The 57,671-nt window shown below is 35.2% G+C and carries 51 protein-coding genes and 4 pseudogenes (1 of these 55 only partly in view); 6 read left to right on the forward strand and 49 right to left on the reverse strand.

Annotated elements, in window-relative coordinates:
• Positions 1–82: 82 nt before the first annotated feature.
• The 12 genes from AC3E7H_RS02575 to ybeY form a co-directional block, all read right to left on the reverse strand.
• Entirely contained in the window at positions 83–1,231 is a 1,149-nt protein-coding gene (locus tag AC3E7H_RS02575; protein WP_001139564.1) for a PDDEXK family nuclease, read from the reverse strand.
• A 198-nt stretch (positions 1,232–1,429) separates the two neighbouring features.
• The gene (gene tehB / locus AC3E7H_RS02580; protein ID WP_000413783.1) at positions 1,430–2,290 is read right to left on the reverse strand and encodes an SAM-dependent methyltransferase TehB; all 861 of its coding nucleotides are present in this window, start codon (positions 2,288–2,290) and stop codon (positions 1,430–1,432) included.
• A gap of 14 nt (positions 2,291–2,304) precedes the next feature.
• A complete protein-coding gene (gene smpB, locus AC3E7H_RS02585) occupies positions 2,305–2,772 on the reverse strand; it encodes an SsrA-binding protein SmpB (protein WP_001051741.1) in 468 nt (155 codons plus the stop codon).
• Complete coding sequence (gene rnr, locus AC3E7H_RS02590; RefSeq protein ID WP_000653286.1) at positions 2,735–5,077, reverse strand: ribonuclease R; 2,343 nt, start codon at positions 5,075–5,077, stop codon at positions 2,735–2,737. The genes smpB and rnr overlap by 38 nt, the downstream gene beginning before the upstream one ends.
• Positions 5,078–5,175: 98 nt before the next feature.
• Positions 5,176–5,409, reverse strand: coding sequence for a preprotein translocase subunit SecG (gene secG, locus AC3E7H_RS02595; RefSeq protein ID WP_000282514.1), 234 nt, complete (start codon positions 5,407–5,409; stop codon positions 5,176–5,178).
• 39 nt (positions 5,410–5,448) lie between these two features.
• On the reverse strand, positions 5,449–5,598 hold the full coding sequence (rpmG, locus tag AC3E7H_RS02600) for a 50S ribosomal protein L33 (RefSeq protein WP_001809104.1): 150 nt from the start codon (positions 5,596–5,598) through the stop codon (positions 5,449–5,451).
• Positions 5,598–6,797 carry a multidrug efflux MFS transporter PmrA gene (gene pmrA, locus AC3E7H_RS02605; protein WP_001156292.1) on the reverse strand — a complete coding sequence of 400 codons (1,200 nt, stop codon included), beginning with the start codon at positions 6,795–6,797 and terminating at the stop codon, positions 5,598–5,600. The genes rpmG and pmrA overlap by 1 nt, the downstream gene beginning before the upstream one ends.
• Positions 6,784–7,389 (reverse strand): dephospho-CoA kinase, encoded by a 606-nt coding sequence (gene coaE / locus AC3E7H_RS02610; protein ID WP_000516161.1) that lies wholly within the window; start codon positions 7,387–7,389, stop codon positions 6,784–6,786. Before coaE ends, pmrA begins: the two co-directional genes overlap by 14 nt.
• Positions 7,389–8,213 (reverse strand): DNA-formamidopyrimidine glycosylase, encoded by an 825-nt coding sequence (gene mutM / locus AC3E7H_RS02615; RefSeq protein ID WP_001114615.1) that lies wholly within the window; start codon positions 8,211–8,213, stop codon positions 7,389–7,391. Before mutM ends, coaE begins: the two co-directional genes overlap by 1 nt.
• Before the next feature lie 48 nt (positions 8,214–8,261).
• Complete coding sequence (gene era / locus AC3E7H_RS02620; protein WP_490676059.1) at positions 8,262–9,161, reverse strand: GTPase Era; 900 nt, start codon at positions 9,159–9,161, stop codon at positions 8,262–8,264.
• A gap of 16 nt (positions 9,162–9,177) precedes the next feature.
• Entirely contained in the window at positions 9,178–9,573 is a 396-nt protein-coding gene (locus AC3E7H_RS02625; RefSeq protein WP_000378151.1) for a diacylglycerol kinase family protein, read from the reverse strand.
• Complete coding sequence (ybeY, locus tag AC3E7H_RS02630; protein WP_000275150.1) at positions 9,554–10,051, reverse strand: rRNA maturation RNase YbeY; 498 nt, start codon at positions 10,049–10,051, stop codon at positions 9,554–9,556. The genes AC3E7H_RS02625 and ybeY overlap by 20 nt, the downstream gene beginning before the upstream one ends.
• 104 nt (positions 10,052–10,155) lie before the next feature.
• Between ybeY and AC3E7H_RS02635 the strand changes: the two genes are divergently transcribed.
• The gene (locus AC3E7H_RS02635) at positions 10,156–11,811 is read left to right on the forward strand and encodes an Rqc2 family fibronectin-binding protein (protein ID WP_490676060.1); all 1,656 of its coding nucleotides are present in this window, start codon (positions 10,156–10,158) and stop codon (positions 11,809–11,811) included.
• A 62-nt stretch (positions 11,812–11,873) separates the two neighbouring features.
• On the forward strand, positions 11,874–12,731 hold the full coding sequence (locus tag AC3E7H_RS02640) for a YitT family protein (protein WP_490676061.1): 858 nt from the start codon (positions 11,874–11,876) through the stop codon (positions 12,729–12,731).
• A 94-nt stretch (positions 12,732–12,825) separates the two neighbouring features.
• On the opposite strand, the gene nox is transcribed toward AC3E7H_RS02640, so the two are convergent.
• The gene (nox, locus tag AC3E7H_RS02645) at positions 12,826–14,205 is read right to left on the reverse strand and encodes a H2O-forming NADH oxidase (protein ID WP_049525814.1); all 1,380 of its coding nucleotides are present in this window, start codon (positions 14,203–14,205) and stop codon (positions 12,826–12,828) included.
• Positions 14,206–14,521: 316 nt separating this feature from the next.
• Here nox and AC3E7H_RS02650 point away from each other — a divergent pair, with 316 nt between their 5' ends.
• Genes AC3E7H_RS02650 through AC3E7H_RS02660 form a run of 3 tightly spaced genes read left to right on the forward strand, consistent with a single transcriptional unit; the run spans position 14,522 to position 17,338 of the window.
• Positions 14,522–15,442: an FAD:protein FMN transferase gene (locus AC3E7H_RS02650; protein WP_490676062.1), complete on the forward strand. Its 921-nt coding sequence runs from the start codon at positions 14,522–14,524 to the stop codon at positions 15,440–15,442.
• A 34-nt stretch (positions 15,443–15,476) separates the two neighbouring features.
• On the forward strand, positions 15,477–16,082 hold the full coding sequence (locus AC3E7H_RS02655; RefSeq protein WP_000915942.1) for an NADPH-dependent FMN reductase: 606 nt from the start codon (positions 15,477–15,479) through the stop codon (positions 16,080–16,082).
• A gap of 17 nt (positions 16,083–16,099) precedes the next feature.
• Complete coding sequence (locus tag AC3E7H_RS02660) at positions 16,100–17,338, forward strand: NAD(P)H-dependent oxidoreductase (protein WP_000673684.1); 1,239 nt, start codon at positions 16,100–16,102, stop codon at positions 17,336–17,338.
• 242 nt (positions 17,339–17,580) lie between these two features.
• Here the strand turns inward: AC3E7H_RS02660 and AC3E7H_RS02665 are convergent, their stop codons facing one another.
• From AC3E7H_RS02665 to AC3E7H_RS02785, 25 genes and pseudogenes are all read right to left on the reverse strand, one after another.
• Positions 17,581–17,838, reverse strand: a complete 258-nt coding sequence (locus AC3E7H_RS02665) for a DUF896 family protein (protein WP_000187071.1) — start codon at positions 17,836–17,838, stop codon at positions 17,581–17,583.
• 29 nt (positions 17,839–17,867) lie between these two features.
• Positions 17,868–19,904 carry a glycine--tRNA ligase subunit beta gene (gene glyS / locus AC3E7H_RS02670; RefSeq protein ID WP_001107507.1) on the reverse strand — a complete coding sequence of 679 codons (2,037 nt, stop codon included), beginning with the start codon at positions 19,902–19,904 and terminating at the stop codon, positions 17,868–17,870.
• A 285-nt stretch (positions 19,905–20,189) separates the two neighbouring features.
• Entirely contained in the window at positions 20,190–21,104 is a 915-nt protein-coding gene (gene glyQ, locus AC3E7H_RS02675; protein ID WP_000038761.1) for a glycine--tRNA ligase subunit alpha, read from the reverse strand.
• Between the two features lie 35 nt (positions 21,105–21,139).
• A complete protein-coding gene (locus AC3E7H_RS02680; protein ID WP_000912014.1) occupies positions 21,140–21,511 on the reverse strand; it encodes a GFA family protein in 372 nt (123 codons plus the stop codon).
• A gap of 462 nt (positions 21,512–21,973) precedes the next feature.
• Positions 21,974–23,161: a tyrosine-type recombinase/integrase gene (locus tag AC3E7H_RS02685; RefSeq protein WP_037612959.1), complete on the reverse strand. Its 1,188-nt coding sequence runs from the start codon at positions 23,159–23,161 to the stop codon at positions 21,974–21,976.
• Positions 23,133–23,402 (reverse strand): DUF3173 family protein, encoded by a 270-nt coding sequence (locus tag AC3E7H_RS02690; protein WP_000450956.1) that lies wholly within the window; start codon positions 23,400–23,402, stop codon positions 23,133–23,135. The genes AC3E7H_RS02685 and AC3E7H_RS02690 overlap by 29 nt, the downstream gene beginning before the upstream one ends.
• 305 nt (positions 23,403–23,707) lie before the next feature.
• Entirely contained in the window at positions 23,708–23,929 is a 222-nt protein-coding gene (locus AC3E7H_RS02695) for a helix-turn-helix domain-containing protein (RefSeq protein ID WP_049498444.1), read from the reverse strand.
• A 999-nt stretch (positions 23,930–24,928) separates the two neighbouring features.
• A pseudogene (locus tag AC3E7H_RS02700) lies at positions 24,929–25,140 on the reverse strand (helix-turn-helix domain-containing protein).
• A 164-nt stretch (positions 25,141–25,304) separates the two neighbouring features.
• On the reverse strand, positions 25,305–26,486 hold the full coding sequence (locus tag AC3E7H_RS02705) for an MFS transporter (RefSeq protein ID WP_070586232.1): 1,182 nt from the start codon (positions 26,484–26,486) through the stop codon (positions 25,305–25,307).
• 22 nt (positions 26,487–26,508) lie between these two features.
• Positions 26,509–27,120 (reverse strand): condensation domain-containing protein, encoded by a 612-nt coding sequence (locus AC3E7H_RS02710; RefSeq protein ID WP_070586233.1) that lies wholly within the window; start codon positions 27,118–27,120, stop codon positions 26,509–26,511.
• 115 nt (positions 27,121–27,235) lie between these two features.
• Positions 27,236–27,490, reverse strand: a pseudogene (locus tag AC3E7H_RS02715) (transposase); the annotation flags it as partial.
• Between the two features lie 261 nt (positions 27,491–27,751).
• Positions 27,752–28,225, reverse strand: a pseudogene (locus AC3E7H_RS02720) (ATP-binding cassette domain-containing protein); the annotation flags it as partial.
• Positions 28,226–28,540: 315 nt separating this feature from the next.
• Positions 28,541–30,364: an SAG1250 family conjugative relaxase gene (locus AC3E7H_RS02725; protein WP_070586235.1), complete on the reverse strand. Its 1,824-nt coding sequence runs from the start codon at positions 30,362–30,364 to the stop codon at positions 28,541–28,543.
• Positions 30,351–30,716 (reverse strand): MobC family plasmid mobilization relaxosome protein, encoded by a 366-nt coding sequence (locus AC3E7H_RS02730; protein ID WP_000401233.1) that lies wholly within the window; start codon positions 30,714–30,716, stop codon positions 30,351–30,353. Before AC3E7H_RS02730 ends, AC3E7H_RS02725 begins: the two co-directional genes overlap by 14 nt.
• A gap of 4 nt (positions 30,717–30,720) precedes the next feature.
• Positions 30,721–31,077, reverse strand: a complete 357-nt coding sequence (locus AC3E7H_RS02735; RefSeq protein ID WP_000817622.1) for an SAG1252 family conjugative relaxosome accessory protein — start codon at positions 31,075–31,077, stop codon at positions 30,721–30,723.
• A gap of 923 nt (positions 31,078–32,000) precedes the next feature.
• Positions 32,001–34,499, reverse strand: coding sequence for a Spaf_1101 family AAA-like ATPase (locus tag AC3E7H_RS02740; protein WP_070586236.1), 2,499 nt, complete (start codon positions 34,497–34,499; stop codon positions 32,001–32,003).
• A gap of 27 nt (positions 34,500–34,526) precedes the next feature.
• A complete protein-coding gene (pezT, locus tag AC3E7H_RS02745; protein ID WP_070586237.1) occupies positions 34,527–35,288 on the reverse strand; it encodes a type II toxin-antitoxin system toxin PezT in 762 nt (253 codons plus the stop codon).
• Positions 35,288–35,764, reverse strand: coding sequence for a type II toxin-antitoxin system antitoxin PezA (gene pezA, locus AC3E7H_RS02750; RefSeq protein ID WP_070586238.1), 477 nt, complete (start codon positions 35,762–35,764; stop codon positions 35,288–35,290). The genes pezT and pezA overlap by 1 nt, the downstream gene beginning before the upstream one ends.
• A 152-nt stretch (positions 35,765–35,916) precedes the next feature.
• Positions 35,917–36,144, reverse strand: coding sequence for a hypothetical protein (locus tag AC3E7H_RS02755; RefSeq protein WP_000301903.1), 228 nt, complete (start codon positions 36,142–36,144; stop codon positions 35,917–35,919).
• The gene (locus AC3E7H_RS02760; RefSeq protein WP_000424175.1) at positions 36,135–36,767 is read right to left on the reverse strand and encodes a DUF3990 domain-containing protein; all 633 of its coding nucleotides are present in this window, start codon (positions 36,765–36,767) and stop codon (positions 36,135–36,137) included. Before AC3E7H_RS02760 ends, AC3E7H_RS02755 begins: the two co-directional genes overlap by 10 nt.
• 81 nt (positions 36,768–36,848) lie before the next feature.
• On the reverse strand, positions 36,849–37,124 hold the full coding sequence (locus AC3E7H_RS02765; RefSeq protein ID WP_000495441.1) for a hypothetical protein: 276 nt from the start codon (positions 37,122–37,124) through the stop codon (positions 36,849–36,851).
• 37 nt (positions 37,125–37,161) lie between these two features.
• Positions 37,162–37,545 carry a DUF5945 family protein gene (locus AC3E7H_RS02770; protein ID WP_212576403.1) on the reverse strand — a complete coding sequence of 128 codons (384 nt, stop codon included), beginning with the start codon at positions 37,543–37,545 and terminating at the stop codon, positions 37,162–37,164.
• The gene (locus AC3E7H_RS02775) at positions 37,542–37,775 is read right to left on the reverse strand and encodes a DUF5965 family protein (RefSeq protein WP_002933293.1); all 234 of its coding nucleotides are present in this window, start codon (positions 37,773–37,775) and stop codon (positions 37,542–37,544) included. The genes AC3E7H_RS02770 and AC3E7H_RS02775 overlap by 4 nt, the downstream gene beginning before the upstream one ends.
• Positions 37,776–37,825: 50 nt before the next feature.
• Positions 37,826–38,911 (reverse strand): DNA primase, encoded by a 1,086-nt coding sequence (locus AC3E7H_RS02780; protein WP_490676063.1) that lies wholly within the window; start codon positions 38,909–38,911, stop codon positions 37,826–37,828.
• Positions 38,912–38,920: 9 nt separating this feature from the next.
• Entirely contained in the window at positions 38,921–39,562 is a 642-nt protein-coding gene (locus AC3E7H_RS02785; RefSeq protein ID WP_490676064.1) for a peptidylprolyl isomerase, read from the reverse strand.
• Positions 39,563–40,730: 1,168 nt separating this feature from the next.
• On the opposite strand from AC3E7H_RS02785, the gene AC3E7H_RS02790 reads away from it, so the two are divergent.
• Positions 40,731–41,594, forward strand: coding sequence for a helix-turn-helix domain-containing protein (locus AC3E7H_RS02790; RefSeq protein WP_485745428.1), 864 nt, complete (start codon positions 40,731–40,733; stop codon positions 41,592–41,594).
• A 9-nt stretch (positions 41,595–41,603) separates the two neighbouring features.
• Here AC3E7H_RS02790 and AC3E7H_RS02795 read toward each other — a convergent pair whose 3' ends face one another.
• From AC3E7H_RS02795 to AC3E7H_RS02845, 11 genes and pseudogenes are all read right to left on the reverse strand, one after another.
• On the reverse strand, positions 41,604–43,187 hold the full coding sequence (locus tag AC3E7H_RS02795) for an ATP-binding cassette domain-containing protein (RefSeq protein WP_490676065.1): 1,584 nt from the start codon (positions 43,185–43,187) through the stop codon (positions 41,604–41,606).
• A 390-nt stretch (positions 43,188–43,577) separates the two neighbouring features.
• Positions 43,578–43,874, reverse strand: coding sequence for a DUF5966 family protein (locus AC3E7H_RS02800; RefSeq protein WP_048789096.1), 297 nt, complete (start codon positions 43,872–43,874; stop codon positions 43,578–43,580).
• A gap of 13 nt (positions 43,875–43,887) precedes the next feature.
• Positions 43,888–44,172 (reverse strand): DUF5962 family protein, encoded by a 285-nt coding sequence (locus AC3E7H_RS02805; protein WP_000969637.1) that lies wholly within the window; start codon positions 44,170–44,172, stop codon positions 43,888–43,890.
• Positions 44,173–44,246: 74 nt separating this feature from the next.
• On the reverse strand, positions 44,247–50,465 hold the full coding sequence (locus tag AC3E7H_RS02810) for a DEAD/DEAH box helicase family protein (protein ID WP_490676066.1): 6,219 nt from the start codon (positions 50,463–50,465) through the stop codon (positions 44,247–44,249).
• Between the two features lie 47 nt (positions 50,466–50,512).
• Entirely contained in the window at positions 50,513–50,923 is a 411-nt protein-coding gene (locus AC3E7H_RS02815) for a thrombospondin type 3 repeat-containing protein (RefSeq protein ID WP_000387515.1), read from the reverse strand.
• Positions 50,924–51,168: 245 nt separating this feature from the next.
• Positions 51,169–51,438: pseudogene (locus tag AC3E7H_RS02820) on the reverse strand (phage tail tip lysozyme); the annotation flags it as partial.
• A gap of 247 nt (positions 51,439–51,685) precedes the next feature.
• Positions 51,686–53,056 carry an ABC transporter ATP-binding protein gene (locus tag AC3E7H_RS02825; protein ID WP_048773348.1) on the reverse strand — a complete coding sequence of 457 codons (1,371 nt, stop codon included), beginning with the start codon at positions 53,054–53,056 and terminating at the stop codon, positions 51,686–51,688.
• A complete protein-coding gene (locus AC3E7H_RS02830) occupies positions 53,050–53,739 on the reverse strand; it encodes an energy-coupling factor transporter transmembrane component T (RefSeq protein ID WP_162837406.1) in 690 nt (229 codons plus the stop codon). The genes AC3E7H_RS02825 and AC3E7H_RS02830 overlap by 7 nt, the downstream gene beginning before the upstream one ends.
• Entirely contained in the window at positions 53,736–54,323 is a 588-nt protein-coding gene (locus AC3E7H_RS02835; RefSeq protein WP_042768183.1) for an MptD family putative ECF transporter S component, read from the reverse strand. Before AC3E7H_RS02835 ends, AC3E7H_RS02830 begins: the two co-directional genes overlap by 4 nt.
• A 21-nt stretch (positions 54,324–54,344) precedes the next feature.
• On the reverse strand, positions 54,345–56,069 hold the full coding sequence (locus tag AC3E7H_RS02840; RefSeq protein ID WP_084888027.1) for an ABC transporter ATP-binding protein: 1,725 nt from the start codon (positions 56,067–56,069) through the stop codon (positions 54,345–54,347).
• A gap of 4 nt (positions 56,070–56,073) precedes the next feature.
• Positions 56,074–57,671: the 3' portion of an ABC transporter ATP-binding protein gene (locus tag AC3E7H_RS02845; RefSeq protein ID WP_000653339.1), read on the reverse strand. The gene runs 160 nt beyond the window's last position; only the last 1,598 of its 1,758 coding nucleotides appear in the window; its start codon lies off the right edge, out of view — the gene reads right to left on this strand; it ends in the stop codon at positions 56,074–56,076.

Here is a 57,671-nt window from a genome sequence, read left to right on the forward strand (position 1 = left end):
CTACTTTATTCGAAAAGTATAAGAAAAAGGCTGAGAAAACCAGCCTTTCCATTATATTTTGAGGATAATTCTTTAACCCAGCTCATATTTTATGCTTTTTGATCTGTTTTTGTAACATGGGAATCAAATTTGAAATTTGATCTTGTTTAATCACCAACACACCGTACTCTTGACAGCGATGGTTATATACGGGATTGATTTTGCCAGAGCAAACAATTAATTTCAAACAAGTTTCACCAGCAAAATGATTAGCATATACCTCTAGTTCATTAATAGCTTCCACAGACAAGTCTGTCATTTTACAAGATATAAAAATAATAGATTGACCTTTACGGAGGACAACATCAATTTCATTTTGTACATTATCAACTTCAGGGAAAATACCATTCCAGTCAATTTCTGCCCCTATCATACATTCATCAAAATACTCTGACTCTATCGCTAAAAGATAGAGATATAATTCTAAAATATGACCTTTAGTGCGACAGAGCAATTGTGCCTCGGGGCTAGAAAAAGTGTAACTAATATGATCGGAACTTTCCTCATCAATATGAATCAAGTTAGCTTCTGTTAGTAGAGGAATCATAGATTCTGGATAAGGGTACTTTTTACCGTTACTTTCCAAAACTCTTGCTGTTTCAGCGTGGAAATCAGTTGTTTTTGCTAATGCAAAGAATTGAGTGATCAGATACCATTCTTCTGGGTTTAAAATTGCATAGTTTGCTAGTTTTTTGATGGTAGTAATTTGTTTCGGACTGTATTTAGGTTGTTTCGCTTTGATGAGTTTACCACCCCTTAAGGCCATCAACTGTTCAATGGTTAGGTTAGGAATCACTAACTCTTCCTTCTCCACTTTACCCATTTTCCATTTAAATTGTTTTCCTTTCTCAATATCTATTGCAATAATCGGTAATTGCTTTTCCAAACCATACTGATACAGAAAAATAGCTAATATCGAATCTCCTCCAAAAACATCTAAGGTCACTGAATCATAGTTAGTCAAGAAAAGATTCAAATCATCCGTAATCTTATCTAGACTTATTTGCCGAAAATGCACTTGCTTTACATGGGAAACTTGATTCAGCAAAAAATGTTTCAAGGCCAATCTTTCATCTTCTGCAATTTTTTTCAGGGAGAGAAATAAAACCTCATCACAACCACAAATAAAAGTCTGATAAACATTTTTCTCGATAGTGTGATGATCAAAAAGTTCGACTAAAAGACTAGGCATATCGCTACCTCCCTATTAAAAATTTACTAGTTGTATGGAAAATTTAAAATTACTTAGAATAAACTTCATAGAAATATGGGTTAAGAGATTGTCTTAAGCATTTTCTACACATCTAGTATAGCATAATTCAGTTGATTGGCCCTCAAGTCTTTATATGAAAAAACGAATAGAAATGGATAGCTATTCGTTTTAAGATTTTTATTTTACTTTTCTTGCCAACATGGTCGCAAAGCGTAGTTGGATACGATTGCCATTTTCGTCACGACGGTGCAAATGACCAGGATTTTCATTATACTTGATCAATTCCCAGTCCTTGTAGTAATTTGCCAACTCACCCTCTTTGAAGGTAAATGGGAAATTAACAGAACATGGATAATCCTCTGTATCCATAGCACAAACGATCAAATTATAGCCACCGATAGATGTTTGTTCTTGCATATTTTGAATTATAGCAGGAATACGATCTGCTTGTAAAAACATGAGTACAACTGTCGATACGATAAAATCGTAAGTTTGTCCTATGCTAGCTGAATTGATATCGTAGAGACCGACAGGCATCTCTAAATCTTCTTGCTCTACGATACTTTGCAAGATTTCAAGGGATAACTCATTTTGATCTACAGCTGTGACATCAAATCCATGTTGAGCGAGAAAGAGGGCGTTTCTTCCTTGACCACATCCTAGGTCTAGTGCCTTACATGGCTTGACCGTCTGCATAGCTTCTAAAACCTCCGAATGAACTGGATTGGTATTGTATTTCTTAGGGAAATAATCTTCCGGCTTACAATAAAATTCTAAATACCACTCCACATCATCTGTGGCAGCTTCTACACGGTGCCAAGCTTGAGGTTGCGCCATCGGATTATCAGCACCCGCTTCAAAGAGGTACTCAGCTATAACTTCTCCCTCCTCAGTCAATTCAATAAACTTAAGAGCCCCTTTTAATACGGTAATCTTGCCCCAGGTTCCGACCTTGGTATTGTGTTTTCTTTGAACAGCTTCAGGCATGGTGTCTTTATTCCATACTGGCATTCGTTTATAGGCAACTAGTTTTTCCATTTCCTTCACTCTTTCTATCGATGGTTAACTGCTTTCATAACACGCGCAATGTCTCGGTCTTGCTCACGACGTTTAATCGACTCACGTTTATCGTAGTCATGTTTTCCTTTAGCAAGTCCTAAAAGAAGCTTGGCATAGCCGTCTTTGATGTAGACTTTAAGTGGAACCAGAGTCATCCCTGTCCCTTTGGTTTCTTGCTCCAATTTCTGGATTTGCTTTTTATGAAGGAGAAGTTTACGACGACGTTCTGGTTCCTGATTCCAGATGTTGCCCTCCTCATAAGGAGCGATATGGACATTGCTCAGCCAAACTTCCCCATTCTTAACCTGAGCAAACCCATCTTTCAGATTGATGCGGGCTGCTCGAACACTCTTGATTTCAGTTCCTGTCAGGACCATTCCTGCTTCTAGCGTATCTACGATAGTATAGTCGTGGTGCGCTTTTTTATTTTGCGCGACGACCTTTCCCTCGCCCTTTGCCATGCTTAGCTCCTTTCTTTGCTACTTCCTTATAAAAAGGTTTCTTACTTTTTTTCTTCTTGTCTTTTGAAGAATGCTTACGCTTATCATTTGAGCGACTAGCTTTTCTCTTGTCTTCTTTCTTATCCGAACGACGACCTCTATCCTTACGGCCAGAATGTTTCAAGCCTTTCTCAATGACATCAAATTCACTTGGAATAAAGGAGAAATCAATCTCACCAGTCATCTTATCGGCTCTTTCAACACGAATACGTATCTGTTGTCCCACACGGAAGGTTATCCCTGATTTCTCCCCACGAAGAGTCAAATCACGTTCGTTAAAATGATAGAACTCAGGTAAATTAGTAATGTGAATCAAGCCTTCGACTGTATTTGGTAATTCAACAAAAAGACCAAACTTGACGATACTTGAAACGACTGCATCATACTCTTCACCCACAAACTCTTCCATGTATTCAGCTTTTTTCATGGCTTCAACTTCACGCTCTGCCTCAATAGCTCTGCGCTCACGATTTGAAGACTGGGTCGCAATCTCTGGAATGACCTGTTCAAAATGTTCTGCTATTTCCTTGGAACGTCCATAGTCACGAATCATACGGTGAACCAAGAGGTCCGGATAACGGCGAATCGGACTGGTAAAGTGAGTGTAATAGTCCGCTGCCAGGCCATAGTGCCCATGGTTATGCTCAGAATAACGAGCCTGTTGCATCGAACGCAGAAGCATCATAGAGAGAACATCCGCATAAGGCTCACCTTCAACAGCACTCATGATGTCTTGGAGGGCTTCCTGACTAATCTCACTAGCAGTTCCGTAGATTCGCAAACCAAAACTAGAAGCGTAATCAATAAATTTCTGAACTTTTTCAGCTTTAGGTTCCTCATGGATACGATAGATAAAAGGTAAATCAAGCTTGCTAAAATGCTCTGCAACTGTTTCGTTTGCCATCAACATAAAGGACTCAATCATACGTTCTGCAGTACCGCGATGACGAAGAACAATATCTACTGGTTTCCCTTGCTTGTCAACCAATATTTTAGCTTCATTGGTATCAAAATTAAGAGCTCCACGCTTAATCCGCATACCTTCAAGAATTTCATGGAGCTTAGCCATGAGTTCAATGCTAGGAACAATTTTCTTATACTCTTGTCTCTTCTCCTCATCACCTGCTAGGATATCATTCACATCACTATAAGTCATACGGAAACTTGTCTTGATAACTGTCTGCGTAATGGTGTAATTACGAACCCGACCATTTTTGTCAATCTCCATAATGGCAGACTGAGTCAAGCGGTCCACTTGAGGATTAAGAGAACAGATGCCATTTGAAAGTCGTTCTGGCAGCATTGGTACAACTCGGTCTGTCACATAGACGGAAGTCGCACGATTTAGGGCTTCCTTATCAAGAGCAGAACCTTCCTTTACATAATAAGAAACATCCGCGATATGAACTCCAAGTTCAAAATTTCCATTCTTCAATAGCTTGATGTGAACTGCGTCGTCCAAGTCCTTAGCATCTGCTCCATCTATGGTAAATGTAATTTCATCTCTCAGGTCCAGACGGCCTTCCATGTCTTTTTGGGATGGAGCATCAGGTACACTTTCCGCTTCTTGCAGAACAGCCTCTGGAAACTCTGAGACAATATCCATAGACTCTAGGACTTCAAGGACATCAATCCCTGCATCCGTTGAATGTCCCACAACATCTAGGACACTCGCCACAAAGAAGTCGTGTTTCTTACTTGGGTATTTATCGATAAAGACCTTGAGAACTTCTGTCCCTTCTAGCTTGAGAGATGGTTTTTTCACATAAATCGGTTGACTTATTTTTTGGTTTTTAGAACGGATATAACCTGCATACTTAGGCTTTTCCTCATCGAGAATAATTTGCCCAACAACTGTCGTTAAACTGTGCTCTAGGATGTCGATAATCTTTGCTTCTGCAGCAGTTCCTTTGTTACGGTCAGCAACTTTCTTGATGACAACTTCAACAGTATCGCCATCAATGGCATAGTTAACATCACTTTTTCCAACAAAAAGATCGTCTTCTTCGCCTTCAAGACTTACAAAACCGAACCCATTTTTATGGGCATGGAAAATTCCTTTTAGAGTAATCTCATGTTTTTTCTTCTGGTCTAGGGTTAAACTACCATCTTCTTCAAAGCGAATCTGGTGCTTACGTTCCATCAAGGAGAGAGTTTTGATTAACTCACGGAAGTCCTTTGAACCATCCTTCCCGAGAGCACTGGCCAAGTCATTGACTGTGACACTCCCCTTCTCTTGTAAATATTCTTTTATTTTATCTTTCATGTTTACTTTCTAGATTTATAATATTTTCTTTTTGGTGTAAAACCTTATTTCTTTTAAAAATAAAAATAGGCAAAGACCTAGTCCCGCCCATTATTTTCTTATCTACTTGATAATACCGTCAATGCTAAGGCAATGGCTAGCCAGAAAAAGACTAAAATTCCTGTCAAACGTTGCATCACAGCTTCAAAACCGCGCGCTTTGCTACGTTCAAACAAATCACCTGCACTGGCATCAAATACATTGCTAGATTGGTTTTTAGTTGGTTGCATAAAAATTGCAATCACAATCACAACAGATAATACTAATAAAATGGTTAATAATAGGTTATACATATCAAACTCCTTAAAATCCCTATTATTCTACCATAATTTCTACTTAGATTCAAGATGTAGAGTCACTTTTCTTTCTTTAGGACAATACTTTAAGACCTCAATCTTGTCTGGATGGGTTTTGGAGTTCTTACTGGTTAGATAATTGATGCTACCACAAGAGGAGCATTTGAGATTGATTTTTACTCGCACTAGATTTCCTTCACTTTTAATAATGTTCTAAATTGGATAAGGTTAAATAAACAACTGAGAGCTACACAAAGAGCTGTTGCATAAAATACTGAGTGATAGCCAAATTGTCCCGCTACTGCTGATCCTGCTAAGGGACCTATCACTCCTCCTAGATAAAAGAAGACTTGATTAAAGGCAAATACCCTTGAAATGCCTGATTTGGGGGTCATCTTGCTAAGGAGTGCATTTACACCAGGGATCAGAGCTCCTGTCCCCAGACCAAATAGAAAACGATAGAAGCCTAATTGGAATGGGCTAGTCGCATTTGCACATAATAGATATATGAAAACTGAATATACCTGAGCTACGACAAGGAGTCGATGATTGCCCACTTTATCACCTAATTTACCCATGATACCTGCACTCATCATACTTGAAAATCCCATACTGGATACAATCAAACCAGAGACAAAAAGAAGATTCTCTTTCTGTCCCAAATCTCGTACATAAAGGGCAAGGATGGGACCGATAGATTGGGCGGCAAATTGAATCACAAAACTAGTTAGAAATAGATTCAACAGGATAAAAGGGTATTTGACAGAGGTAAAAAGTTCTCTTGTGGGAAGGGCTTTTTCTTTCGATACTGGTTGGAATTTTTCTTTGATAAAAAGAATGGTTAAGAAAGCAGCCAAAAATAGGAAACTACCAACTAATAAAAAGACATTTCGAATGCCAAAAATTTCGGCAATGAGTCCACCGACAAAGGGGCCAGTCAAAGTTCCAGCGACAACACCAGTTGATAAAGTCCCTAGAGCGTATCCAGACCTATCTTTGGGTACTTGACTAGCAATCAAGGCTGTTGCATTTGGAACAAATCCTGTAAAAACTCCATTAAGGAATCGTAAGAACAAGAGCCAGAAAACATTTGGAACGAAAGCTAAACCGCCCATGGTAATGGTCATGGCTAGCCCTGCACGAATCATCATAGGTTTTCGACCATACTTGTCTGCTAATATTCCCCAAATTGGTGATACAAAGGCTGCAGAAATTGCAGAAACAGATATAGCTAAACCTGAATAAAAGGCAACTTGATCCCCTTTAACTCCTAACTGTTCCACAAAAATAGGCATGAAAGGAACAACAAGAGAAATGCTGGCCCCCGTTAAAAAGCAACCAAACCAAGCAATACGAAGATTATCCTTCCAACTAATCTCTTGCATGGATATAGCCTCCTTCAAGTAATTTCACTACCTGACTCAAAAGTTGCTCTCGACTGCCATTATTATCTATTACACAAGTAGCCAATTTTTTCTTTTCTTCTAAGGGCCACTGGGAGGAAAGACGGGCTTGTGCTGCATCTATAGTCAAACAATCTCGTTTCACTAAGCGATCCAGCTGGGTATCTCGACTTACATAAACTAGCCAAGTTTCATCAAACCATGAAGCATAGTCTTGCTCAAAAAGTAATGGAATATCCATGAAAAATACGTCCTCAGTCTGAGCTAACTTGTCTCTCAAATCCCACAATTCTTCACGGATAATTTGGCCTTGAGTTTGTTTAGACCACTCTCTCTCCTCAGAGTTAGAAAAAATAAGACTGGCAAGTAATGGTCGATTCAATTCATCATTCTCAAGAAGGATATTCTCCCCAAAATGATCCACTAAAATCCGATAAAGTCGTCCACCGGGTTTTTGTAGTTGGTGAACCACGGCATCTGCATCCACTACTTCAAACCCATTTTGCCTTAGAAATTCTGTAACGGTCGATTTCCCAGAAGCAATACCGCCTGTGATTCCGATTATTTTTCCCATCAGTCCCTCCTTTGACAGTTTGGACAAAAGTGAGTGCCTCTCCCGCCGAGCTGAAATTTCTCAATTACGGTTCCACAACACGAACAAGATTGCCCAGTTTTATCATAGACCTGATGAAATTCTTGCATGGTGCCATCTTCTCCAAATGCATTGGTATAGGTGCGAATAGTTGAACCACCCTTTTCAACAGCCTTTCCTAAAACCTTAATCGTTTCATCATGGACTTTTCTGGCCTCTTGAGCAGTTAAACTGTTAGAAAGTCTAGAAGGGTGAACCTTGGCCCTCCAGAGTACTTCGTCTACATAAATGTTTCCCAATCCTGCAACTAGCGTCTGGTCAAGTAAATGAGATTTAATAGGTTTTTTTGACCTTTTCAAGGCTCGTTTAAATCTTCCTAAATCAAAATCTTGCTCAGTAGGTTCTGGTCCAAGCTTTTTAGATGCAAAGTAAGCATCTAAGAGTTCAGGAGCAAGCAATTCCATAGTGCCAAACTTGCGTAGATCCTCATAAACTAAAGTACCACCATCTTCAAACTGGATGAAAATATGATCATGCTTACGTTCAGGAACATTGGTTGGATAATAAAAATACTTGCCTTCCATCCGTAGATGAGAAATCAAAACCTTATCTGTCAAGTAGAAAAGTAAATACTTGCCACGGCGCCCCATCGATTGAATCTCTTGACCAGGCACTTCATTTTGAAACTCGTCCAAATCTGTCTTAATCATCTTGGGATAGCGAATTTCTATACTCGAAATCTTCTTCCCTAGAATCAGTTTTTCAAGACCTCGTCGAACCGTTTCGACTTCAGGTAATTCAGGCATAACTCCTCCTTCTCTAAAAACAAGAAGCAGGCTACTGCCCACCTCTTCTTAATATTCTTTTTCATTATAGCCAAAGTCAGCCAAATCTAGCTTCTTGTCACGCCAGTTTTTCTTGACCTTGACCCAAGTTTCTAGGAAAACTTTGTCCCCTAGCATGAGCTCGATATCACGACGGGCCATAGTCCCAATTTTCTTGAGCATGGCACCACCTTTACCGATGACAATCCCTTTTTGGCTGTCACGTTCAACCATAATGGTTGCTCGGATATGAACCTTGTCTGTATCCTCGTCTCGTTTCATAGAGTCCACGACTACTGCAACTGAGTGTGGAATTTCTTCACGAGTTAGGTGCAAGACCTTTTCACGAATCATCTCAGAAACCAAGAATCGTTCTGGATGGTCAGTAATTTGGTCCGCTGGGAAATACTGGAAACCTTCCTCAAGATTTTCACTGAGAATATCGACTAAACGTGAGACATTATTCCCCTGAAGGGCTGAAATCGGAACAATTTCCTTAAAGTCCATCTGATTGCGAAAATCATCAATTTGAGTCAAAAGTTGATCAGGGTGTACCTTATCAATTTTGTTGACCACAAGAATAACCGGAACCTTAGCAGCCTTGAGTCGTTCGATAATCATGTCATCACCCTTACCACGTGGCTCGTCTGCAGGAACCATAAAAAGAACAGTATCTACTTCACGAAGAGTGCTATAGGCAGACTCTACCATAAAATCTCCGAGTGCTGTCTTAGGCTTGTGAATTCCAGGAGTATCGATAAACACGATTTGCTCCTTATCAGTGGTGTAAATCCCCATGATTTTATTGCGTGTTGTCTGCGCCTTATCACTCATGATGGCAATTTTTTGCCCCATGACATGATTCAAAAAAGTCGACTTCCCTACATTTGGACGTCCTAAAATGGCTACAAAGCCTGATTTAAATGTCATAATTTCCTCTTACTGTTTAAAATAATAAATCCCAAATCCGTGGGAGAAAGATGAGTGCACCTGTCAAAGCAGCAAAAAGAGAAACCACAAGCACAGCACCAGCTGCCATGTCTTTAGCTTTTTTTGCCAACATAGAAAAGTGATAGTGACTAGCCAAATCTACTACATTTTCAATAGCTGAATTAATAATCTCAAAAGCTACTACCATGAAAATGCTCAAAAGCAGAAATAACCATTCGATTCGTGACACCTGAAAAACAAAACCTGCAAGGACAACTATTAGAGCCGTCACTGCATGCTTTCTCATGTTACGTTCTTCCTTAATCGCAGTAAAAATCCCTGTAATGGCAAATTCTAAACTGGAGATTAGGTCACGATTTTTCCATTTTCGTTTATTGTCTTGTGAGTCCATAGGCTGTCAAAATTTCTTCTTGTAAACCGAACATCTCCGCTTCTTCCTCGGGAGTGTAGTGATCATAGCCGTTAATGTGTAAAAAGCCGTGCACTGCCAAGAAGCCCATTTCACGTTCAAAACTATGACCGTACTCCTCAGCTTGCTCATGTGCCTTATCAATGGAAATGAAAAGCTCACCGATATAAGCATCAAATTCTGACATCATATCTGCCAAGTCGGGATCATTTTCCAGATCTTCCTCATCAAAGGCAATCTCTAACTCCGGCTTATATTCAAGACTGATAACATCTGTTGGACGATCGGTATCACGAAACTCTAGATTGAGTTCATGGCTTCGTTCGTTGGTCACAAATGTGACCGCCATTTCCTTGTCTTCTTTTCCAATTTTTTTTGCAGCAAATTCTAAAATTTCCTGTGTTTGTTCTAAAATTTCTTTTGAAACTTGTCCAGTTTCATCTACCATTTCAATATACATGTGCTTCTCGATTCTCTTTACTTGGCTTTATTATATCACATTTCTATGATTTTATTCTACCTTTTTGATATAATACTATGGAATACATTCACGAGGAGAGAACCATGTCATTTGATGGATTTTTTTTACACCACATGGTTGAGGAATTGCGAACTGAACTACTAAATGGTCGCATCCAAAAGATTAATCAACCCTTTGAACAAGAACTGGTCTTGCAAATCCGTAGCAATCGTAAAAGTCATCGTTTGCTCCTGTCTGCCCATCCAGTTTTTGGACGCATCCAGTTAACAGAATCAACCTTTGAAAACCCTGCTCAGCCATCTACTTTTATTATGGTATTGAGAAAGTACCTTCAAGGAGCAGTTATCGAGTCAATCGAACAAATTGAAAACGATCGTATCGTGGAAATCACGGTTTCCAATAAAAACGAGATTGGGGACCATATCCAGGCCACGCTTATTATCGAGATTATGGGCAAACATAGCAATATTCTCCTTGTAGATAAATCTAGTCACAAAATTCTTGAAGTTATCAAGCATATCGGTTTCTCTCAAAATAGCTACCGTACCTTATTACCAGGTGCTACTTATATCGCTCCTCCAAGTACAGAAGCTCTCAATCCTTTTATGGTCAAGGACGAAAAACTCTTTGAGATTCTACAAACCCAAGAGTTAACTGCTAAAAATCTTCAAAACCTCTTTCAAGGTTTGGGAAGAGATACAGCAACCGAGTTAGAAAGACAACTGCTTAATGATAAACTAGCCACTTTCCGGAACTTCTTTGGACAAGAAACCAAACCTTGCCTAACAGATAAATCCTTTTCTTGTGTGCCTTTTTCTAGTAAAACAGCGGAGAATTTTGACAGTCTTTCACAATTACTTGATATCTATTATAAGGATAAAGCAGAGCGTGATCGAGTTAAGCAGCAAGCTAGCGAACTCATACGTCGCGTCGAAAACGAACTACAAAAGAATCGTCAAAAACTGAAGAAACAAGAAAAAGAACTTCAAGCTACTGAAAATGCAGAGGAATTTAGACAAAAAGGTGAGTTGCTTACAACCTTCCTTCATCAAGTTCCTAATGACCAAGATCAGGTCATTTTGGGAAACTACTACACCAACCAGCCTATCACGATTGCACTTGATAAGGCTTTAACGCCAAACCAAAATGCTCAACGCTACTTCAAACGCTATCAGAAATTAAAAGAAGCTGTTAAATACTTGACTGACCTGATTGAAGAAACCAAGGCAACCATTCTCTATCTAGAAAGTGTCGAAACAGTACTCAATCAAGCCGGACTCGATGAGATTGCTGAAATTCGTGAAGAATTGATCCAAACAGGATTTATCCGTCGAAGACAAAGGGAAAAAATCCAGAAACGACAGAAACCAGAGCAGTATCTAGCTAGTGATGGAAAAACGATCATCTATGTGGGGCGCAATAACCTACAAAACGAGGAATTGACCTTTAAAATGGCCCGTAAAGAAGAACTCTGGTTCCACGCTAAGGACATCCCTGGAAGTCATGTTGTTATCTCAGGCAATCTCAAGCCTACTGATGAGGTTAAAACAGACGCAGCAGAACTTGCAGCCTACTTCTCTAAGGGACGTCTCTCAAATCTCGTTCGGGTAGATATGATTGAAGTTAAAAAACTCAACAAACCAACTGGTGGAAAACCTGGTTTTGTCACCTATACTGGGCAAAAGACCCTCCGTGTCACACCAGACCCTGAAAAAATTCAGTCCATGAAAATCAAATAAAGTCTTGTATACTGGTGGGCTGTTACTGCTATAGACTCAAATAAAAATGGGAGGTGCGTTCAATGCTACGGCATATCAAATCTATTTTAACCATAATATTCGGAGCAGCCATTTATGCCTTCGGACTCACGTATTTTGTTGTGCCCCACCACTTATTCGAGGGTGGAGCAACAGGAATCACCTTGATTACCTATTATCTCTTTAACATCCCTATCTCCGTGATGAACCTCATCATCAATATCCCATTATTCATTCTAGCCTGGAAAATATTTGGTGCGAAGACCCTGTACAGCAGCCTGCTTGGTACTATTTCCTTATCTATTTGGCTGGCAATCTTTGAGAAGATTCCTCTCAGCTTTAATCTTGAGGGAGATCTGGTCATCGTTGCTTTAGTTGCGGGTGTTCTTTTGGGACTTGGTCTAGGTATTATCTTCAATGCTGGTGGTACCACTGGTGGAACAGATATCGTCGCTCGAATCCTGAACAAGTACACCAATATCTCCGTAGGGAAATTACTCTTTGCACTAGACTTCCTCATCTTAATGCTCATTTTAATAATCTTCAAAGACCTTCGTCTCGTAACTTATACACTTCTATTTGACTTCATCGTTTCAAGAGTTATTGACTTGATTGGTGAAGGCGGATATGCTGGAAAAGGTTTTATGATTATCACTCAAAAGCCTATGGAAGTGGCAGATAAAATCAATGAAGAGTTAGGTCGAGGTGTCACCTTCATATCAGGGCAAGGTTACTACAGTCAAAAAGATTTAAAAATTATCTACTGTATCGTAGCAAGAAATGAAATGATTAAGATGAAAGAATTGATTCATACGATTGATCCTAAGGCCTTTATTACCATCACTGAAGCTCACGAAATTCTTGGAGAAGGCTTCACCTTTGTAAAAGAAGAAACTTCCTAATACATAGACAACAAAAATAGTAACTTCGAATTTGAAGTTACTATTTTTTTTGATGATAAAAACGGAAGAAGCAAATCTTCCGTTTTACAAATCATTATTTTTCAGCTGTAAGTGCAGCCATTGTGATGTAGTTATATGGTTTGTTGAAGTGTGGCAAGAAGAATAGGTCTGTCAAGGCCAATTTTTCAATAGTAACATGTTCTTGGATAGCCAATGAGAACATGTGAATTCCCATGCTGATTGCTGAATCACGAGATACCATTTGAGCACCAAGGATTTCACGGCTATCTTTATCAAAGACAATCTTGATTGCTACTTCATAGTTGTCATGTTTCATAAATTCTGGTTTTTGAAGATCGTTGAAGCCTGTTTCAACAGCATTGTAGCCTGCAGCTTTAGCTTTTTCAAGAGTCAAACCAGTTGAAACCATGTGAAGACCATAGATAGAGATACCGTTTGATCCTTGAACACCGATTCCTTCAAGTTCATGTCCACAAGCATTGTAAGCACCTACGATACCAGTACGTACAGCATTTGATGCAAGAGCGATGTAGCTAGTGTCTTTACGAGCGTTGTCATAAACAGTCGCACAGTCACCCACAGCGAATACTCCTGGAAGTGATGTTTCTTGTTTCTTGTCTACAAGGAAGGCACCGTTGCGGAAAAGTTCAATCTTGCCATCAGCAAGAGCTGTGTTAGGACGGAAACCAACTGCAAGAACAACCATGTCAACATCGAATGTTTCTTTGTCAGTGATCAAGCGTTCAACTTTACCGTCACCTTCGATAGCTTTAACAGTTTGTCCAAGCGCCAAACGGATGTTGTGGTCTTCCAAGTTCTTAGCCATCAATTGCGTGAAGTCTTTGTCGTAGTAACCGTTCAAGACTGTGTCTACGATATCAACAAGGACAACTTCTTTTCCAAGACGTTCGAATGCTTCAGCAAGCTCAACACCGATGTATCCACCACCGACAACAGCGATACGCTCAAGATGTTTGCTCTTGTCAGCAAGTTTGTTGATAACTTCTTCTGCGTTTTGGTACAATTTAACGAATTGTACATTTTCAAGAGTTGCTTTGAATTCGCGGTTACCTTTAACAATTTCAACACCTTCGATTGGTGGTAAAATTGGAGTTGAACCAGTCGCAAAGATCAATTTTTCGTATGATTCTTTGTGTTCTTTTCCATCAACTTCAGCAGTAACAACTTTATTATCATAGTCAATTGAAAGAACTGGTGAGTTCATATAAACTTTAGCACCTTTTGCTTCCAATTTTTCTTTATCTGAGTAGAAGAGACCTTCTGGACCATCGATTTGCTCACCAATCCAAAGAGCCATTCCACATCCTAGGAATGAAATGTTTGAGTTTTGGTCAAAGACAACGATTTCATTTTCACTTCCAAAATTGTCCAACATAGTGTTGATACAAGCAGTTCCAGCGTGGTTAGCACCCACGACTACAATTTTACTCATAAGATAATTCCTACCTTTAATTTTTTATTTACCTTTCTAGTATATCATTATCTGTGAGCGTTTACAAGTTTTTTGACTAGTTTACTGTTTTTTTGAAATTTTTTTGAAATATATATCAATTTATTTTCAATCTTTTCAAAGTTTTTTGCACATTTTTTATTTATTCAAGCATATTTCTTGACTTTTTGTAAAAAATAATTTGTGAAAACGCTGACTTTATGATATTCTATTTATATGGAAATGAAATATAAATCTTCAGATTGCTTTCATATTTGGATTTACAATATTTCCAATTGATTTGAAGGGAGTTGATTTTTTGCCTCTCAGTTCATTATCTGAACGGTTAATGGGAACTACGATTACTATTTCCTTGGTACATGAACAAGCGGATAATCTTCTCCGTCAAGCTTTTGATTTGCTAAAGGAACTTGAATTTCGATTTAATGCGAATAGCACCGAATCGGAATTGATGGAAATTAACTATCAGGCGGGAATTGCCCCAGTTAAGGTCCATCCTGATTTGTTTGAACTGATTTCTTTAGGATTAGAACACAGTCTAGCTCCTGGAAGTCATCTCAACATTAGTATTGGTCCCTTGGTACAAACCTGGCGTATTGGTTTTTCCGATGCAAAAGTTGCTAGTCCTGAAGAAATTTCTTCGGTTTTACCATTGATAGATCCCTGTTTTATCAAGCTTGATTCAATTGATTCTACTGTTTTTTTAGAAAAAAAAGGGATGAAAATTGACTTAGGTTGTTTAGCAAAGGGGTATAGCGCAGATAAGGTTGCTACTTTCTTAAAAGAAAATGGTGTCACTTCTGCTCTTATCAATCTTGGGGGAAATATCCTTACCATTGGTAATAACCAAGCCAGAAATGGACAACCTTGGCAAATTGGTATTCAAGACCCTAATCATCCACGTGGGAATCACCTGATGACCTTATCTATTACTGGAAAGTCAGTTGTTACATCTGGAATTTATGAACGGCATCTTGAAATCGATGGAAAGGATTATCATCACATTTTCGATAGTGAAACTGGCTATCCTATTGAGACGGATTTGGCTAGTTTAACGATTATATCTGACCGCTCAGTTGATGGTGAGATATGGACCACACGATTGTTTGGTGAACGTAGCGCTTCTATCATGTGGCAAATCGAAAATATCGATGGAATCGAAGCCATCCTTATTGATAAAGATGGACATATCGCTTGTTCATCCGGTATCCAAAGATAAATAATAAATAATGCAAAAAGAGAAAGGAAAGCTCATGCTAAAACTTATTGCTATTGTAGGAACTAACTCTAAACGTTCCACAAACCGCCAACTGCTTCAATATATGCAAAAACACTTTGCTGATAAAGCAGAAATCGAATTGGTAGAAATTAAAGACCTACCAGTCTTCAACAAACCTGCAGATAAACTTATTCCTGCAGAAGCCTTAGAAATTGTTGCAAAAATTGAAGCAGCTGATGGTGTGATTATCGGTACTCCTGAATACGATCACTCAATTCCTGCTGTTCTTATGAGCGCTCTTGCTTGGATTTCTTATGGAGTATTTCCACTTCTTAACAAACCAGTGATGATCACAGGTGCTTCATACGGTACACTCGGTTCATCACGTGCTCAATTGCAACTCCGTCAAATCTTGAATGCACCAGAAATTAAAGCAAATGTTCTCCCAGATGAGTTCTTGCTCTCTCATTCTCTTCAAGCATTCGATAAGAATGGTGACTTGGTAGATCTTGATGTAATCAAGAAATTGGATGCCATCTTTGATGACTTCCGTATCTTTGTCAAGATTACTGAAAAATTACGTAATGCACAAGAACTTCTTCGTAAAGATGCAGAAGAATTTGACTGGGAAAATTTGTAAGATAGGAGATCGAAAGAATGAAATTTGTTGGACTTGTTGGATCAAACTACGACCAATCATATAACCGCAAACTCTTGGAATTCATCCGTCGTAACTTCAAACTAAAATTTGAATTAGAAGTTCTTGAAATCGATGAAGTTCCAATGTTTAACCAAGACGAAAAATGGGACGAAAGCTTCCAGTTGCGCCTTCTTTACAACAAAATTACTCGTGCTGATGGTGTGATTATTGCTACTCCTGAGCACAACCATACAATTTCTGCTTCACTCAAGTCAGTTCTTGAATGGCTTTCATATGAAGTACATCCATTCGAAAACAAACCAGTGATGATCGTGGGTGCTTCTTACTACGACCAAGGAACTTCTCGTGCGCAAGTTCACCTTCGTAAGATTCTTGACGCTCCAGGTGTAAATGCCTATACTCTTCCAGGGAATGAATTCCTTCTTGGAAAAGCTAAAGAAGCTTTTGATGCTAACGGAAATATTATCAACGAAGGAACTGTTAAATTCCTTGAAACTTGTTTAGATAACTTTGTCAAATACGTAGGAGTCGTTTCTAAATTGAAAAAACCAAAACCAATTGAACCAGAAGACTTGGATTGTGGAAAACCAATCGCTACAACTATTACAGAAGTTGATCCTGACGATCCAAACTGGGTAGAAAAAGTTGCAGAAATCACAGGTGCTGTTTCAGGTGATACATATGTTAAACTTGACCATGGTATCTTGACTGTTAACCAAATCGATATGTTCTTGAAAGCTATGCCTTTTGAATTGACATACGCTGACGATAACAACCAATTCCTCTACTACAACAATGCTCACCAAGATCCTGATACAATGTTTGCAAAACGTGTACCATCTCAATCTGGTAGCCGTATGTCAACCGTTCACGGTTCTCTCCCACCAGCACGTATGAAAAATGTTGAGTGGGTTATTGGAACACTTCGCAATGGTAACCAAGAATACGTACGTACAATCGTTCCTGGTTCACCTGCTGGTGTTATCAACACTCACAACTACCAAGCTATGTACTATCCTGACGGTTCATATGCTGGTATCAATGAAATTGTCTTTAACTTCCAACCATGGCTTGACTGGTACTTGAAAGAAACAGGTCAACGCTTGGTAGGTGGTAGCGGACCTTTTGCTCCTGCTGCTGGAGGTCATGGCGACGCAGATGCTACTTCTGGGGCTTCTGACTCAGCTGACGGCGGCCATGGAGATGCAGACGCTACTTCTGGTGCAAGTAACTAATACTCAATGAAAATCAAAGAGCAAACTAGGAAGCTAGCCGCAGGTTGCTCAAAGTACTGCTTTGAGGTTGTAGATAGAACTGACGAAGTCAGTAACATATATACGGCAAGGTGAAGCTGATGTGGTTTGAATTTGATTTTCGAAGAGTATAAAATTTAATACTAAAGGAACCTCTTTAGGTTCCTTTTAAAAAAACAAAGACTCGGTTAGATTTCCCTAACCGAGTTTTCTATATCTCAAAATTATGAATTTGGATCGTCAAGACTACGACCATGCAAGCCTTTTTCACGTTGTACCTGACGAAGTTTTTCAGGAGTCACATCATTTCCATCTTCATCTACGATTTTGATTCCTTCAATGTGATGACGAACCGAACGACGATAGCCTTCGATATATTCCTCACGAAGTTTAGCTTGTTCTACTTTTTCTTCTGCAGTCAAGCCTTCTGTTTTTTTCTTTTTGGCAAGCTCATTAATACGAGCGATTTTTTCTGGTGTCATATTTGGACCTCCAATCTACTTTTTAATTTCTATTTTGTATTAAGAAGATTAAAAGCAGCGACAGTTTTTGCTTTATTCACAAGTTCAGTTAGAATAGCTAGGCGATTATTCTTAACATCAACATCCTCTGCCATAACCATAGTATTGTCAAAGAATGCATCAATAACAGGACTAAGAGCAAATAACTGCGTTAATTTATCACTAGCTGAACCTTTCAATTCTAGATTTTCTACTGCTTGAGCTAGTTCTTTTTCCTGTTCATTTTCAAAGAGACTAGTATCAACTTTGACTGAACCTTCTGCTTTTTCCGCTAGGTTAAAGGCACGAGATAAGGATTCAACAGCTGGTTTGTAGTCACTATTTAGAGATGCTTCTTTCAGTGCTTCTGCTGCTTCAATCATATCTGCAACAACAAAGTTTGAGCTTGCTAGAACAGCTTCCTTAATATCTTTTGCAGTAGAACCCATCATCTTATCAACACGAGCTTTGATGAAGTTAAGCACTTCTTCTTGATTATCGTAAGTTAGGCTATCAAATGATAAAGCATAAAGGCTAGCAATCAATTCGTCCATTGGAATATTCCAGCCAAAGTCTTCCAAGATACGGACAATCCCTTGTGTTGCTCGACGAAGAGCATAAGGGTCATTTGAACCAGATGGAATCAAACCAACAGAGAAGAAGGACAAGAGAGTATCCAATTTATCAGCTAGTGCAAGGATAGCTCCGACTTTAGACTCAGGAAGAGCACCATCTGCAGAATCTGGAAGGTAGTGTTCACGAATAGCTTGTGCTACTGCTGCATTCTCACCAGCGAGAAGAGCATATTTCTCACCCATGATCCCTTGAAGCTCATCAAATTCACCAACCATACCAGTCAAGAGGTCAAACTTATAAATGGCTGCAGCACGAGCAAGGTCAACAGTTTCATCAACTGATAAACCTGCTTTTTCTGCCAAAAGAATAGCAATTTGCCCAGTACGAATCATGTGCTCACGAAGTGAACCAATCTTTTCGTGGAAAGTTACATGAGATAACTTGGCTACAAGATCTTCAATCTTGAGTTTTTGGTCTTCACGCCAGAAGAATTCTCCATCTTCCAGACGTGCAACTAAGACTTTCTCATTTCCTCGGATAACATTATCCAAATACTCTGCATTTCCGTTACGAACAGAAATAAAGTTTGGTTTTAGATTTCCATCAAGGTCACGTACTACAAAGTAGCGTTGGTGAGTTTCCATTGAAGTGACCAAAACTTCTTCTGGAACCTCTAGGTACTTAGGATCAAAATTCCCCATGAAGGCAGTTGGGTATTCAACCAAATTCAGAACTTCATTCAAGAGTCCTTCATCAATTTGTACCTGAACACCTTCTGCAGCTTCGATAGCCTTAATTTGTTCACGAATCATATTTTCGCGTTCAATGCTATCTGCAATAACATAAACTTTGCGCAGGTCTTCTTCATAGCTGTCAGCATGCTGAATTTCTACTTCGTGACCAAGGAAACGATGTCCACGGCTAACTCTTCCTGAATGAATATCTAAGAAATCCATATCGAGTGCCACATCATCCAAAAGAACTGTCAACGTATGGACTGGACGGATATATTCAAAGGTATTGTTTGCCCAGTGCATACTTACTGGGAAGCTTAAGCTAGCCAATACTTCTGGAATTCCAGTCAAAACTTCCTCAGCTGGTTTTCCAGCCTCATGCTTAGTTACGTAGACATATTCTTCACCCTTAATTTCACGGAATTCGATATCATCTACAGTCAAGCCTTTACCACGGACAAACCCTTGCGCTGCTTTAGAGAAATTTCCTTCTGCATCCAAAGCAATTTTTTTAGAAGGTCCTTTAAAATCTTCAGTCAAATCTGTTTGTTGGTCTGCCAAGCCAAGTACGCGAACAGCCAAACGACGTGGAGTTGAAAAAGTTTGAATTCCTTCGTATGAAAGGCGGTTATTATTCAAAAAGGCTGCCATTTTTTCACCTAGTTGTTTTTCACTTGGTGTAACAACGTAGGCTGGTAACTCTTCAAGTCCTAGTTCTACTAATAAGTTTTTTGCCATGTTTTTTCCTTTACAATATTTCTTCTTTTTGATAGGCACCTTAGGTACTGGGGACCTTGCTAACTAACTTTGTAAGTCTGTGGGGAAATCTTCTGTCTTCTTGACAAAGATTTCCAACAGTCTCATCAAAGTGGATTTAGCCAACTGATTTTTGAACCTAAAGTTTCAAAAATCCCCAGATATCAGTACGGCGGTGCCTATCCCTTTAGCAAGTCTTCGACTTGCCTCTGAGTGCCATACAGGCTCACTTTGTTCGCCCTTTTTCTATTCTTGTAACTGTTTTTATTATTCCTCTTCTGCTAGGAGTTGAGCGCGTGTAGCTTCGTCAAGAAGTGGGTAACCGAGTTTCTTGCGTTCAGCTACGAATGTTTTAGCTACAACACGGGCCAAGTTACGAATACGAGCGATATAACCAGCACGTTCTGTAACGGATACTGCTCCACGAGCATCAAGCAAGTTGAAGGTGTGTGAACATTTCAAAACGTAGTCATAGGCAGGGTGAACTAGGCCCAATTCCAAAGCACGTCCTGCTTCTTTTTCAAATTTTTCGAAGTTTTCAAGAAGCATGTCTTGATCTGAAACTTCAAAGCTGTATTTTGAGTGCTCATATTCTGGTTGAAGGAAAATTTCACCGTATTTAACACCTGGAGCCCACTCAATATCGTAAACTGAGTCAACTTCTTGAATGTAAGAAGCCAAACGCTCTAAACCATAAGTAACTTCAGCGGTAACAGGTCCAGTTGCCAAACCACCGACTTGTTGGAAGTAAGTGAACTGAGTGATTTCCATACCATCAAGCCACACTTCCCATCCAAGACCAGCTGAACCAGTTGATGGGTTTTCCCAGTTATCTTCAACGAAACGAATATCGTGTTCCAAAGGATTGATTCCCAATTTTTCCAATGACTCAAGGTAGAGCTCTTGGATGTTTGAAGGTGATGGTTTCATGACCACTTGGAATTGATGGTGTTGGTAAAGACGGTTTGGATTTTCCCCGTAACGACCGTCTGCTGGACGACGTGATGGCTCTACATAAGCTGCGTTCCATGGTTCAGGACCAATGGCACGAAGGAAAGTGTAAGGACTCATGGTTCCCGCACCTTTTTCATTATCATAAGCCTGCATAAGCATACAACCCTGATCATTCCAGTATTGTTGCAAAGTAAGGATAATTTCCTGGAAGGTTAGTTTTTTGGACATGTTTTACTCCTTTAATTTATATTATCTTTTTAGGTTTATTTATCAAGCAACCAAGAAAAAGCTGGATCCTGAAAAATATGACGTTTGGGAACAGTTTGTAAATTCTGATTGCATTCATCTATTGTACCTAATTTCAAAGCACAGACTTCTGGTATATTTTCTTGAACAGTGAAAATTTGACTATGACAGTTCTGGCAGTAATAACGCTGTTTTCCTGGAGAAGAACTATACGTAACAAGCTTTTCTTTTCCATGCAATACTAGATTTTTACTGCTAACTTTGGCATTAACTGTATAGGCAGACGCAGTTGCTTTCCGACAGAATGAACAGTGGCAAAAAACTAATTCAGATAATTCCTCATCTAGAGTGTAAGTCACTGCTTTACATAAACAAGATCCTTTAAGCATTGTACTCCTTTCTACTTAGGCATTAGACGAATTCAAAAAGAACCGAATTTCAACACCCAAGCCTTGCGACTAGGGGCGTTAAAAACGCGGTTCCACCCTAATTTATTACTTCATTATCTTTATTAAAATACCAAAAGCGCCACACTTATCTCTCAACCACCTGACTTCCACTACCACAGGCTCGCTTGGGATTTACTGATAAGATATTCTTTCTTGTCGTCTATTATAACAAAAAGGAATGAAAAAGTAAAATTATTTTATCACTAGTCCTATATATTTCTTAGCCAAATTAATTTAACTGCCCCATTTATGTCCCTTTTTGAACAAAAAGAAAAACCGCTAATCCTAAGACTAGCGGTCTAATCATGTTTTTAAGCTACGAATGTAGTTGCTCTATTATTTAAGAGTAACAATTTGCTAATCTTATTTTCTCCCAGTATTAGTGGGTTAATTCCTCCATTTTCAACTTTGGCAGGAATTTGGTAGGTAAATTGATAATCCAAGATTATCTAAACTGCTTGTAATCTCTTCTGAAATTGTTGAATCACCTGAATAATACCAATGACTATATGTATTCAACGTGGTTGACTTATCAGCGTGTCCTAATCGATATGAAACATATAAAGTATCCTTATGTAACACATTTATAAGATAAGATGCATGACTATGTCTTAATCCTTTCCCCGTAATTTCTGGTACACCAGTAATCTTAGCATGCCTTTTTATTATCCTAGAAATTGTAGACTTACACAAGGGGGCACCAAAACGTGATATTACATAATCTTTATCATCATTCTTGATTTGAACTTCTCGCCACTTTTTAAGTATTGTAATCGTAAAATCATCTAAATCAATTTTACGATTCCCTGCTACTGTCTTTGTTTGTTGTTTAGCATACCATACACCGTTTTTGTCTTTCTCAATTGTCGAATGAACATGAATCCATTTACGTTCAAAATCAATGTCTTCCCATTTAAGAGCAATACCCTCACTAACTCTTAAGCCAGTCATAAAATATAACCAGATCGTCATGTAATTATGGAGTCCCTCATACTCACTAATATCGAAAGAGTTTATTACCTTCTTAAATTCATCAAATGTCCAAAATTTTGTATCAGGGTGCTTTCCTCTAGGATTATCTAATCCTTTAAAAGGAACTCTATCAATATAACCCAATCTTTCTGCATAGCCCAGACATGCTTTAAATCTAGACCACATATTTTTAGCATAGTTACTAGAATACTTGTCTATAATAGCTAAGCGAAATCTCTCACAGTCAATAGTACTAATATCTGATAATTTTTTACTACCAAATTGCTTAATAAATAACTGATGATGTGGTAAAGCGGTCTGATAAGTTACAAATTGAACTTTTTGTTGATAATATTTTAAATAAATCTCTTCCATAAACTCTCTAAAAGTTAGAAAACTATTATTAATAGTAGAGTTCACAAATTCATGTTTTAAACGAAGTATCTCTTCATAAGCTTCCTTAAAAGAATTAAACGGTAGTCCCTGTTGATTTTTCCTTCCTTTCTTTTGAATTCTTTTCCCAGTTATTGGATCAACTCCTAATTCAATTTGAAAGTAAATTTTTCCTTTTGAATCTTTGTATACACCTTTATATTTCTTTGTCTTTGATATAACCATTTTTCTCACCTTCTATATCTGAAAAAGAAATACCAATTAAATTTTCTACAATATTTTTAGGAGCAATGCCTAACCTTTTATTATCGAAAGGTGAACATCCTAATTGTACCGCATTCTTATCATTTTTTCTAGCTTCTTCAAACTTTTTTACAGCAATCTTTTTTGCTTGTCTAATAATATTTCTAGATGTGTGCTCTGGAAAACCAATCGCAACTAAATCTTTATAGTTTACTGTTTCCATGATTTTACTACTTCCTTTCTTAGATTTTTTCACCTCCATGGCATGACTGATGAAGTCATCATAAGAATTACACTTGCTGCTCTTTTACGGTGGCAGCCTGAACGGTCAGAAGTATCATTGTATATCATTTGTATCATGGCATATAAAGTATCGCTCTATTTTATTGATGGTTTTAAAATCGCTCTTGTCATGGCGAACCATTCAAATCTGCTCCACAAATGAGGAAAGTACCATTTTGGACTATTTAATTGTCAAAGAACAAATAAAAAATCTCCTCATTTTCACACTCTATGAAATTGAGGAGATTATTTTCTAAAGCGAATTTTATCAGGAAAATCTGTCAATCCCAATAGATAGTCTGTACTGACATCGTAAAAGCTTGAGAGAGTTACCAATACATCTGCCGTCAAGGCATGCTCACCCCGTTCAATTTTAGCATAAGCTGAGTTTGTAAACGAAAGTATTTTAGCTATTTGTTTTTGGGTTAAATCGTGATCTTCCCTCAAATCTCTCAAACGTCTGTACATCTAGCTTTCTCCTGAGAAAAGTATAATATATAAAACTAAGATATCTTTCAAAGTGTCCAAACTGGACATTTTGAACTAAAATTAATTTATTAAACACTTCTCATAAGCATATCTATTAACCGTCTGGGAGCAAAGATTTTATCAACTATTTAAAATTACTGACTTTCAAAAATTAGTCTTATTGTAAAATCAAGTGAAACACAAAAGACATGTTTATCTAATATATTATAGTCTCAAAAATATTACAAAATTATAGGAAAATGTTCACAAATCAATCATACAAGCACTTCTCTGAAGCTGAACAATACTAAATTTTAGTTTTATTTAAACAAAGGAAAAAACTGCTTATACTGCTCGTTGTTAGGATAGAAAACATTCTATTTTTACTTGTAAAACTAACCGAGATTCTGTAACACCGGTGAAACAAATCAATGATAGAAGATCTACTGATAACAGTATTATGCAAATCCAATCTAGAATTTTCATTATCAATCTATAGAAGTTAGCCATTACTTATAACTAAATAAGATTTAGCCTGACTTTCTGACAGAGTTCACATAAGTGAAGAAAGAAAAACCAAGGAGACATAGTATGAAAATTTTTATTCACACTTATAAATTCCAACATTTTGATTATGTGAATATTAGTCAGCATATTTCAGGAGTATAAAAAATTAAGCATTGAAAGTTGCACACTATATTTTACTACTGATTATTCCAAAACATTCCCTCCTAATAACAAGTTACTCTAAGTTGATCCCAGTGGGAATGACTGGTGATATTACTACTCATGGGAGTTTCACCCACTATCTTTTTACGATGGCAGCCTAAACGGTTAGAAGTATCATTGTCCTCACTTGTGTCATGACAGATAGAGAACCACTCTATTTTATAGCTAATAATTTTCGCACCTATCACGGCGTATATCACTAAATTGCTCGACAAATAAGAAAGTCCCACCTCGGTTTATTCAATTGTCAATGAACAAATCAAGGAGAGACTATTTCATTTTATGTTTTATCATATCTGGACAATCTGTTAACCCTAATAGGTAATCCGTACTAACGTTATAGAGTTTAGAAAGTTGCACAAGGACATCTGCCGTTAGGGCAACCTCTCCTCTCTCAATTGTGCATAATTTGTATGAGGGAAGGAAAGTAAATTTGCAACAAATTTTTGGGTGAAATCGTGATCTTCTCTCAAATCTCTTATCCGTTAGTACATCTAGCTTTCTCCTAAGAAAAGTATATGTCACTTTCAGAAAAAGCTAGGAAATTGTCATAATATGACAGAAGTTTTTTCTCTGTCTATTTTTTACAAAAATCAACACCGATTGAATAACTCATCATAGTAATTACTTCAATGCCATTTCGAATTCATTTTAAACTCTTCAATGCAAGTTTTAAGAGTATACAAGTTAGTAAGTCACCTACTCCTACAACTCCAAAAACAAGTAATGTTTTAAAGTTAAAATATGAAAATACAACCGTTCCTAAAGGCATTAACATTAAAGCAAAAAATGCAATTATACTAAATACCCTTCCTAAATATTCCTTTTCAATTGTAGACTGTAAATACGATAGCATTTGAACATTAAAAATTGTCATAGCTAATGATGATAATGAAAACAAAAGTAAAGTAATCGACCAGATCTTCACTAAAGGAATCATAATCAGTGGTAAAGATGATATCAAAAGGAATGTACTATATTGGTTTGACGAAAAACTTCTTTTAAAAAAATTATTCGATACAGCCCCAATAATATTCCCAACTGCTTGACCAATTAAAATCATGCCATATAACTTATCCAAATCGTACATTTTATTAATAAACGGTAAATAAAAGTTTATTCCTGATGAAAAGAAGTTAATCATCGAACTTGAAATCAGTAAAAGAAGTAACTCTTTATTGTTATAAATGTAACTAAATCCATACTTTATTGAAAAGGCGTCAGATTTTTGGGGAGAGTCATCAAAAAAATTTAATTCAGTGAAAAAAACTGATAAACACCCAGATAATAAAAAGCTAAGAGAATTAATTAGCATTCCATATTTATATCCTACTAATGCTATCGTGAGGATCCCAATAACTGGAGATAGGATACTCAAAAATTCCGAAATTGATTTTGAATAAGAATTATATTTAATAATGTTATTTTTACTTAATAAATCTCCTACTATTGCTCTATAAGCAGGAGCATTAAATGCATATAGAATCGCTAAACAAATATTTGTAACTATCAACATATATACATTACTTTCACTATAAAACATAAAAACTATAAAGGTAAGTAAACTAGCTATAAAATCAGTAACAATTAATATTTTTTTCTTATTCTTACTGTCCGCAAATACACCTCCAAAAAGGCTGAATAACAATTGTACAATGATCTCTGAAAATTGATAAATCCTCATGTAGTAATTTGATTTACTCTCCGAAGAAGCTATAACCAATTTATTGGCGTAATCATAAATTGTAGTGCCAAATTCATTTAATTGACTACTGATAATTAATAGAAAAATATTCTTTTTTTCTAATTTGTTGTTTTTTGATTCCATCTAAATATCCCTCCCATGATATTCAAGATAAAAAATTCTCAAATTCTTGTTTGACTAGTTTACAAAACTCTTCCATGAATTCTAGTGAATAGTGTTGTGAGTCGCTAGTAATACTAATTTCAAATGCATTGTCTGTCTTTTCAAGAAGTACCATAAAAATTGATTTTTGATAATTATTATCCGATATCATGTTATTAATTGAATAATTAGTTCTTTTTAAAACTTTCCATGAAGTATCTGCAAAAGAGTCACCCAAATAATTAAATAATATATCTGGGCAAGCAACCTTTGATAAAGATTTTTTCACCTTGCTATACATGAGGCCATTATTTGGAACTGCTAACATTCTTCTTTCAATTTCATCACATTGAGCAACAAAATCTCTTTTTACATCAAAATTTATTGGATATTCTGAAGTAAACCACCCAACTACATCAATAACATTTTCTAAAAAGTCTTTAAACATTCGTCCATGCCCTTCTAACATAACTTGAATATTATTTTTTTGAGATATCATTGCAAAACATCGTACAATTAGTGATAAAAGAAAACGCTCAACTTTTAAATTACTTTGAATCACTTTTAAATTATCTTGTGAAAATTCTAGCTTTAAATAGTTTTTTTGTATTTTCAAACATTTTACATCTTTTTTTCAATCTTTACAAGCTTTTTCTAGTATGAAGCACCCATGTTTCTCTGATTACCCCTATTTTTTTAAAAGATAAATTGCAAGAATAAGTGCAACATTTTTACCACTTATTTGAAAGTACCTCGAAGGGTGTTCTGTAACCTAAACATTTGCGTGGTAGATGGTTGATATGAAACAGTGCTGAGAACAAGTCTTCATCACTAAAGCTTGTTAAATCAGCCTTCTTAGGGGAATATTCTCTGAGTAAACCATTGGAGGTTTCGTTATTTCCCCTTTGCCAAGAAGCATAGGTATCCTCAAAGTAAAAATCAATACCAAGATCTTCTATCAAAGGGTAACAAGAGAATTCCTTTCCATTACAGAAATTTCATCACTACTATGGCTTCGGCTGAGAGCCTGCCCCAGCCATTGTTATTCAACGAAGAATAAGTTGATAACAACAATAGGCGAGGGTACTTCTTATGATTAGTTGTTACTACGTCTTATTTACTCCCATGAGACCTCACGGGATAAGTCGTACAAAGAAAAAAAGCAACGATTTTACGCTGCTTTTTACATCATGGATATTGATTAGCTATCAAAAAAATAAAATGGTTCACCTATTTAGTTTACTAAATCAACCTTCAAAGTAATCCTCTAGAAGCAAGTTATTATTTAGAATGCATAACTTTTTAAAATGTAATCTTTCTTGAAAATATGTGTCATGACAAACCAAAAGTATCGAACCTGGATAACTTAATAAGAATTTTTCTAGTGCATTAAGTGAGGTAATATCAAGAAAGTTTGTTGGTTCATCTAAAATAAGAAAATTTGAATCGCTCAGAAGGACTGATGCAAGTTGGCCTTTAACTTGCTCACCCCCAGAGAGCTTGCCAAACGGAACAAATATTTTATCAAATTTTAAATCTAGCATTGCAAGAAAGTTTATAATTAATTGTTTATTATGACTACTTGTTTCATATATATTATCAAAGAGTGTTTTATCTTGGTCTAGTGTATTTAATTCTTGACTATAATACCCAATTTTTAAACCTTTTGAAAAATATCCATCTATTTCTTGATTTACTATACTTTTTAATAATGTAGTCTTTCCAGATTTATTTCTCCACCTGCTCCAGTTTGATAGTTGAAGTCAGGTTCATCTTGGCAAAGAGATTGAAAAGAAAAATGATAAATAAGAGTAAACGATAAGATAAAACCATTGAGCAGTTGAATTTATCCAACAAATCAATAAAAAAACTAGTAAGGAAATAAGTGAATAAATATAAGGAGATATTTGCTCAAAATGATGATTTTTTTGTATCGTATGTGATAACTAAATCTACGACTGATGCAATAAAAATTATCATAATTCCAAATATGTTTTATAAAAGATACACATTTTATATAATGGTTGTCTGGGTTCCTATTTTTGAAAACATATCCCTTCTTCTTTTGAAATTTTCTTACTCAAACGATTGATAAACTTATTCACTTTAAATACGATATTCTCATATCTATTGCTCTCTAATTCTATCTGGATACCTAACTCATTCAATTCCTTCTCAACAACATCAATGCCAATTTTATCAGTTATATTCAATTTTGAAAGATTCAATTTCATTTTTTGCTTATTTTCAACTGAAGCCAGTAAATATTCTGCTACTTGATTTAAGGTTGTCACTCGTTCTTGCAAAGCATTGATTCTCAATTCTGAAGCTGCCAATTCATGAATTAAATCATCTTTAATTGTAATATAAGAGTGCTTATCCATATCCAGCTCAAGTAAAGTATACACTTCCTCAATCTTCTCTTTAATCATATCGACTGTCGTTTTTCTGCGGAATGGAATCGTTTGATTTTCAGAGCTGAACTGTCTAATCAAGGTTCGACCTTTCATGTAGCGATTCTTCTCAGGATCGTCTTTATGATAGACATAGTAGGAGCTAGTTTCTCTAATAAAAACTTTCACCTTCTCCTCTTCAATATCGAGCTGCATATTCGGCACAAAGATAAGCCCCTCCTGACGAATACCAAACTTGACCTTGATGTAAATACCATCATCTACTACTTTTTCAATTTGATTGAGTGACAACTCTACCTCAAACTCATGAACGGCATCTCTGTTGCTCTTGAACTCTTGATAGGATTCCCAGAACTTCTCATCTCTTGGGAGTTCTTTTTCTTTGGAAAATTTTTCTTCTTGATAAAATTGAACCAAATCCTCAATTTCTGGATTTTGCCAATCTTTTCTACTCTCAAAATAATCTTGGAAAAATTCTACACCATAAAGATTTTTCTGGTCTAGTTCTGTCTCTTTCACCTCCACTCCTGCCAACTGGAAATACACATGCTTTTGTTTGGGAATGATAGTTAGATCAAAAAGTTTCGCAGTTTCAATCAAGTCATCTATATTCTCAGCCTTTGATAAGAGAAATTCCATGAGTTCTTCCATTTCCCTTTTGGCAAAGTAATTCTTAAAAAATTCTTCTGTATAAGGTTGCTTGCGATTGAGTTTATTGCCACGCACCACCTGTTTCATGGATGAGTCCGTCATAAAAAAGGTCGCATGCTTGTGGCTAAAATCCATTTCTACATGTAGTAGTGGAGCATTCTTTTTGAAATCCTCAAAGTCTCTAGAATGTTCCATCAAAAAATAGAGTCGCTGCTTGAGTTCATACTTGTGATTGGTCTTGCGATAAACTTCATACTGCTGGTGAGAATAGCGATTCTCTATAATTTTCGCCCCTGCAATTTTAGAAAATCTATCTGAAATCATTCGAAGATTTCGCTCCACTTTATAATCCCACTTAAGTTTTTTGTCAGAATTGCTGTCAACCGAGTTTATAATGATGTGATTATGCAGATGGTCTTTATCAACGTGGGTCGCAACGATAAAGCGAAACTTTCCACTAGTCAATTCTTTCATGGTCTCATAACCAATCTGATTGATTTGTTCAGGAGTGAGATTGTCCTCTGGCGAAAAGGACTGAATAATATGATGAGCATGGATTTGTCGTTGTTTCTCCTCCAGCCTATCGTGTCGAAAATCGTAAAGCGTGTCATTGTTGATAAAATTTTCATGATACATCTGCACCATTTCCTCATAGCTAGGAAAGTCCAGAAAATTCCTCATATCATAATCCGACACTAAGGTAAGATTTTTTGTTTTATCAGGATTGAGAATATACTTGATGAGCTTTCTGCGATAACTCTTTCCATGAATGGCAAAATGCTTAGTGATGACCATGGAACTCCCTCAGCTTTTGAGCTTGTATTGTAAATTCTTTCTCAACTTCTTTTATCAATTCAGCGATTCCCTTTTTCAACTCTTGCAATTCTTCGCTAGAAATCAACTGAGATTGGTTCACACTTCGAGCAATCTGATTGATGTTATTGCCAATCCTCTTCAACTCAAACACTAAGTCTTGGTAGCCATTTGTATCAATGGTGATGAAATTCATTCCAGGGTCAAGTAGGGTGCGTCTCGCATATTCAGAAAAAGATTGGCAGCTACTTTGGTCGATATTTCTATTTAGTTGGTTCAACTCAATATCAGACAAAAACACTTTCTTGAGATTGATTCGGTAACGATGTTCCATGTGTCTACCTCATATATTTGTCTTGGAAGTCTTGACTGAGAGGAATGGAGTTGCCAACTTCTTTAATCAATTCCTGTACGCAGGTTAAGAGAATAGATACATGTTCCTGGGTGACTTGACGTTCTGACTGGATCGAAATTAAAATCTCATGAACATCACGGCTGATTTGTTCTAGTTTTTGAGATTGCCAAAGGGTGAACCATATCTCTATCTGTTTTTGTAAATCAGAGGAGAGTAAACTTTTACGGAGAAAATCTGAAAAATTAGTATCTCCCTGCTCTCTCATCAAAGCTAAAATTTGCTTTTCCTCTTCATCTGTTAGGCGAAATTGTTTCCGAATATCACGCACGTCTCGTTTCATACTGCTACTTCCTTTCCAAAATACCTGTACTGACAATGTCTGCTACCGTACAATGTCCGTACACTTTTACACCAACTGATTTTCATTCTTGTAAGGCTTTGCGAGCTCAGATATTGTGTCCACAATATCCCAAAAATCATATCGCCAGCCGACCAAAACCTTCTAGTTTTGACAGCCAACGATAAGATAACTTGGTGGCTTCGCCCCCAAACCCCCAGTTTAAATTTGAGGATCGATTTTCTTTGGATGATATTAGGATAGCAAGGATTATTTGAAGAAGTTATCACAGATCGATTAGGGACTAATCTCTAGCCCCTCTCACACCACTGTGCGTACCGTTCGGCACACAGAGGGCCAACTAAGTTTTAACGAAAGCATTATTCTCACTCATCTTCTCATTTTACAATTCGTTCTATCAGTGCCGTCCTATATTTATAATCAGCTTCCATCATTTACATTTTCAGTTCACTGTCTTTTCAGGCGAGGAATTAGGATTGACAAATTTAATTAGAGAGATATTCATTTAGTTATTCACCCTTCGCTCCATTTCCATTACAGAAATTTCTTCAATACTATGGGTTCAGCTGACTCCCATGATTCGTTGTACTACGTCCTAAACGCTCACGGAATAAGCCGTACATCTTTCCTAGTTTACTCTCGTAATTTACGTATATAGGTTACGACACCTATTTGGATTTTAGAGTTCCTCATCCGATATATGGCTTCAAGTCACGATTCCGTTTATAGAGCCTTGATTCCGCTAATTCCTTCCTCTCCCCCCTACCTCACGATATTCACCCTTAGGAGTCGCTATTGGTTTCATCTGCAGCAGATATCCACAGAGGACTTGGACCTCAGATGTACACTATGCCTGTCGAACAAAGAAAAAAGTAGGCTAAATTTCTAACCTACTTTTTCTGGCTCTACTCTGATAAAGCCGTCTCATATATAGACATTTTATGCTTGAAGGAATCTTTCCCTCCCTCTAATTGATTGATGATATGATTTTTTATATATTTTTCACTAACATATCCCTGTGATTCAATCCATCCGTTAACTCCATCTGACTCCATAATAACAACTTGATCTGTCATAGAATTTGTTACAATTGTAGCATTATGTGTTGCTAAAATAATTTGACGTTGAGCTTTCACATCTCTAAACTGCTGAACTAAATGCATGTAAATATAACGATTATCTAGATTATCTTCAGGCTGATCAATAATCAATGGTCTGAAGTCTTTAGAATAATCACTATACGCTAATAAAAAATCAAGCATGGCTACAACTTTTTGTCCCAAACTTAATACACCAACTTCTTTATAGAGAATATCAAGTTGGTGTGAGGTTTCTTTGGAGTTAATATTAAATTCCAAAAATAACCTTTCATTAGCTACATGCGCTTTTAAGACTCTTTTAAACTCATTTAATAAACTACTATTTTCAATTAAAGAGTAGATACTCGTTTTTAAATGCGTAATGTTGTATTCATTAATTTCAGATTTATCTCTCCAATTATTTTCTTGTTTTGCAAAATTATCTTCAGAGATACTTTTTAAAAGCATAAAATACTTATTAGGGATATTTTGTCTTACAATGACTTTAACAAATTCTTTCATTCCTAATTCCCGATAGATAAGATATAAAACGTCTGCTACATCTTGCATACTAATTCTATAATTATCAAACGAAGAACGATTATTCTTGAAAAGATAACTTTCGAAATGCGGTTCTTCCCATCTATCAATTTGCTCATAACAAATTCTTAACTTACCAATCTGAGTTTCATTAAAATCCTCAATAATTTCGAGTATTAATTGCTTCCGCTGTTTTAAATATTCATCAAGTTCCTTTAATTTTACTTCAAACGATTCGAGTGTCTGAGTTCTTAGCCCATAGTCTGGTCTCGGTAATTTTTTATTTTTAATCATTAAATTAGAAATAAATTCTGTAATTTTTTCACCGTCAGCTGTTCTAACTAATTCATTAACAGAATATCTCCTATCAAACATTTTCTCTAAAATTCTAGTTTTATCAACTAATCTAAAATAGTTACCTTCAACTTTATAAACTTTTGTGTACTGAGACCGTGTCCATTCTTTAATAGAGTCAGAATTAAATCTATAAGAATAGCCAAACCTATTCTCTCGATTTTGCCCATAATATTGTAAAATATTATCCTTATTTTCTTGTTTGACATCTGGCAAACTAACTTCAATAATATATTCAGTTTCTTCTAAAACATAGAGTACAAAAGCATTTGCATGGTTACATAGAAATTCCAATTTGCTTTGCTTATCACAATCTTGAGAAAGTACAAATTGTAGCATATCAATTAATGTGCTTTTCCCTGTACCTCTCCCTCCAATTAAACAATTCATAGATGGTGAAAATGTTAAAAAGAAGTCTTTATCTTTTTTTAATTTATCACCTGCAAGAAAGCTTCTATTTCCCCCACGATTTTCTATATATAATCCTTTTATGTAAGACTTTTGTTTAAAGCTTGGCTCACATAAACTAACTGATACGTTATAATCAAACAATGCTTCTTGAAACATCTTGAAAGAAATTTTTCCACCTTTCAACCACAGATTGTTCTTCCCGAGTGAATCAATTTCGTGAGAATCATTATCTAATAGAAAGTTGGGCTCACAATTAAAATCTGCTAATAGTTTTTTTCTAGAACCTTCAATAGAATTTATATTTTTAACTCCAATAAATCGTGTATTTTCTTTAGAAAAAATTTTTCGTTTATATGCACCTGATAAGTGAGAACCTTTTTTCAAAATGTCATAACTATTGAAATGAGCAATATAGTTAACTATTTTTTGATTATTGAAATCCTTCATTATAGTCAGTGAATGTTGATAACTTCCATCTTTCTCACTTATAATATTTTCACTTAACCATTGATTAACCCATGACTCTTGTTCATAATCATATATACATACAATATGCAATTTATCCGCTGCACTAATTTCTACTCCATGTAAAATATGAGGATGTATATCATAATTCGGATAAGTTTGCATTATGATTGAGACTGCCTTTTGCAACTTTTTAATACCTTTGGTAGTATTATGATCAGTTACTACAACTATTTCTATTCCATTTTTTATGATTGCCTCTGCTAACATAAGAAAACTAATATATTCTTTTGAACTAGAAAAAACAATCTTATCAAAATTACTAAAAAAAATTGTCTTATCAACTTTTATTTTCTTATTTTCAAAAAATATATCATATAGTTCATCTTCAGTAATTTTTCTATATTTCGTTGCAGTCCAATCAGAAAATAGCTTATAATCATAAGAAACAGGTGTATGCAAATGAATTAAAGTTTTGTGAAAGCTACCGAATTTCTCTTTGGAATTTGTTAGTTCTTGATAAACAGACTTTATCTTGTTATTAAACCCTCTCACATCTACTCTCCTAAAAATATCAATTGTTTATTTTTCATGTAATTCATTAAGTCTCTTTTCCCCCACCTTCAACATCTCTTTCTCCACTTGATTCCATTCTCCAAATAGTAAATCATGAAGAACGGTTGCTGCTGAAGTTGTATCTTCTCCTGAATCATATACACAACTTCTATCTCGTTTGTAAATTTGAATTCTTTCAAAGATAGCTAGTTCTTCTAATTGTCGTGTATTATCAACCAGATGATTTACAATGAAATCATGATGTTCTTTTGGAGTTGCGCGTGCTTGATTTGGATTAATAGCATACAGTTCTTCGTATCGGATAAGAGTGCTCAGATAGGACAATTCGGGCTTGGTTGCGATTATGGCTAATTGTACCTCATATCCCTTACTTTTCAAGAGTTGTGCTGTTTTCTTTGGAACATCAATTGTCCGTAAAGTTCCCTCAATCAAAAGATTGTATCCCAAATGGCTCAATTCTGTTACTAAAGACTCTACCATTTTCCCTGCAAAATCTTTGGTGTATGCAACGCTATCTTTGCCATATTTTTGCTGAAGTTCTAAATAGTGTGGGTGCTGAGAACGAAAACTATCACCATCTATGATAACAATATTTCCTTGAAATTCTTTCTGTTTAATACGATGAATTGTAGTCTTACCGGCACCACTTTGCCCTCCAAGCAAAATCGCTATAGGTTGCTTACTGGACTTTTTTCCTCTTGTCAGTGAGCGAAGGTTCCGCTCTAAAGCATGTTTGAATTCACTATCGGTATAATCTTGGATTTCCATTAGGCTATCATCCGTTTTTCAGATATCTCTAACATACGTTCAATTCCATCCAAATAACCGCTATATCTCTCTATTTCATCAAAAGTTTCTACTAAATAGATATTCGTATGAATCAAGTCAGATAGATCATCACTCATTAAAATCCAAGGATTAGATTCATCATCAATGCTAATTCCCTGACTATCTTGATAACTATAGAGTCGAGATAGTAGATTAGCACCTCTTTCTTTCACAATTTCAACTTTTAAAGTCAATTCATAATCTTCAACAGGATTGAGCATTTTATCTTCTCCTACAATATCGACATAAGATACATTAAACTTCTGACAAATGATGTCTATTAATTCTGTAGAGACTGAACTAGTGCCATTTTCATAACGACTCAAACTATTTCGTGAAATACCTACAATCCGTGCAAATTCGGGTTGTGTTAAATCATGTGATTTACGTAAGGATTTAATGTTCTTTCCAATCATGGTAAACTCCTTTATTTTTATAATTCCATTATAGCATAAAAAAGCAGAACGCACCAAAATTGGTGCGTTATTTCTTATTTTTCTAACTAAACTTTACTTCTATAAAAGCCACCTAAAGAGTTATTTCTTTTTAGGTGGCTTTTCTCAAAATACTATACATTAAAATACTCTTGTTTAATTTTTGTAAGCAGATTGTTAGCAACCGAAGTTACACCAACATGCATCAGTTCAGGATCAGAATAATCTAGATTACGAGCATAGCCTTCTGCAACAGTCTGAGCAATACGCTTATCCAATTTATAATTAGAGGCTTTTAATAGTGCTTGAAATAATTCTGAACTATATAGTTTAATATTATTTTCCAATGATACTACTGCCATTTTTGTAACTCCTCTCCTGTTTTTGATTGATAAACCTTCTCTATTTTCATTATATCACAAAAAGATTGGTTGTGGATGGATAATTGTTTAAAAGAATATGGTTTTCTAAACTCAGCAAGCATTTCTTCTTTTGTAATTTCATTCTGACGAAAACGAGCTAAAGCTTGGGTTGGATTGTCATCAGTCTGAACACCATAGATAAAATCAAAATGGTGTTGTAATTCATCTGGATTTTCCCGATTTTGAACGACAAATTCAGCAAAATCTAAATCTGACTCTGACTTTTTATGTTTTGCAAAATAGTGACAATGATAGTCAGGGTTCTTAAAAATTTCTATAAAATTTGAAATACGAAATTCTACTATAATTCCTACTTCTTCTTCTGAGTCAAAAATATTATTATTAGAGCTGCTTCGATTTAATACTTCAACTTGCTTGTTAATAAATTTTCTAGCTTGTTCAAAGTCAGGCGTGATATAGAAACCAGGACCAAAATCTAGCTCACTTCCTAAATTAAATTTAACATCTATACCACTTTTTAAGGATTCTAAATGTCTCAATAATGTAGCATGAAACCACTGCGTCTGACCTAGTTGCTTTTCCTGCTTGGTAGTCAACTCCAAAATATTTACTTCCTTCTCTAGTCTATACTAAAAGTATAACACAAGACTTTATTCAAGTAAAAGAAAATTGTATAAAACTATTCACTTCCTTCCGTCTTTCCTAAATCTCTCTAAATTCTTCTCCAATTGTTCCTTATGAAGTTGATTCTTAGCTTCCTTTAATGTGTCGTCCAAAGTTTCTTCCCTATAAGTTGATTCTGTTTTTACTTGTTCTGATTCTTGATCTGGAGTGAAAATGATATCTAACAGTCGGTCTATTTTTTCAAGATCTTGGACAGACATATCAGATAGTCTATGAATCAGCTTTTTAAATACATCACTATTGTCGTGATTTTTCTTAAAAAATGTTGTAAACATCTATAACCTCTCAAAAAAAGCAGCCTATCAGGACTGCTTAGTGTAATTCCGAAATCGCATCATAAATGGACTGTAATTTCTTATTGTCTTTATTCTTTGTGTCAATCAACGTATGTAGCTCTTCAATTTTCTTTTGACTGCTTTGAATATCGCTATTGTTATCCGCAATAAGTCTTTTAAGATGTTGCTGATAACTTGTAGTGATATCTGTCTCTTTTACTGCTCTAACCTCTGTAATTTTGGGTTTAGAACTAGGATTTGATTCTGTCACAGGTGCTTGTTTTCGCTTTTGAAAAGCTGCTTCATAATTTACATCATTACCTCCTTGATGATTTCCAAATAAGGCCGCAATTTTATCTGGATCTTCTTGATTTTCTGATTTACTCTCTAATGGTTGATTAAAATTCCAATCTTTTGTCATTCACTCATTTCATCCTTTCTAAATTCAGAATCATCGAATTGTCTTTCTTTGCCAAATGCATGGTCAAGAGCTTCTTCAAAACTCATGTGACTAATGCTTTGACGCCTTTTGAACGTCGCAAACATCGCTGTCTCTAGTTGCTCTTTGTAAGCAGCGAGTTTTTCTGACTCTCTTGCTACCTTGCTTTCTTGCCTAGTGACCTTTTCTTCTAAGCGTTCAATAATGGTCATATACTATCCTCCTTCATTCTAATATTAGCTAAAACATCTTGATTTTGTTATCACAATTCTAAACATTGAGAGGTTTGTCTTACTGGTTGATTCCTCAATGTCTCTTTTGCATTCTCGATCATCAATTGTAAATCTGATTTCTTTTCTCTAAGGACATCATTCCAGTCTACTTTTTCTTTCCCAGATTCATTATCAGGGAAATCCAGGAAAACAGGAAATCCTGATTGAGATAACTTATCAGAAAAATCTTTTCCTGCATCATCACAATCTACCGCAAGTGTCAATAAATCAGGATGATTATCGAAATAGGCAGTGGTATCACGAATTGTATTGATCAAAGGCAATAACTTTGAAGATGTTACTGTATCTAAGAATTCCAACTTCTGATTTTCTTCAGCTATCAGCCGTAAAGTTTGATAAGCCACAACAGACCTTTTTAATCCCTCCATAGATACCAAACGAACATCAGATAGATTTTGTTGATGAAGTTCGTAATAGCTCATCAAGTCAATGAACGATTCACAAAAGACCAGTCTATTTGGTTTACCAATGTCAAAGGAGATTCCAACATGTCCATGGCTTCCTTTTAGAATTGTTTTTAACCTCTCTCTAGAAAGAGCGGGATTCTTATATATCCCTTGTAAGCTTGCCGCCTGCAACTTATGACGATGATCAAAGCTTTTAAACACAATAACAGGTTCAACTGTTTCATTTGTCTTCCAGCTGGCTTGTGCTATCAAACCTTGTTGTATCATCTTTTGTACGATTTCTTCTGAAATTCCTCTACATTCTGTTAAATAATATCTGGCCAGACTACAGTTAGAATCTTCTATTCTCTTTAAAGGATAATAAAATGGTCTCTCTCTCTTTTCTTGAACAGCTTTTTTTTGAAAAGGTTCTTCAGAAAGAAAGGCTAGAGCTTCTTTAAAGGAAATTCCCTTAACAAGTCGAACAAAATCAATGACATCACCTTGAATATCTCTTGAAAACCATTTAAAAGTATTGGTAGTTGAAAAAATTCGGAATGAATCGTGTTCAGGATGTTCATAGACACTGCTCGAAACTTGTTTAAAGGAGATACCTAAACGTTTGGCTACATCAAGAATTGAAATTTGCTTACATTCTTCTATTTCCATGCAATATCATCATTTTGTTGTAGTATTTGGCAGTGATGGAACAGATGAGGATTCTTCCAAAGTTTTGGGAGTGGCCTTATCCAAATCATCTAACCCAGATTTCCAAACCTGCACTTGATTGACCAATAACTTACCTGGTAGTTTCGAATAAGACAACTTAACCGTTCTGGTTTCTGTCTGATTGGTCTTTGATTGGTTGGCATTCTTTAAATCGGATACATAGGTTACATTATAAGACACCATGGCAATAGCTTGATTCGTAGTCTGATTGACAAAGATATCTGCTTTTTCAAAATGATAATCCAAAATATAGTCCTTATACACTTGGTTCATGGCATCATTTTGACTTGACAATTCTTGAGAATAAGCCGATTCAGTCATATAAGGTTGAATACGTGTATTATTTTCTCCGAGCTTTTCTTTCGTATAGTACTGAGTCAAAAATTCTTTTACAGTATCTGATGACAAAATGCTGGCTTTATCTTCTGCTTGTTTATCCTCTACAAGTTTAGCTGCAGCCAATTCAATCTCTTTACGACTTTGTTTAGCAGTAGAATGTTGACCAACAGTATATCCCATCATGAGAATAAAGCTAGTTGCAGCTACTGCTCCAACACTAATTAAGGCTTTAGTTTTGACTTTATTTAACATCTTAGACCTTCTTTCTATAAAAACTAGGTCAAGAATAACAAAAAGAACTTGTAAGTTTTATCACATCACAACGAAAGGTAATTCCTACATTTCTGGCGCAAAATCGTACAGTTCAGAGAAAAAAATTAAAACTAGCTGTCCTTGGGGTATAATAGACTTATTGGAAAAAATAAAGTGCCATACTGTACTATGCTATACTATACTATAGTTAAGAAAACTATTTACGAAAAACCATGCAACTAACTCCTGAGAACTTTAAATTATTTATTAGTGTCAAAAAGGATACCTTCCTAACAAAGATATCCTGTCTAGATACAACTTATAAAGCCAAACACTGTAAAAGAAGAGGCACAAAAACTTTAAGTCTAGAAAAACAGTTAATTCTGAACTTGCATTATTTATGCTATTAATCAACTCAACATCTTCTAGTTTTTTGATTTTGGTCTTGGACTAGCGATAGTCACTGAACATTAACATTCGTAGAATATACTCTTCATTCCTCAAGTCTATTTGACTTAGAAAACTTAAAATCAACAAGTGTCACTATAGCTATTGATGTCACAGAAAGTCCTATTTCAATGTCCTAAAAGAAACCAAAGTAAGAATTATCCTGGAAAAAGATATACACCATAAAGACACAATCATACTCGATTTAACGACACTTCGTGCCTGTCAATTAGTTTTTTGAGATGGTCATACACATGATTTTACTCTTTTTAAAGAAAGTATAGGTCAAGTTTGTCAGAGCAATTACTTGTTTTTGTTATTTAGATACTATGAATATTCATGAGATATCTTTTTTCCTTTAAAAAGTTCTAAAAAGCATGTATCGACTGTAGAGGATAAGAAGTTTAATAGAGATAGTTGTAATTCGTATTAAAATTGAGCGTTTAAATGCTAAGTTTAAAACTTTTCAATTTTTGGAATCATCAACTATGAGTTAAAATAATTTACGAACAGAGGCTTTCCAAAAAACTTGATATCATACGTTTTATTGTAGAAATATTTATTTCATTTTCTCCTAGTATTGGATTTTCCCACACTCATTAATTTTATTGATATAATCCAATAATAATGATAATATCAAATAGCAATAAAAAAATTTGATAGTATTTTTTCATAATCTGTCACGCTTTCTAATGATTTTTTATGGTAAATGGAGATAAGTATGATTTTAGGTGAAACTTATAGGAAAATAAGAGAAGAAAAGGGGATTTCTATTTCTTCATTAGCAGGTGCTGAAATTTCAAAATCTCAAATATCTAGATTTGAATTAGGAGAAACAGAGATTTCTGTCTTTAAGTTATTGTATCTTCTTGAAAGAATAGGATTAACACTAGAAGAATTTCTGCTTATCTGTAATCATTATCAACCTTCGGATTTTAATACCTTAATAGCTTCTGTTAAACAGGCCGCATATAATGAAGATACTCAAGCATTACTAGATATGGTAGAGAAAGAAATAGAACTTTTTCATGAGACAAATTCTCATTACCATAAATTAAATGCTATTTTCATCGAAAGTATTGTTTCAGGAATGGATAAGAATTATCAATTGAGTCGTCAAGACGCCTCTTATCTTACAAACTATTTATTTTCCGTTGAAAACTGGGGTTATTACGAAACGCTCATCCTTGGAAATTGCTGTCGTGTTCTATCTCCAGATTTATTATTTAGATATGCCAAAGAGGCGCTCAAAAAAGGGAAATTGTATAGTCCTATACCTAGAAATAGACAATCTCTCATTCAGCTACTTCTCAATTCTTTGATTATAATGATTGAGAACGACTTATATGAGAAATCTTTATTTTTAAAACAGGCTACGAAGAATATATTAGCGGATTCCACAGATTTTTTTGAACAAACTATTTTGCTATATTTAGATGGATATTTGGAACTGAAATTCTATCATAATCAAAAATCACTTTTAAAAATCGAAGAAGCTTTAAAAATTTTCGAACTCTTCAATAAAACAATCCACAAAAATTACAAACAATACTTTGAGAAACACATCATTCATTTAGTAGACTAGGCCATTTATCTATAAGGTAATAACGTGATCAAACTCTTCCAATATTTCTGGATTTTGATCATGAGTAATGACAATAACAATTGCATCTTTAATGGATAGAATGTAGTCCATTATTTCTTTTGCTTTTATTGGATCAAGGTTACTTGTAGGTTCGTCAAATATATAAACTGAATATGTTTTGACTAAAAACCTAGCTAAATCAATTCGTTGCTTTTCTCCTTCTGAAATGATTTTGTTTGATTGAGCTAGGTTTTTACGAAGGAAGTCTTCATTAAACCCTAAGGATTTTCTTAATTTTTCAGTTAAATGAAGGTTTCTAGCCAATTTGATATTCTCTAGAATATTGCCTTCAATAAGAAAGTCATTTTTTTGCACAAACGCAATATCTTTATATAACTCCTCTGAGGGAATATCAATATTCTGTTTTCCGTTGATTTTTATTTCTCCATCATAAAGATTTTTTGGATAATAATTTAGTATTAATTTTACTAAAGTTGTTTTCCCAGTTCCTGAAGCACCGATAATCGCATAGCGCTTGCCTTTTTTAAATTCATAGGAAAAATGATCAAATAATATTCTATTTTCAATTTCATAATATAATTGGCTAATAGAAATAGTCGAAATGTTATCACAATCAATTGTACTTGTTTTATGGAAAGTTCCATGATTTGTCTCATATAGATTTTCTTGGATATTATCAATAATGGACTTGCTACTGCTGATTAAATTTTTATTGTAAAGAATAGATTGTAATGGAGCAAAAACACCGTTTAATAATTGAATACTTGCTACGAGTAATCCAATAGTCAGTAAGTTATTCCTTACAAAAAAGATACCAGCGACCATACAGGATAGTTGAGAGCCAAAACTTAGTAAAATTCCAGTAGTTGAAGCTAAGTCTTTTAAGAATTGATATGTCTTTCTGGACTCTTCAAATTCTAAACTGATTCCCTGAATTTTTTCTTGGGTCCAGCTTTGAATATTTAATAACTTAATTTGTTCAAAACCATTAATAAAGTTTGTCATTTTTGACAAATAGTGACTATTTTGTAGGGAATAATTATTAGTTGCTTTAGTCATTAACTTTCCAGGAATTTGAGATAGAAAAATCGTTATACTCGACAATAAAAGAAAGACTAATGCTAATCGCCATTCTATATAGATAATGGCAACCACACTCATGATAAGGGTCCCTAAATTTGCAATTAGAGAGATTCTAGGAATCAATAAATTTTCTTGAATAAGGTCACTATTTTTGGTGATATTATTTAAGAAATCTGAATGGTTACGGTTGTCAATTTGGTTAAATTCACGCGATAAATAATGTAATAAGAGACCCTTTTTTAGATCTATAATAACTTTTTTTACATATTGGTTTTTAAGATAGGAATAAGAACAAGAGATAAAGAACCACAGTAAAATTAAACTTACACAAATAGTGATATGAAAGAGTAATCCACTATTTGAATTAGTTATACTATCAAGTATTCTTCCTAATTGAAGAGAGAAGAATGTCATTAAAACAGCACTTGTCAAGCTTAATAAAATAATCAAGAAATATAGAAATTTATATTGTTTCATAATCTGGTTCATATCTTACTCCTTAAGTAACTCTGATGAGAATATTATAATCCAAATATGAAAATCAGAAATAAACTTCCCGCATTTGGGACGCAATGAATAGTTTACACTAAATATAAAAAAATTATAAAATAATTATTTTTTAAAATAAGAGGAGAACTCATATTTTTATTGAACAATGAATATATCACACTAAACCAGATAGAATATACAAGTTAATTTGTACCGAAATTACTATATATTATAAGAAAAATAGAAACTCTAAAGCATTCTGTACACTTTAATTTTAATTCATCTCTTTTTGTTTCTCACACTAAGTACTAAGACGGGATTATAAGCACATCAACAAAAAACTCTATTCAAACTTACCTTTGAATAAAGTCTTTTAACTATCTAAAAAGTTCACATTTTATGCTTATTTATGGAGTTAATGAAGCGCCAACTAAATCCTAGAACCAACATCAGATTGATGAAAAGGTACACAGCCGTAAAACTAGTTAAACCATATTGTCTGATATCATCAAAATATAAAGTAGGTTCAGTAAAGAACAAATAAATTCCATAAACCTCCACGAAAATAAGAAAACTGACAAAACCAATCAGGAAAAGTCCACTGGCAATAAGAAAGAGTCTCCATAAAAGAATGAGAATTCCTCCAACTGCTAAAAAAATTACCGGGATAAGGAGTAAATCATTCATGACTTTCTCCTTTCTAATCAATCAACTGACGATAATGGGTGGCAAGAGAGGAATCAAACTCTTCTAATTTTTGAACTAAGTCCAAATACTCTTCTTTTTCATGTTCTTCAAAGTCCACACCTTGATGATTCTGAAGAGCGATTTCCAATTGACTAGTGAGCTCTCGTTTAGAAAAACTGTAATCCCCTGTCACTTCCTCATAATGTTCCTTTAACTCCTTGTAGGCTTGGTATTCTTCAGGTGTTTGAAATCCCTGTACCAAAGCCTCTTCTAATTGATAATAGGTATCTTCCATCATAATCGTTACCTCGTTTCTTTCTATCTTTATTCTACCGCGCTTTTCTTTTCTTGTCCGCTATTTATATCTATTTTTTAATCTAATTCAAAAGAAAGTTGTTCTTGCTTTTCTTTTCCTTTTTCGTGGAATTGTCGTAAGGCCTGATCAATAATATCTAAATCCGTTTCTGTTTCAATCAATGGCGCGAGTACATCGTATTCGGCCTTTTTAGTTTGATAATCCTCTTCCTTTGGAAAATTTTTCTCAATTTCTACCTTAGCAGTAGTCCATTTATCCTTTAATTCATCCAATAAGTTCTGAGTTTTCACTTGGTCATCTTTAATGTGGTCTATCGTATGCTGAAGCCTTTGAATTGTCCCCAAAGGAGAATACAAATCCAAACTGACAGAATACTGATTTTCTCCTACAATCTTAACAGAGAAGGTTTCAGGAAGAGGCTGATTCGTTGGTAGACTAAGCATTTTAATGTCAAATCCTCGATAACTTGCTAGGGTTCGAAATTCTTTGCTGTCAGATTGATTATGACGGATAAGACGGTGTAGGGATTCACCTGCTTCAGCTCGTTGCTCAAAAACTTGTTTACCTATCGTCATAGAAAATGATTGGTCTTTCGACATTTCAGACTGTTGAATGTCGCCTTCATACTTGCTTAATCGTTTCTCAAGAATGGGCATATTTTCTTCACAGTAAGAGATTGTATGACGATAGTGATCCTTGCTGCGTTGAAAGGCGCGTCTTTGATTTTCTAATAGAGTTAGATCATTCTCTAGTTCCATCTTATATTTGAGATAAGGATTACCTGTTGCTAGTGCCTTAAAATCAGAAGCTGTCATAGTCTGCTCATCAATGTCTTCTGCAGCACGAATCGGCTCCTTAGAAGTCATAATTTGCTTAATATAACGGAGTTTGTTCTCCTGAGTTGCCCATAGATAATTATCAAACGAACCTTTGGTAATATAGTGGTAAATATCCACTTCCTTGTTTTCATTTCCCTGTCGGATAATCCGTCCATTGCGCTGCTGAATGTCACTTGGTCTCCACGGTACATCCAGATGATGAACTGCTTTCATCTTGCTCTGAACATTTAAACCTGTTCCTCCTTTTTCAGTTGAGGCAAGGAGAATCCGCACCTCTCCTGCATTGACCTTTCGAGACAAACTATTCTTCTTTTCATCACTATTGGCATCATGTACAAAGGCAATTTCCTTACTAGGGACTCCTCTATCAACTAATAAAGCCTTAATCTCAGAATAAACATCAAAGCCATTATCTTTTTTCTTAGGTGTGCCAATATCTGAAAAAATCATCTGAGTAGCCTTATTTTCCATTCCCTCACGATAAATTCTTTCAACATTATCCACTACCTGAAGCAGTTTATGATTATCTGCTAGACTATAACTAGAGTCCAATAAACGCATATCAATTGCTAGTTTTCGTGCCTCACCCGTAATTTTTAACATGTTATCCTGACTCGGATCAACTGTTCCACATTTGACCATATCTGACCTCATAACCAATTCTTCTAGATAGAGTTTCTGGTTTTCAGTTAACTCACTCTCAATAGGGATAATATGAGCTTCTGGAACAGGTAAATCCAACATATCTTGTGTTTGAATGTCGGCTGTTTCTTTATAGATTTTCATCAACTCAGGTAGATTGACAAACTTTTTAAATCGTTTCTTAGGTTGGTACTTATCCCCTGTAGGAGCTAATTCCATAGAGTTTTGAATTTCTCCAAAAGCACCTACCCAAGAGTCAAAATAATCAACTTGATAGCGTTTTAAGATATCCGGTTGAATGTAGTTCATCATAGTATACAACTCACTAATAGAATTGGAAACAGGTGTTCCTGTCGCAAAGACAATATTTTTAAAATCATGTTCTTCCTGAATCTGTCGAACCTTCATCTCCATATCCACATTCTTCTTAGAAGTTGTATTAGTAATCCCTGCTACATTCCCAAGTCCAGTAATTGGACGAATATTTTTAAAGTGATGTGCTTCATCCACAAAGAGAAAATCAATTCCTAAGTTCTCAAAATCAATAAAACTATCACGATTAAAGCGTTGGAGTTCTTCCAATTGTTTCTCTAGACCACTTATTGATTGCTCCGCTTCTTTAACGGTATACTTGTTTTCAGAATGTGTTTTAATCTCTCGTAGTTCATTGAGTTTATCCTCAATATAGTTCATCTGTCTTTCTTTACTGACAGGGATTTTTTCAAATTGAGAATCCCCAATGACAATGGCATCGTAATCTCCTGTAATAATACGTGACACAAATTGTTTTCTTCTCGCCTTCACAAAATCTTTCTTAGTAGTCACAAAGACCTTTTTAGTAGGGAAAAATTTCATGATCTCTTGGCCAAATTGAGCAGACAAACTAGAGGGCACCACATACAAGGGCTTATGAACCATCCCCAACTCCTTTAATTTAAACCCAGCACCAAGCATGGTCAAGGTCTTTCCTGAACCTACCTCATGAGCTAATAAAGCTCTTTTTTCTTCTACGATTCTTTGAATGGCATTCTCTTGATGAGGGCGAAGGCTGATGTTTTGTGCCAAGCCATCAATGACTAGATGGCTACCGTCATACTCTCGACTAACTGTTCGATTATAAAGACGATTATAGCTTTCCTCAATGACTTGTTGGACTTCTGGATACCGTGAGACAAATTCTTGAAAGAGCTCTTGTAAATGCTGCTCTTTCGCTCTTAGAACAGAAGTTTTTTCCAAATCTGTGATGGTCTTTTTCTTTTCTCCTTCCGTAATAGTCATGGTAATAGTAGGTTGGTTCGAATTAAGTAAATTCTCAAAAATCTTTCTTCCTGTATCATAACGTGACCCACTGACTCCAAGACTACTATCTTTGGCACTTGGATAGCGATAAGCAAATGATGTCCTTAAATGAACCTGCCCATCAACAGGATTCACTTCAATGACTTGTTCTACATCAGGCGAAGACAATTCAAATTCACGATTGGTAAAACATTCAAAGGCAAATTTACCATAAACGGATTGAGGGATCCAACGTGACCCTATTTTGAACTCAATATCTGCCAGATGAATCCGCGGAGGGCGAACAGATTCTAACAAATCTAAAGCGTGGTTCCAATCATATTCTTGGTTGTTTTCCTCCACTAATAGTTGAACTACTTCTATCTTGTTGAGAATATCTCCTGACAAAAACTGGTTCTTAGAAAGATATTTTCTTTCTCCTCTTAAATATCTTTCGGGATCTATTAAAATCTGGTCACCTAACTCATCTAAAATAGCAGCTTGGCTATGTTCGGGATAAATTGATACCATATAGTCTAAATCAACCCCTCTACCATCCGATAAACTAGAGTTTAAGGCATCTAGAGCAGTTGAAACTCTTGCAATCACTCTCTCTGGCCTAACCAATGCTTTCTCAAAGGCTAAAGATTTTTTATATTTTACTTTCTGATCTTTAGAATCAATGTATTCATCTTCTAAACTTGCTAGTAAAGAATACTTATCGTCACTATCAAATAAGTTCCGATTAACGGAGGCATTCAAGTATCCAAATTGACTTACAAAGCGGTCATAGTCACGATTGAGTTTACTAAGTAATACCTGAAAATCTGTCCGACTATAATCTTGATGACGTTGAATTTCAATTAAGGATTGATAGGTCTCTCTCAAATCAACCATGCCCTTAATGCGACCAATATCCTTATCCGATAAGGGACTTTCATAAAAGACAGTTTTTTTGAACAGTCCCTTATATTTCCCTCTTTTACTCGCTTCTTCTGACTTGTAAACATCTAGTGCTTCCTCATCTGTCAAATGAAGTTGCACAAATCGATCTATTTTATGTTCAGACAAAGAACTGTCCCAAGCTTTAAAATCTCCATTCTCATCTACATAATAACTAATTTCGTCTACTTTTGAACTGTTCCGAATGCCATGCGTATCTCGGTAATAAATTTGATTTCCCTCGTATCCAAAAGAATAGAGCGCTAAGTCCTCACGTATACGACTTGGGATAGAATTATCCACTTCTTCTTGGATAAAAACAGGTGCTTTCAAAGAATTGTCAATTTGTTTAAGTGCTTCCACATTCTCTAATGCTTTCATTATGTCAGTAGCTAATGTTTCTGATACCCCCTTAACATTGAGAGTACCTCCATTAAAATTACGTACCTCATATTCACCCAAAACTTGTGTATTGTATTTCCCATCAAAATATGGATTGATCCAGACACGCTTATCCTCCTCAAAGGGAATAGAACCATTAAAAACAAGTTCCTCTTCATTAAGATTCTTTGCTTGGTCCTTTTGAAAGAAGAGGAGATCTGTAGTCACTCGGGTACCTGCAATCTTTTTAAAAGCCGTATCTGGCAACCGAACTCCCCCTAAAAAATGAGTGTTGGATTTAATCTCTTGTAAGACATTATCTGTCCGCTTATCCATTGTGCCAATAGATGAGATAATCGACACTTGTCCTCCGTCTCTTACTAAATCAAGTGAGTGTTTGACAAAGTAGTCGTGAATCATATAAGGTTTATCATAGTTTTTATCGGCAATGCGAAAATTTCCAAAAGGAACATTCGTTAAGACTAAATCAAAACTATTATTTTGATAGGGAACTTCTTCAAATCCTCGCACTTCAATATGGGTATTGGGGTGGAGTTGTTTTGCGATTGCGCCTGTCACACTGTCTAATTCAACCCCATAGAGTTCTGATTTATCTCGTATACTTCTAGGCATAGCCGCAAAGAAGTTCCCAGTTCCCATAGAAGGATCTAATATCCTTCCTCCCTCAAAACCATCATCCAGTAACTTTTGCCAAATCTGGCGAATAATCATTGGGTCTGTATAATAGGCTGTGAGAGAACTTTGTTTCATAGTGGAGTATTCTGATTTACTTACTAAACTCTTAAGAGTTAAACGTTCTGTTTCATACTTTGGATTGAGTTCATCAAAAAATTCATTGGCAAGGCCACCCCATCCGACATACTTGGCTAGTAGTTCTTGTTCTTCTGGATTTGCTTGTCGTCTCTCTTTTTCTAATCTTTTAACAAGTTCAATTGCGGCGATATTCGTTTCAATTTTTTCTCGATTTGTCTTAGGATAAAAGTCCTCTAAATCATCTGGAAAAACAAAATCTTGAACAGGAATATCCAACTCTTCTACACTTGAAATAAGTGGTGTTGATTCTGTTTCCTTATCTCTTTCCTTTTCTTCTTCCAGGTAGGAAAACAAATCTATTTCCTGATTTTCACTTGATGAATCAATCTCAATCTCTGAATCTTCTTTTTCAAGTTCTACGATAGACAATACTTGTTCAATCTCTTCTAAACTGTTCAAGTATAAGATAGGACTTTCTTCAAATAACTGGTTGGAATCATTGAATAGCTCTAGGCGAACTAAGTTATTTAACTGTGCATTTTCAATCGAAACCAACTGAAATACTTGTCCTTTATAACTTACTTGTGAACCGATTGGATATTTCCTCAAAGCTTCTTCTACAATTTTATCGACATTAGAAAAAGAGTTCGTTTCTTCCGTTTCCTGTTCAACATCACTTGAAGGAGACAAAGATTCCTCTACTTGATTAGACTTTTTTCTTATAGCCTTTACTTCATCAAAATGAGTAATAATCTTCAGCTTTTGTGTCAGTGGGAGTTGTGTGTAGTTTTCTTCATGATGGACAAGATCCGTCACGGTATCTAAAGTAGCCATCAATTCTGAACCCAAATAAGCTAGAACATCTCCCTCTTTTTCTTCAAAATGAATCTCAATAACTTCTTTTTTAAGCTCTTTTGAGTCAACCATTAGAAGAAATTCCTCTATATCTCTACTAATACGGTCAGATAGATTATTCGCAACCCGATAGACATTGACTAAATTGACATCCTGATTTTGATGAAATACAAGCTCACTTAATGGTTCTAACTTCTCTTTTCCAGATTGGATGTGAAATCGAGTGGAAAGGTTATAGGTTGCGACTTCTAGCACCAAGTTTTTCTCCCAATTGCTTAATTGAGATAATTTATCTAGACCTGCTTGTCCAAAATTTCTTGTGTAACTTTCTAGATCTTGGTCATTATTCTCAGAACTGGCCTCTAGGAAAGAAATAATATCTTGATGAAATGAATAGACATGAGGTATCTCTTTTATCTTGCCCTCTTCAGCCAAAAAACTCTCTACCAAGTCTTGCCATTTCTCATCAAAATGTTGCGCTTGATAACGAAGAAATAGGCCCATTTTCTCCCTATCTTTTGGAATTGTTCCACGAAACATAGCCAATAATTGCATTACTTCCATACTCGCTCCTTTCATCTATACGAAAATAGGAGAATCACATGATTCCCCTACAACTCTATCTCCATTTCAACCTCTTGAGGACTGGTTTCTAAATCACTAGACAAAAGAGAAACGGCATCTGTTCTCATGTAGTAAGTATATAAGTCTTCTAGGTCTTGTTGGTTTTCAATCCCTGTTTCAATACTAATCAGAGCCTGTATAAATTCCTTGTAGTGACTCTCCATCATATCTGAAATCTTTTGTTTCATTTCCATAAATACTGAAGACGGTTCAGTTATACTTGTTTGGCCCATGTCTTGTAAATCCTTTTCTAAGGGATTGGTTCCTTCTTCTACTTCTACTAAATCTGAACGACCATCACCATCAGAATCTGCGCTAAGAGGATTGGTTCCTAGCGTCAATTCTTGAGCATCAGTTAGTCCATCTTGATCCGAATCACGTTGATAAATGGCTTCCATATACTTCCTTCTTTCCTAGTTAATCTTTTTTCACTCCAATCCTATCAAATATTCCTTGAAAGAAGTATCACAACAAAAAAAGAGAACGAGCCAAAACTGCGTTCTCCTTAAAATGTAAAACATTACTATTAAAGTAAAAAAGACGACTTACAGAACCTGTAAGCCACCTAGTCAGTCGGTTTATTCTGGTGTCTACCACCGCTTGGCCCTTGAGATTTCAAAAACTCATAAATATGTTTTGCTCATTCAAACTCATCCCCACCAAACTGACTAATTGCTGGTAAAATAGTAGTCTGAAGTTGAATGACTTTTGGGAAATAAAATTGAAGATTGACATACACCAATTTTTCTTTCTTGTTCTTATACTTTTGATAAGAAACTTTCAAACCTGTATTATCTGGTGTTTCACCGATAACATCACCCGTTAGAACTCTTGTCCCCTCAATCGCACGGCCATTATGAATGGAATATAAGGTTAAACGACTCCCATTCTCTCCTTTTCCGTTAGTGATAATAAAAAAGGAGGACTTCTACACTTTGGCGTAAAAAGTCCTCTTTTAGAAATGTATTCTTTTTCTATTATATTATTTAATAACGCATAAAAATTTTCCTAAACAAAATATCTTACTTTCACACGATAAAAGAAATTCACATACACTTATATTTTCTATTATCATGTCATGATATTTCATATTTTTATCTCCTTACATCTTTAAATCTCCTTTATTTTGATTTTTCAAATATGAGTATCACTATGGATATTTACAAATATATAACATTGTCAGCTATCGAATTTAAAAATTCTTGGTCATGTGAAACAATGAATATTATTTTCTTATCGCTTTTACATTCGTTGATCAGATGGGATATGTTCATCATATTGCAATAATCCATTCCACTAGTAGGCTCATCAAAAAACATAAGTTTAGATTTTTTACATAGTACAGATGCAATTGCTACCCTTTGCTTTTGTCCACCTGACAAGCTCATTGGATGACGATCTTTTGATTCATATAAATCAAGTTTTTTCAGAATATTTTCAACATAACTACTTTCAATATTTTTTATTCCAAGACCTACTTCACTTGCAATAGAATCGGTAAAAAGCTGATGATTAACATCCTGCATTACAAGGGATGATATTTTTAGCCTATCTGATTTTGAAAGTCTTTTGCCGTCCAAATAGATTTCATCCTTCGATTTTCTTTCTAAGCCTATAAGGCATCTGAGCAAAGTGGATTTACCAAGTCCGTTTGTTCCTACTATGCCGTAAATTTTTCCCATTTCAAAAGAGAGGTCTTTTAAATGCAATTTTTTATCTATGCCATTAAACTTAAATTCAATGTTTTTTACTTCTAAATTTCCCTTATTTTCATTTTCGGGTACTGTAAGTTTTACTCTATTCTTATTTCTTAAACCTAACTTCTTTAGCTTTTCAGACGGTATTTTCATAAAATCTATTTGAGTATATTCCTTTTGTATTTCCCCATCTTTAATCAAAAAAACTCTATCTACAATATCCATTAGATAAAATATTCTATGTTCTGAGATTATAAGAGTTTTCCCCTTATCTTTAAGTTTTATAAGCATTTCTTTTATGATTAAAATGTTTTCTTCATCAAGATTTGATGAAGGCTCATCTAAAACAATGATTTCCGTTCCAGATATATAACTTGCAGCAATACATAAAATCTGCTTTTCTCCACCCGAAAGCTTAAAAATATCTCTATTTAAAAGATGTTCTATCGGAAACAAATCCAACATATCATTTAGTCTTTCATCCATTTGTTTTTTTGAAAGTCCTATATTCTCCAAATAGAGAAGTAATTCAAGAGTAGTATTTATATTGAAAAAGTGTGTCTTTGGATTTTGAAATACATTTGATACTAAGAGCGATATTTCGTATAATTCGAGGTTTTTAATATCTTTATTATCAATCCTGATGGTTCCACCCATAGAAGCTCCATCATATCGTACAGCTAACCCATTGATAGAATTTATAATTGAAGATTTTCCGCTACCACTTTTCCCAGTAAATAATACACATTCGCCTTTTTTTACATCTAAAGAAATGTTTTTTAACACTTTAGGAGAATTTCCATAAGATAGAGATAAATTTTCAATTTCTACCATAAAGCTCCTCCTATAACCATAATCAGTATTGAAAGCACATAAACAAAATCAACTGTTTTCGTTTTGACGGATATGTACCTAGTTTTTTTAACAGGATTTTCAATACATTTTGTTTCTGCTGCCTTTGCAATATCATCAGAAATATTAGAAGACATAACAAGTAAAGGCACAATTACATACTCGATGTATGAAATTGGATTTTTAAATGTAATACCCCTTATTTTCATAGCAAGTTTTATATTGTGACTTTCTTCCCTAAATGAAGGAAAAAACCTAAACATTACAGCAATTGGTATAGAAACAGTACGAGGTAAATTCATTTTATCCATTGAGGATATTACACTTCCTACATCCGATGTTTTTAAAAAAAAACTTCCCGCACTAAATGGAAGATAAAACATCTTACATACAGCAAATAGCATAAAAAACATCATTAAAATCGCATTCATATTTCTAATTACATCAAGATTAGGTATCAAAGAAAGAACCCCAAAAAATGATATGTTTTTTAAGGCTTCTTTCTTAAATCCATTCATTAAAAAAAGAAATGAAATAAGAAGCACAATTCCCCATTCAAAATAGGTATTTACTTTATAAAATACAGCAAATCCAAGTGAAAAACTTACTAAAATTTTACTAATTGGATTGGGATTATATGGATTGTCTAAAGAAACGAGCATTATACAATACCAGCTTTTTCGAAATGCTTTTTCAAAAAGACTTTACCGATATATGCGCCGAGTATCCCGCCGACAACAGCACCGATATATACTAATACCATACTTCGATAATTCAAAAGTGCTATGAGCTTCATTATATAATCGTGACCCATACCGCCTGTTTCCGCCAGTTTAATAACCTTGTCTTTAGCCAACAAAACTTGCATAAGGAAACCACAAATCCAAGTGTTGAATACGACAAATGAGAGCATATTAAATTTAAATGATTTATATTCTCCTTTTTTTCTTAAAAGTTCCGCAATTGCCATACTGATTACAGCATGTATCAATATTACATATGTATTTCCCATTGCAATTGCTAAAAGACTACAAATCAACCCAAGTATAAATAATCCCCATGATTTTTGAACTTTTGCCATAAAGAGCATTATAACTATTCCTGTTATAATGCCTGCCAGTGTAGGGTATGCCAAGTATAAAATCGGTACAATACCAATCATTCCCGAAGCAAACATAAGTACAAAATATATTACTGTAAATACACCTATCGTAACTAAATCTTTAATTCTTAATTTTTCCATTTTTATATTTTCCTTCTAAATAAGTTTTCACTGAATATTTGATTTTCTAAGCATTGCTTTATAAAATTCCGAGCTTTTACAAAGTTCTTCATCTGTCCCTATCGCTTCTATTTTTCCGGCATTTAATAAAACGATTTTGTTTGCATTTCTTATTGTTCTTAATCTATGAGCAATAACAATTGCCGTTTTTTCTTTTATAAGTTCGGATAAAGCCTCTTGAATTAGACTTTCATTTTCAACATCCAGAGATGCTGTAGCCTCATCAAGCAATATGATTGGTGCGTCTTTTAGTATTGCCCTTGCTATTGAGATTCTTTGTCTTTCTCCGCCTGAAAGTCTTTGTCCGTTTTCACCTATTACTGTATCTATTCCATCCGGCATTTTGTCTATAAATTCATAACATCTTGCTATTTTAGCCGCTCTTATAATCTCTTCATCTGTAGCATCTTTTTTACCGATTTTTATATTATCTTTTATGCTTGAATTAAAAAGAGTAACATCTTGGAAAACGATAGAGAAATTTTTAAGGAGTGTTTCCGGATCAATTTTACCGATGTCCTCTCCCCCTATCAAAATCTTTCCTTTATCTATATCCCAAAATCTTGCAGCAAGCTTGGTGAGAGTTGTTTTTCCGCTTCCGCTTGAACCGATTAGCGCAGTGATTTCACCCTGCTTTGCAGTAAAGCTCACACAATTTATTACAGAATAATCATCATATCCGAAATAAACATCCTTGAACTCAATATCGTAATTTTTAATGTCAATATCTTTTTTGCCTTTTTGAACAGGCATGGTCTTTATTTCCTTTATTCTCCCTACAACCGCATCAAGCATAACTATCATTGACATAAAGGTGATTATTCCTTCTATAGGAAGATAAATACTTGCTGTAAGCATTAAAAATGCGATATAAACCAGCGCACTTACCTCCCCTGCCATAAGCATGTTGACGCCGATAACGGCAACACTTATAATTCCAAGCTTTAAAATTGCGGCAGCTATTCCTGTAAGTGTTCCGGCTACAACTTCACCTTTCGTCTTCTGTTTTGTGGATGCATTTAATTTTTCAAAAAAATCATTTAACATCCTATCTTCTAAGTTGTAAGATTTTATTTGCTCTATCTGCTCTATATTTTCCTGTAGATTATCAAAAACCTTACGATTATCATCTATCCAGCCTTGTACTATTTTTTTCTGACTTTTCTTTGATAAAAATATAATCAAAATAGAAATGGGAATTACCCAAAGGGCTGCAAGTGCAAGTTTCCAATTATAGAAGATAAGCATTAAAGCAATAATACTTGTGGATATAGCCGTTGAATATATATGAGGTACAGCATGAGAAAAAATTGTTTCATATAAGTTCATGTCATTCATCATGGTTTCCGCAAGGTCTGCCAAATCTCTTTTACCAAAATAAGAAAGAGGTAATTTCTTTAACTTTTCCGCTAACTCAATTCTTGAATTTGCACTCTCGTTGTACACATTGGTGTAAAGTCTTACATAATCCCACCTCGCTATTAAGAACATCACAATCATCATTACTACAATTAGTGCAATATAATGAACAGAAGTAAAATTGTAACTCTCAATACTTTTTAAAATGCCTATATACTGAAACAGAAACATAAAACCGATCATTGGTGCGAACAATTTAGTTAAATTAACAAGCGTGTGTGAAAATATGGCTTTTTTTAAGTTAAGAGCGCCTTTTTCTGACATCGCATATTTTTTCATAAAATAAGAAACCATATGTTTAACCTCCTATCTTCCAATTTACGGATTTTTGATATTCTTCCCAAAGTTTTTTGTAAGGCCCACTCATACCGATTAAATCTGAATGCTTGCCTTCTTCTACAATTTTCCCCTTATCAATAACAAGAATTTTATCCGCATCTACTACTGTAGATAATCTATGAGCAATCATCAATGTTGTCTTGTTTTTTGATAGCTTCTTAAAAGACTCTTGAATCAAATGTTCATTTTCAGGATCTGCAAAGGCTGTAGCTTCATCTAAAATGATAATATCTGCATCTTTCAAAAAAGCTCTCGCTATAGAAATCCTTTGAGCCTCTCCTCCTGAAAAATATGTGCCTTTAGTTCCGTAAACAGTATCAAGTCCTTTATCTAAATTTTTAATAATATCTTTAGCCCCTGAATTGATTAAGGCATTGTCAATTTCTTCATTAGTTGCATCAGGCTTTCCGATTAAAAGATTATCTCTTAAACTCATTTTAAATAGTTTAGAGTTTTGAAAAACAAAAGCAATTTTTCTCATTAAAGCCTCTTTTTCAAAATCTTTTATATTAATTCCTCCAATATAAATTTCACCTGTTTTAATATCGTAAAATCGTGCAGCAAGCCTTGCTATAGTAGTTTTACCACTGCCTGATGATCCGACTAAAGCAACTCGTTCTCCTTTATTCACCTTAAATGAAATATCGTCTAATACATTTTCATCTTCATAAGAAAAGCTTACATTTTTAAACTCTATCCCAACATCAGAACTTGTTTTATTTCCATAAACAAAATCATCAAACTCAAGTATATTTTCAATTTTATCTAAAGCAAGTTCTGCAAAATAACTGTATTGTGTAATCGTCGCAGTTCTCATAATAAAAGTAGCAAATGCCGGTCCTATTAGGAAGTAAATAACAGAATCTGCAACTACATTAGATAAGTTTCCATTAAATTTTATTAATAGTAATGCCACAGGTACCAAGAAAAATGCCGTCGATGTAGAAACGGTTTCAAACCACGACATTTTATTCGTATAACTCATAGTAAGCTTAAGTACATTGTCTTTTGTTTTTATGATTAACGAATATAACTTATCAAAGCTCTCAACACTTTGTGCAAATGTTTTAACAACAGGAATTCCTCGAACATATTCCACAGTCTGAGAAGATAAATCGGAAAGTCCTGCATAATACTCATCCTTCATTTTTTTTGTTTCGGTTGTCATCATAGATGACATCAATGTCATACCGATAATCATCGGTATCATACTGGCAAGTCCTAACTTCCAGTTAAACACGAAGAAAAATACAAGCAGGACGATTGGCGATATAATGGTCATCGCCATATCAGGAAGTTGATGCGCTATAAAAGAATGGGTTTCAGACGCTCCGGACACAATTACATTTCTTATCCTTCCGCTTTCTTTGTCATCGAAATACCCAAGCGGTTTGTTTATTAGTTTTGTTACGGAAGTCTTAATAATGTTATCTTCCACTTCAAATGCAAAAATATGGGATAAAATTAAACCTATTAGGTATATAAAAAGCCCCAGAACGGCAAAGACTGCTGCATAAATTGAATTTTCCTTTACATAATCAAAATTCACCATCCCAT

This window comes from Streptococcus sp. SCPM-O-B-15304 (M98) (assembly GCF_058200215.1).

Bases quoted from the DNA above. Each gene is read 5' to 3' on its own strand.
- AC3E7H_RS02840 (WP_084888027.1), bottom strand. From the start codon at position 56,069: ATGGTTTCTTATTTTATGAAAAAATATGCGATGTCAGAAAAAGGCGCT.
- AC3E7H_RS02785 (WP_490676064.1), bottom strand. From the start codon at position 39,562: ATGTTAAATAAAGTCAAAACTAAAGCCTTAATTAGTGTTGGAGCAGTA.
- AC3E7H_RS02685 (WP_037612959.1), bottom strand. From the start codon at position 23,161: ATGGTTATATCAAAGACAAAGAAATATAAAGGTGTATACAAAGATTCA.
- AC3E7H_RS02790 (WP_485745428.1), top strand. From the start codon at position 40,731: ATGATTTTAGGTGAAACTTATAGGAAAATAAGAGAAGAAAAGGGGATT.
- AC3E7H_RS02705 (WP_070586232.1), bottom strand. From the start codon at position 26,486: ATGGAATCAAAAAACAACAAATTAGAAAAAAAGAATATTTTTCTATTA.
- glyS (WP_001107507.1), bottom strand. From the start codon at position 19,904: ATGGCAAAAAACTTATTAGTAGAACTAGGACTTGAAGAGTTACCAGCC.
- AC3E7H_RS02665 (WP_000187071.1), bottom strand. From the start codon at position 17,838: ATGACACCAGAAAAAATCGCTCGTATTAATGAGCTTGCCAAAAAGAAA.
- AC3E7H_RS02690 (WP_000450956.1), bottom strand. From the start codon at position 23,402: ATGGAAACAGTAAACTATAAAGATTTAGTTGCGATTGGTTTTCCAGAG.
- AC3E7H_RS02825 (WP_048773348.1), bottom strand. From the start codon at position 53,056: ATGGTAGAAATTGAAAATTTATCTCTATCTTATGGAAATTCTCCTAAA.
- secG (WP_000282514.1), bottom strand. From the start codon at position 5,409: ATGTATAACCTATTATTAACCATTTTATTAGTATTATCTGTTGTGATT.
- AC3E7H_RS02660 (WP_000673684.1), top strand. From the start codon at position 16,100: ATGAAATTTGTTGGACTTGTTGGATCAAACTACGACCAATCATATAAC.
- AC3E7H_RS02775 (WP_002933293.1), bottom strand. From the start codon at position 37,775: ATGACCATTATTGAACGCTTAGAAGAAAAGGTCACTAGGCAAGAAAGC.
- tehB (WP_000413783.1), bottom strand. From the start codon at position 2,290: ATGGAAAAACTAGTTGCCTATAAACGAATGCCAGTATGGAATAAAGAC.
- AC3E7H_RS02735 (WP_000817622.1), bottom strand. From the start codon at position 31,077: ATGAAACGAGACGTGCGTGATATTCGGAAACAATTTCGCCTAACAGAT.
- AC3E7H_RS02815 (WP_000387515.1), bottom strand. From the start codon at position 50,923: ATGGAAGCCATTTATCAACGTGATTCGGATCAAGATGGACTAACTGAT.
- smpB (WP_001051741.1), bottom strand. From the start codon at position 2,772: ATGGCAAAGGGCGAGGGAAAGGTCGTCGCGCAAAATAAAAAAGCGCAC.
- AC3E7H_RS02755 (WP_000301903.1), bottom strand. From the start codon at position 36,144: ATGGCAGTAGTATCATTGGAAAATAATATTAAACTATATAGTTCAGAA.
- mutM (WP_001114615.1), bottom strand. From the start codon at position 8,213: ATGCCTGAATTACCTGAAGTCGAAACGGTTCGACGAGGTCTTGAAAAA.
- AC3E7H_RS02780 (WP_490676063.1), bottom strand. From the start codon at position 38,911: ATGGAAATAGAAGAATGTAAGCAAATTTCAATTCTTGATGTAGCCAAA.
- AC3E7H_RS02765 (WP_000495441.1), bottom strand. From the start codon at position 37,124: ATGTTTACAACATTTTTTAAGAAAAATCACGACAATAGTGATGTATTT.
- rnr (WP_000653286.1), bottom strand. From the start codon at position 5,077: ATGAAAGATAAAATAAAAGAATATTTACAAGAGAAGGGGAGTGTCACA.
- nox (WP_049525814.1), bottom strand. From the start codon at position 14,205: ATGAGTAAAATTGTAGTCGTGGGTGCTAACCACGCTGGAACTGCTTGT.
- AC3E7H_RS02695 (WP_049498444.1), bottom strand. From the start codon at position 23,929: ATGTACAGACGTTTGAGAGATTTGAGGGAAGATCACGATTTAACCCAA.
- AC3E7H_RS02810 (WP_490676066.1), bottom strand. From the start codon at position 50,465: ATGGAAGTAATGCAATTATTGGCTATGTTTCGTGGAACAATTCCAAAA.
- AC3E7H_RS02805 (WP_000969637.1), bottom strand. From the start codon at position 44,172: ATGATGGAAGATACCTATTATCAATTAGAAGAGGCTTTGGTACAGGGA.
- pezA (WP_070586238.1), bottom strand. From the start codon at position 35,764: ATGATTGGAAAGAACATTAAATCCTTACGTAAATCACATGATTTAACA.
- AC3E7H_RS02680 (WP_000912014.1), bottom strand. From the start codon at position 21,511: ATGCTTAAAGGATCTTGTTTATGTAAAGCAGTGACTTACACTCTAGAT.
- AC3E7H_RS02655 (WP_000915942.1), top strand. From the start codon at position 15,477: ATGCTAAAACTTATTGCTATTGTAGGAACTAACTCTAAACGTTCCACA.
- AC3E7H_RS02635 (WP_490676060.1), top strand. From the start codon at position 10,156: ATGTCATTTGATGGATTTTTTTTACACCACATGGTTGAGGAATTGCGA.
- AC3E7H_RS02575 (WP_001139564.1), bottom strand. From the start codon at position 1,231: ATGCCTAGTCTTTTAGTCGAACTTTTTGATCATCACACTATCGAGAAA.
- AC3E7H_RS02730 (WP_000401233.1), bottom strand. From the start codon at position 30,716: ATGGAACATCGTTACCGAATCAATCTCAAGAAAGTGTTTTTGTCTGAT.
- AC3E7H_RS02770 (WP_212576403.1), bottom strand. From the start codon at position 37,545: ATGACAAAAGATTGGAATTTTAATCAACCATTAGAGAGTAAATCAGAA.
- pmrA (WP_001156292.1), bottom strand. From the start codon at position 6,797: ATGCAAGAGATTAGTTGGAAGGATAATCTTCGTATTGCTTGGTTTGGT.
- coaE (WP_000516161.1), bottom strand. From the start codon at position 7,389: ATGGGAAAAATAATCGGAATCACAGGCGGTATTGCTTCTGGGAAATCG.
- glyQ (WP_000038761.1), bottom strand. From the start codon at position 21,104: ATGTCCAAAAAACTAACCTTCCAGGAAATTATCCTTACTTTGCAACAA.
- era (WP_490676059.1), bottom strand. From the start codon at position 9,161: ATGACATTTAAATCAGGCTTTGTAGCCATTTTAGGACGTCCAAATGTA.
- AC3E7H_RS02795 (WP_490676065.1), bottom strand. From the start codon at position 43,187: ATGAACCAGATTATGAAACAATATAAATTTCTATATTTCTTGATTATT.
- AC3E7H_RS02800 (WP_048789096.1), bottom strand. From the start codon at position 43,874: ATGAATGATTTACTCCTTATCCCGGTAATTTTTTTAGCAGTTGGAGGA.
- AC3E7H_RS02625 (WP_000378151.1), bottom strand. From the start codon at position 9,573: ATGGACTCACAAGACAATAAACGAAAATGGAAAAATCGTGACCTAATC.
- AC3E7H_RS02640 (WP_490676061.1), top strand. From the start codon at position 11,874: ATGCTACGGCATATCAAATCTATTTTAACCATAATATTCGGAGCAGCC.
- AC3E7H_RS02725 (WP_070586235.1), bottom strand. From the start codon at position 30,364: ATGGTCATCACTAAGCATTTTGCCATTCATGGAAAGAGTTATCGCAGA.
- ybeY (WP_000275150.1), bottom strand. From the start codon at position 10,051: ATGTATATTGAAATGGTAGATGAAACTGGACAAGTTTCAAAAGAAATT.
- pezT (WP_070586237.1), bottom strand. From the start codon at position 35,288: ATGGAAATCCAAGATTATACCGATAGTGAATTCAAACATGCTTTAGAG.